Annotated in this window: 62 protein-coding genes (2 of these 62 cut by a window edge); 37 read left to right on the forward strand and 25 right to left on the reverse strand. The window is 69.2% G+C overall.

The window, feature by feature from the left end; all coding sequences use genetic code 11:
* From AC4EEO_RS03070 to AC4EEO_RS03090, 5 genes are all read right to left on the reverse strand, one after another.
* Positions 1–263 carry the 5' portion of an alkaline phosphatase family protein gene (locus AC4EEO_RS03070; RefSeq protein WP_240617745.1) on the reverse strand. Its footprint begins 916 nt before the window's first position, so only the first 263 of its 1,179 coding nucleotides appear in the window; its start codon is at positions 261–263; the stop codon falls past the left edge of the window.
* A 165-nt stretch (positions 264–428) separates the two neighbouring features.
* Positions 429–1,193, reverse strand: coding sequence for an ABC transporter permease (locus AC4EEO_RS03075; protein ID WP_109045248.1), 765 nt, complete (start codon positions 1,191–1,193; stop codon positions 429–431).
* Positions 1,190–2,005: an ABC transporter ATP-binding protein gene (locus tag AC4EEO_RS03080; protein ID WP_491339839.1), complete on the reverse strand. Its 816-nt coding sequence runs from the start codon at positions 2,003–2,005 to the stop codon at positions 1,190–1,192. Before AC4EEO_RS03080 ends, AC4EEO_RS03075 begins: the two co-directional genes overlap by 4 nt.
* Positions 2,006–2,030: 25 nt before the next feature.
* Complete coding sequence (locus AC4EEO_RS03085; protein WP_165838007.1) at positions 2,031–2,396, reverse strand: DUF1048 domain-containing protein; 366 nt, start codon at positions 2,394–2,396, stop codon at positions 2,031–2,033.
* 2 nt (positions 2,397–2,398) lie between these two features.
* Positions 2,399–2,746 (reverse strand): PadR family transcriptional regulator, encoded by a 348-nt coding sequence (locus AC4EEO_RS03090; protein ID WP_109045251.1) that lies wholly within the window; start codon positions 2,744–2,746, stop codon positions 2,399–2,401.
* 193 nt (positions 2,747–2,939) lie between these two features.
* Here AC4EEO_RS03090 and AC4EEO_RS03095 point away from each other — a divergent pair, with 193 nt between their 5' ends.
* From AC4EEO_RS03095 to AC4EEO_RS03135, 9 genes are read left to right on the forward strand one after another with little or no spacing between them, the layout of a single operon-like run.
* On the forward strand, positions 2,940–3,296 hold the full coding sequence (locus AC4EEO_RS03095) for an SPW repeat domain-containing protein (protein ID WP_109045252.1): 357 nt from the start codon (positions 2,940–2,942) through the stop codon (positions 3,294–3,296).
* Between the two features lie 17 nt (positions 3,297–3,313).
* Entirely contained in the window at positions 3,314–3,664 is a 351-nt protein-coding gene (locus tag AC4EEO_RS03100; RefSeq protein ID WP_491339840.1) for a CU044_2847 family protein, read from the forward strand.
* A 5-nt stretch (positions 3,665–3,669) separates the two neighbouring features.
* Positions 3,670–5,010, forward strand: a complete 1,341-nt coding sequence (locus tag AC4EEO_RS03105; RefSeq protein ID WP_491340389.1) for a phosphoribosyltransferase family protein — start codon at positions 3,670–3,672, stop codon at positions 5,008–5,010.
* Positions 5,007–6,341 (forward strand): erythromycin esterase family protein, encoded by a 1,335-nt coding sequence (locus AC4EEO_RS03110; RefSeq protein WP_491339841.1) that lies wholly within the window; start codon positions 5,007–5,009, stop codon positions 6,339–6,341. The genes AC4EEO_RS03105 and AC4EEO_RS03110 overlap by 4 nt, the downstream gene beginning before the upstream one ends.
* Positions 6,342–6,360: 19 nt before the next feature.
* Complete coding sequence (acsA, locus tag AC4EEO_RS03115; RefSeq protein WP_491340390.1) at positions 6,361–8,217, forward strand: acetate--CoA ligase; 1,857 nt, start codon at positions 6,361–6,363, stop codon at positions 8,215–8,217.
* Positions 8,214–9,263, forward strand: coding sequence for a pyruvate dehydrogenase (acetyl-transferring) E1 component subunit alpha (gene pdhA / locus AC4EEO_RS03120; protein WP_133830536.1), 1,050 nt, complete (start codon positions 8,214–8,216; stop codon positions 9,261–9,263). Before acsA ends, pdhA begins: the two co-directional genes overlap by 4 nt.
* Positions 9,260–10,240 carry an alpha-ketoacid dehydrogenase subunit beta gene (locus tag AC4EEO_RS03125; RefSeq protein ID WP_491330517.1) on the forward strand — a complete coding sequence of 327 codons (981 nt, stop codon included), beginning with the start codon at positions 9,260–9,262 and terminating at the stop codon, positions 10,238–10,240. Before pdhA ends, AC4EEO_RS03125 begins: the two co-directional genes overlap by 4 nt.
* Positions 10,233–11,726: a dihydrolipoamide acetyltransferase family protein gene (locus AC4EEO_RS03130; RefSeq protein ID WP_491339842.1), complete on the forward strand. Its 1,494-nt coding sequence runs from the start codon at positions 10,233–10,235 to the stop codon at positions 11,724–11,726. The genes AC4EEO_RS03125 and AC4EEO_RS03130 overlap by 8 nt, the downstream gene beginning before the upstream one ends.
* Before the next feature lie 28 nt (positions 11,727–11,754).
* The gene (locus AC4EEO_RS03135) at positions 11,755–11,997 is read left to right on the forward strand and encodes an acyl carrier protein (protein ID WP_491330515.1); all 243 of its coding nucleotides are present in this window, start codon (positions 11,755–11,757) and stop codon (positions 11,995–11,997) included.
* 5 nt (positions 11,998–12,002) lie between these two features.
* On the opposite strand, the gene AC4EEO_RS03140 is transcribed toward AC4EEO_RS03135, so the two are convergent.
* The 5 genes from AC4EEO_RS03140 to AC4EEO_RS03160 form a co-directional block, all read right to left on the reverse strand.
* On the reverse strand, positions 12,003–13,277 hold the full coding sequence (locus AC4EEO_RS03140; RefSeq protein ID WP_491330514.1) for an MFS transporter: 1,275 nt from the start codon (positions 13,275–13,277) through the stop codon (positions 12,003–12,005).
* 125 nt (positions 13,278–13,402) lie between these two features.
* A complete protein-coding gene (locus AC4EEO_RS03145) occupies positions 13,403–14,803 on the reverse strand; it encodes an MBL fold metallo-hydrolase (protein WP_491339843.1) in 1,401 nt (466 codons plus the stop codon).
* A gap of 94 nt (positions 14,804–14,897) precedes the next feature.
* Positions 14,898–15,194, reverse strand: a complete 297-nt coding sequence (locus AC4EEO_RS03150) for a rhodanese-like domain-containing protein (RefSeq protein WP_491339844.1) — start codon at positions 15,192–15,194, stop codon at positions 14,898–14,900.
* A gap of 35 nt (positions 15,195–15,229) precedes the next feature.
* The gene (locus AC4EEO_RS03155; RefSeq protein WP_491339845.1) at positions 15,230–15,988 is read right to left on the reverse strand and encodes a sulfite exporter TauE/SafE family protein; all 759 of its coding nucleotides are present in this window, start codon (positions 15,986–15,988) and stop codon (positions 15,230–15,232) included.
* A complete protein-coding gene (locus AC4EEO_RS03160; protein WP_491339846.1) occupies positions 15,985–16,602 on the reverse strand; it encodes a rhodanese-like domain-containing protein in 618 nt (205 codons plus the stop codon). Before AC4EEO_RS03160 ends, AC4EEO_RS03155 begins: the two co-directional genes overlap by 4 nt.
* A gap of 122 nt (positions 16,603–16,724) precedes the next feature.
* On the opposite strand from AC4EEO_RS03160, the gene AC4EEO_RS03165 reads away from it, so the two are divergent.
* Both AC4EEO_RS03165 and AC4EEO_RS03170 read left to right on the forward strand, forming a co-directional pair.
* Positions 16,725–16,982: a metal-sensitive transcriptional regulator gene (locus AC4EEO_RS03165; protein WP_109045264.1), complete on the forward strand. Its 258-nt coding sequence runs from the start codon at positions 16,725–16,727 to the stop codon at positions 16,980–16,982.
* Between the two features lie 40 nt (positions 16,983–17,022).
* On the forward strand, positions 17,023–17,439 hold the full coding sequence (locus AC4EEO_RS03170; protein WP_133830525.1) for a DUF302 domain-containing protein: 417 nt from the start codon (positions 17,023–17,025) through the stop codon (positions 17,437–17,439).
* Between the two features lie 9 nt (positions 17,440–17,448).
* On the opposite strand, the gene AC4EEO_RS03175 is transcribed toward AC4EEO_RS03170, so the two are convergent.
* Both AC4EEO_RS03175 and AC4EEO_RS03180 read right to left on the reverse strand, forming a co-directional pair.
* Positions 17,449–18,288, reverse strand: coding sequence for a CDP-alcohol phosphatidyltransferase family protein (locus tag AC4EEO_RS03175; protein WP_491339847.1), 840 nt, complete (start codon positions 18,286–18,288; stop codon positions 17,449–17,451).
* Positions 18,285–18,710, reverse strand: coding sequence for a hypothetical protein (locus AC4EEO_RS03180; protein ID WP_491330508.1), 426 nt, complete (start codon positions 18,708–18,710; stop codon positions 18,285–18,287). The genes AC4EEO_RS03175 and AC4EEO_RS03180 overlap by 4 nt, the downstream gene beginning before the upstream one ends.
* A gap of 145 nt (positions 18,711–18,855) precedes the next feature.
* On the opposite strand from AC4EEO_RS03180, the gene AC4EEO_RS03185 reads away from it, so the two are divergent.
* On the forward strand, positions 18,856–19,401 hold the full coding sequence (locus AC4EEO_RS03185; RefSeq protein ID WP_109045268.1) for a YceI family protein: 546 nt from the start codon (positions 18,856–18,858) through the stop codon (positions 19,399–19,401).
* 94 nt (positions 19,402–19,495) lie between these two features.
* Here AC4EEO_RS03185 and AC4EEO_RS03190 read toward each other — a convergent pair whose 3' ends face one another.
* The 4 genes from AC4EEO_RS03190 to AC4EEO_RS03205 all read right to left on the reverse strand — a co-directional run bounded on the left by AC4EEO_RS03190 (position 19,496) and on the right by AC4EEO_RS03205 (position 22,388).
* Positions 19,496–20,041, reverse strand: a complete 546-nt coding sequence (locus AC4EEO_RS03190) for a copper resistance CopC family protein (RefSeq protein WP_109045269.1) — start codon at positions 20,039–20,041, stop codon at positions 19,496–19,498.
* Positions 20,042–20,052: 11 nt separating this feature from the next.
* Positions 20,053–20,796: a YcnI family copper-binding membrane protein gene (locus AC4EEO_RS03195; RefSeq protein ID WP_133830522.1), complete on the reverse strand. Its 744-nt coding sequence runs from the start codon at positions 20,794–20,796 to the stop codon at positions 20,053–20,055.
* 147 nt (positions 20,797–20,943) lie between these two features.
* Entirely contained in the window at positions 20,944–21,531 is a 588-nt protein-coding gene (locus AC4EEO_RS03200; protein ID WP_491330506.1) for a hypothetical protein, read from the reverse strand.
* Positions 21,532–21,641: 110 nt separating this feature from the next.
* Positions 21,642–22,388 carry an ABC transporter permease gene (locus AC4EEO_RS03205; protein ID WP_491339848.1) on the reverse strand — a complete coding sequence of 249 codons (747 nt, stop codon included), beginning with the start codon at positions 22,386–22,388 and terminating at the stop codon, positions 21,642–21,644.
* 146 nt (positions 22,389–22,534) lie between these two features.
* Here AC4EEO_RS03205 and AC4EEO_RS03210 point away from each other — a divergent pair, with 146 nt between their 5' ends.
* The 6 genes from AC4EEO_RS03210 (at position 22,535) to AC4EEO_RS03235 (ending at position 31,548) form a co-directional block, all read left to right on the forward strand.
* Positions 22,535–24,445 (forward strand): hypothetical protein, encoded by a 1,911-nt coding sequence (locus AC4EEO_RS03210; RefSeq protein WP_491339849.1) that lies wholly within the window; start codon positions 22,535–22,537, stop codon positions 24,443–24,445.
* A complete protein-coding gene (locus tag AC4EEO_RS03215; protein ID WP_491339850.1) occupies positions 24,442–25,599 on the forward strand; it encodes an ROK family protein in 1,158 nt (385 codons plus the stop codon). Before AC4EEO_RS03210 ends, AC4EEO_RS03215 begins: the two co-directional genes overlap by 4 nt.
* 76 nt (positions 25,600–25,675) lie before the next feature.
* The gene (locus AC4EEO_RS03220) at positions 25,676–26,113 is read left to right on the forward strand and encodes a hypothetical protein (RefSeq protein ID WP_491330502.1); all 438 of its coding nucleotides are present in this window, start codon (positions 25,676–25,678) and stop codon (positions 26,111–26,113) included.
* A gap of 68 nt (positions 26,114–26,181) precedes the next feature.
* Positions 26,182–28,749 (forward strand): DUF4118 domain-containing protein, encoded by a 2,568-nt coding sequence (locus AC4EEO_RS03225; RefSeq protein ID WP_491339851.1) that lies wholly within the window; start codon positions 26,182–26,184, stop codon positions 28,747–28,749.
* Positions 28,746–29,429, forward strand: coding sequence for a response regulator (locus AC4EEO_RS03230; protein ID WP_491339852.1), 684 nt, complete (start codon positions 28,746–28,748; stop codon positions 29,427–29,429). The genes AC4EEO_RS03225 and AC4EEO_RS03230 overlap by 4 nt, the downstream gene beginning before the upstream one ends.
* A gap of 142 nt (positions 29,430–29,571) precedes the next feature.
* A complete protein-coding gene (locus AC4EEO_RS03235; RefSeq protein ID WP_491339853.1) occupies positions 29,572–31,548 on the forward strand; it encodes an APC family permease in 1,977 nt (658 codons plus the stop codon).
* Here AC4EEO_RS03235 and AC4EEO_RS03240 read toward each other — a convergent pair.
* Positions 31,517–31,993, reverse strand: coding sequence for a hypothetical protein (locus tag AC4EEO_RS03240; RefSeq protein ID WP_491339854.1), 477 nt, complete (start codon positions 31,991–31,993; stop codon positions 31,517–31,519). The genes AC4EEO_RS03235 and AC4EEO_RS03240 overlap by 32 nt on opposite strands.
* A gap of 157 nt (positions 31,994–32,150) precedes the next feature.
* On the opposite strand from AC4EEO_RS03240, the gene AC4EEO_RS03245 reads away from it, so the two are divergent.
* Both AC4EEO_RS03245 and AC4EEO_RS03250 read left to right on the forward strand, forming a co-directional pair.
* The gene (locus AC4EEO_RS03245; protein WP_491339855.1) at positions 32,151–32,669 is read left to right on the forward strand and encodes a GNAT family N-acetyltransferase; all 519 of its coding nucleotides are present in this window, start codon (positions 32,151–32,153) and stop codon (positions 32,667–32,669) included.
* Positions 32,670–32,767: 98 nt separating this feature from the next.
* A complete protein-coding gene (locus AC4EEO_RS03250) occupies positions 32,768–33,667 on the forward strand; it encodes an SGNH/GDSL hydrolase family protein (RefSeq protein ID WP_491339856.1) in 900 nt (299 codons plus the stop codon).
* Between the two features lie 61 nt (positions 33,668–33,728).
* On the opposite strand, the gene map is transcribed toward AC4EEO_RS03250, so the two are convergent.
* On the reverse strand, positions 33,729–34,502 hold the full coding sequence (gene map / locus AC4EEO_RS03255) for a type I methionyl aminopeptidase (RefSeq protein ID WP_491339857.1): 774 nt from the start codon (positions 34,500–34,502) through the stop codon (positions 33,729–33,731).
* A 146-nt stretch (positions 34,503–34,648) separates the two neighbouring features.
* Between map and AC4EEO_RS03260 the strand changes: the two genes are divergently transcribed.
* From AC4EEO_RS03260 to AC4EEO_RS03275, 4 genes are read left to right on the forward strand one after another with little or no spacing between them, the layout of a single operon-like run.
* Entirely contained in the window at positions 34,649–34,999 is a 351-nt protein-coding gene (locus tag AC4EEO_RS03260) for an ArsR/SmtB family transcription factor (protein WP_109045279.1), read from the forward strand.
* Positions 34,996–35,700, forward strand: a complete 705-nt coding sequence (locus AC4EEO_RS03265; protein ID WP_491339858.1) for an aquaporin — start codon at positions 34,996–34,998, stop codon at positions 35,698–35,700. Before AC4EEO_RS03260 ends, AC4EEO_RS03265 begins: the two co-directional genes overlap by 4 nt.
* On the forward strand, positions 35,697–36,107 hold the full coding sequence (locus AC4EEO_RS03270) for an arsenate reductase ArsC (RefSeq protein ID WP_018761657.1): 411 nt from the start codon (positions 35,697–35,699) through the stop codon (positions 36,105–36,107). Before AC4EEO_RS03265 ends, AC4EEO_RS03270 begins: the two co-directional genes overlap by 4 nt.
* A 12-nt stretch (positions 36,108–36,119) precedes the next feature.
* Complete coding sequence (locus tag AC4EEO_RS03275) at positions 36,120–37,472, forward strand: FAD-dependent oxidoreductase (RefSeq protein ID WP_491339859.1); 1,353 nt, start codon at positions 36,120–36,122, stop codon at positions 37,470–37,472.
* Between the two features lie 13 nt (positions 37,473–37,485).
* Here AC4EEO_RS03275 and AC4EEO_RS03280 read toward each other — a convergent pair whose 3' ends face one another.
* Genes AC4EEO_RS03280 through AC4EEO_RS03290 form a run of 3 tightly spaced genes read right to left on the reverse strand, consistent with a single transcriptional unit; the run spans position 37,486 to position 40,306 of the window.
* Positions 37,486–38,316, reverse strand: coding sequence for an oxidoreductase (locus AC4EEO_RS03280; protein ID WP_491339860.1), 831 nt, complete (start codon positions 38,314–38,316; stop codon positions 37,486–37,488).
* A 45-nt stretch (positions 38,317–38,361) separates the two neighbouring features.
* Positions 38,362–39,390, reverse strand: a complete 1,029-nt coding sequence (locus AC4EEO_RS03285; RefSeq protein WP_491339861.1) for an aldo/keto reductase — start codon at positions 39,388–39,390, stop codon at positions 38,362–38,364.
* 34 nt (positions 39,391–39,424) lie between these two features.
* Positions 39,425–40,306, reverse strand: coding sequence for an aldo/keto reductase (locus AC4EEO_RS03290; protein WP_491339862.1), 882 nt, complete (start codon positions 40,304–40,306; stop codon positions 39,425–39,427).
* A gap of 92 nt (positions 40,307–40,398) precedes the next feature.
* Between AC4EEO_RS03290 and AC4EEO_RS03295 the strand changes: the two genes are divergently transcribed.
* Positions 40,399–41,280 carry a helix-turn-helix transcriptional regulator gene (locus tag AC4EEO_RS03295; protein WP_133830511.1) on the forward strand — a complete coding sequence of 294 codons (882 nt, stop codon included), beginning with the start codon at positions 40,399–40,401 and terminating at the stop codon, positions 41,278–41,280.
* Positions 41,281–41,300: 20 nt separating this feature from the next.
* Here AC4EEO_RS03295 and AC4EEO_RS03300 read toward each other — a convergent pair whose 3' ends face one another.
* Genes AC4EEO_RS03300 through AC4EEO_RS03315 form a run of 4 tightly spaced genes read right to left on the reverse strand, consistent with a single transcriptional unit; the run spans position 41,301 to position 44,485 of the window.
* Positions 41,301–41,669 carry a flagellar assembly protein FliW gene (locus AC4EEO_RS03300; protein WP_491330493.1) on the reverse strand — a complete coding sequence of 123 codons (369 nt, stop codon included), beginning with the start codon at positions 41,667–41,669 and terminating at the stop codon, positions 41,301–41,303.
* Positions 41,666–42,550: a flagellar hook-associated protein FlgL gene (gene flgL, locus AC4EEO_RS03305; protein WP_491339863.1), complete on the reverse strand. Its 885-nt coding sequence runs from the start codon at positions 42,548–42,550 to the stop codon at positions 41,666–41,668. Before flgL ends, AC4EEO_RS03300 begins: the two co-directional genes overlap by 4 nt.
* Positions 42,551–42,553: 3 nt before the next feature.
* Positions 42,554–43,972, reverse strand: a complete 1,419-nt coding sequence (gene flgK / locus AC4EEO_RS03310) for a flagellar hook-associated protein FlgK (protein WP_491339864.1) — start codon at positions 43,970–43,972, stop codon at positions 42,554–42,556.
* A 30-nt stretch (positions 43,973–44,002) separates the two neighbouring features.
* Positions 44,003–44,485 carry a flagellar protein FlgN gene (locus AC4EEO_RS03315; protein WP_133830508.1) on the reverse strand — a complete coding sequence of 161 codons (483 nt, stop codon included), beginning with the start codon at positions 44,483–44,485 and terminating at the stop codon, positions 44,003–44,005.
* A 224-nt stretch (positions 44,486–44,709) separates the two neighbouring features.
* Here AC4EEO_RS03315 and AC4EEO_RS03320 point away from each other — a divergent pair, with 224 nt between their 5' ends.
* The 12 genes from AC4EEO_RS03320 to AC4EEO_RS03375 all read left to right on the forward strand — a co-directional run.
* Positions 44,710–45,582: a flagellin N-terminal helical domain-containing protein gene (locus tag AC4EEO_RS03320; protein WP_491330490.1), complete on the forward strand. Its 873-nt coding sequence runs from the start codon at positions 44,710–44,712 to the stop codon at positions 45,580–45,582.
* 132 nt (positions 45,583–45,714) lie between these two features.
* On the forward strand, positions 45,715–47,031 hold the full coding sequence (gene fliD, locus AC4EEO_RS03325) for a flagellar filament capping protein FliD (RefSeq protein WP_491339865.1): 1,317 nt from the start codon (positions 45,715–45,717) through the stop codon (positions 47,029–47,031).
* Entirely contained in the window at positions 47,028–47,540 is a 513-nt protein-coding gene (locus tag AC4EEO_RS03330) for a flagellar export chaperone FliS (RefSeq protein ID WP_491339866.1), read from the forward strand. The genes fliD and AC4EEO_RS03330 overlap by 4 nt, the downstream gene beginning before the upstream one ends.
* The gene (locus AC4EEO_RS03335) at positions 47,533–47,937 is read left to right on the forward strand and encodes a hypothetical protein (RefSeq protein ID WP_491339867.1); all 405 of its coding nucleotides are present in this window, start codon (positions 47,533–47,535) and stop codon (positions 47,935–47,937) included. The genes AC4EEO_RS03330 and AC4EEO_RS03335 overlap by 8 nt, the downstream gene beginning before the upstream one ends.
* Positions 47,938–48,095: 158 nt before the next feature.
* On the forward strand, positions 48,096–48,437 hold the full coding sequence (locus AC4EEO_RS03340; protein ID WP_491339868.1) for a flagellar basal body rod protein FlgB: 342 nt from the start codon (positions 48,096–48,098) through the stop codon (positions 48,435–48,437).
* Position 48,438: 1 nt separating this feature from the next.
* Positions 48,439–48,831, forward strand: a complete 393-nt coding sequence (locus AC4EEO_RS03345; protein ID WP_491339869.1) for a flagellar basal body rod protein FlgC — start codon at positions 48,439–48,441, stop codon at positions 48,829–48,831.
* Positions 48,831–49,181, forward strand: coding sequence for a flagellar hook-basal body complex protein FliE (gene fliE, locus AC4EEO_RS03350; protein ID WP_109045292.1), 351 nt, complete (start codon positions 48,831–48,833; stop codon positions 49,179–49,181). The genes AC4EEO_RS03345 and fliE overlap by 1 nt, the downstream gene beginning before the upstream one ends.
* A complete protein-coding gene (fliF, locus tag AC4EEO_RS03355; protein WP_491339870.1) occupies positions 49,181–50,791 on the forward strand; it encodes a flagellar basal-body MS-ring/collar protein FliF in 1,611 nt (536 codons plus the stop codon). Before fliE ends, fliF begins: the two co-directional genes overlap by 1 nt.
* The gene (gene fliG / locus AC4EEO_RS03360; RefSeq protein ID WP_109045294.1) at positions 50,788–51,840 is read left to right on the forward strand and encodes a flagellar motor switch protein FliG; all 1,053 of its coding nucleotides are present in this window, start codon (positions 50,788–50,790) and stop codon (positions 51,838–51,840) included. Before fliF ends, fliG begins: the two co-directional genes overlap by 4 nt.
* Complete coding sequence (locus tag AC4EEO_RS03365) at positions 51,830–52,459, forward strand: FliH/SctL family protein (RefSeq protein WP_491339871.1); 630 nt, start codon at positions 51,830–51,832, stop codon at positions 52,457–52,459. Before fliG ends, AC4EEO_RS03365 begins: the two co-directional genes overlap by 11 nt.
* Positions 52,456–53,796, forward strand: a complete 1,341-nt coding sequence (locus tag AC4EEO_RS03370; protein ID WP_491339872.1) for a FliI/YscN family ATPase — start codon at positions 52,456–52,458, stop codon at positions 53,794–53,796. Before AC4EEO_RS03365 ends, AC4EEO_RS03370 begins: the two co-directional genes overlap by 4 nt.
* A protein-coding gene (locus tag AC4EEO_RS03375) for a flagellar FliJ family protein (protein WP_491339873.1) crosses the window boundary here: on the forward strand, positions 53,793–54,078 show its 5' portion. Its footprint extends 149 nt past the window's final position; only the first 286 of its 435 coding nucleotides appear in the window; its start codon is at positions 53,793–53,795; its stop codon lies beyond the right edge, outside the window. The genes AC4EEO_RS03370 and AC4EEO_RS03375 overlap by 4 nt, the downstream gene beginning before the upstream one ends.

The following is a 54,078-nucleotide window of genomic DNA, read 5'->3' on the forward strand; positions in this document are numbered from 1 at the left end:
CATGCGGAGTCGTATCCTTTGTTTTCCAAGTTGATGACGAACACGTGGCCGGGCGTTTGGATGTGGCTTGCAGGGTCCTTGGTGGCGCTGGGCCTGGGTGCCGGGGTGCCTGCCGTGCTGCTGGACACAGACGGGGCAGGCGTGGGCGCGGGGCCATTCGGAGTGCATGCCGCCAAGGTGGGCAGCAGGAGGGCCGGAAGCAGGAGCAGGCCGGGGGCCCGGCGTCGGGCCGCCCCGGTGTGGCGCTCAGTGCTGTTTTTCACGCCCGGCCTCACTTGTTCGTCGCTGCGGGCCTGCCGGCCGGGCTGCGTGGCAGCCCGGCCGGCAGGTATCGGCTCCCCAGCGTTGCGGACACTCTTGCATACCGCGGCCCGGATTTGCACGGGCACTTCCTGTGAGTTCGCAGTGAATCTGTCCGGGTTGCGTCCTCAGCCCACTTTCCGGCGGTAAATGGCTGCAGCCGCCGCGTACGCCACGGCGAGGATCCCGGCCAGCCAGGCAAGCGCCGTCCAGATTCCGGTCCCCACGGGTTCCTGCGCGAGCAGCGCACGGAGGGTGTCCACGATCGGAGTCACCGGCTGGTTCTCGGCAAACCAGGCGACCGGGCCGGGCATGGTGGCCGTGGGAACGAACGCCGAACTGATGAACGGCAGGAAAATCAGCGGGTAACTCATGCCGCTGGCGCCATCCACCGTCTTGGCGGTCAGGCCGGCAACGACCGCCAGCCAGGTCAGGGCCAGGGTGAACAGGACCAGGATTCCGGCGACGGCGAGCCACGCTGCCAAGGATGCGCCGCTGCGGAACCCCATGAGGACCGCAACGCCGATCACGATGGCGATCGCCGCGAGGTTGGCGGCCAGCGACGTGAGGACATGGGCCCACAGGATGCTGGGCCTGGCGATCGGCATGGATCCGAGCCGTTCGACGATCCCGCCCTTGACGTCCAGGAACAGCCGGTAGGCGGTGTAGGCCACGCCCGAGGCGACGGTGATCAGGAGGATGCCGGGCAGGAGGTAGTTCACATAGGAGCCTCCTGAGCCGGTGGTGATGGCGCCGCCGAACACGTAGACGAACAGCAGCATCATGGCCACGGGCGTCACCGCGGTGGTGATGATGGTGTCCGGGCTGCGCAGGATGTGCCGCAGCGAGCGGCCGGTCAGAACGCCGGTATCCCGCAAGGCGTGGGTGCTCATCGGTGGTCCTTTCCTTGCGCCGAGGCGCCGCTGTGACGGTTGTCCGGGGCGGTACCCACCAGGGCCAGGAAGACGTCCTCGAGCGAAGGCTGTTTCTCCACGTATTCCACCGTGGCGGCAGGCAGGAGTTGCTTGAGTTCGGCCAGCGTCCCGTTTTGGATGATGATGCCTTGGTGCAGGATGGCGATGCGGTCCGCGAGTTGTTCCGCCTCATCGAGGTACTGGGTGGTGAGCAGCACGGTGGTGCCTTGGCCCGCAAGTTGCCGGATGGTCCGCCATACCTCGTTGCGTGCCTGCGGATCCAGCCCGGTGGTGGGTTCGTCGAGGAAGAGGACACTGGGGTTTCCGATCAGGCTCATGGCGATGTCCAGGCGCCGCCGCATCCCGCCGGAGTAGGTGCCTGCCCTGCGGTGTGCGGCCTCGGCCAGGTCGAACCGGTCCAGCAGGGCGCCGGCAACCGCGTCCGGGCTGGCCAGGTGGCGCAGCCGGGCCACCAGCACCAGGTTTTCCCGGCCCGTGAGGACGTCGTCCACAGCTGTGAACTGGCCGGTCAGGCTGATGGATTCCCGTACGTGCGCGGGGTCCGTGCCGGTGTCGAAACCGTTCACCGTGGCCGTGCCGGCATCCGGCTTCAGCAGGGTGGACAGGATCTTCACCAGCGTGGTTTTTCCGGCGCCGTTGGATCCCAGCAGCGCAAAGATGCTTCCCGGCGTCACGTCAAAGTCGACGCCCCGCAGCACGTGCAGGTCCTTGAACGACTTTTCGATGCCCTGGACCCGGATGGCGGGTTGCAGGGCCTGGTCTGTGGTCACGGCTGGTCCTTCCGGTGTGGGATTTTCAGGCTTCGCCGGAAGCGGCCTGGTTGATGGTGTCGGTGAGGCGCTTGCGCTCCTTGTTGATCCACTGGCCGTCCGAGTAGTTGCTGATGAAGGTTTCGGCAAACTCCACGGGGTCATCGCCAACGATGTCGCGGATCGGGGTTCCGTCCGCTGCGGCCCCCTCGATGAGGTCGGCCAGGTCCTCGAGCATCTGCATGAGGATGTCGCCTTTGACGATGGCACCCGCATACGTGAAGTAGCGTTCCAGAGCGTCGATGGTGGTCCGGTAGCTGCCGGGGAGCTGTTCTTTGCGGGCCTTGTATTGGCGCCAGCGCTTCTTGTCGTCGAAGGATCCGGTGACTTTTTCGAGCCATCCCTGCGTCATGGTCATTCTCCTTTTTCCTGCTGGTGGTTGGTGTGGTGGAGCTGCTCGATACGTTCGGCGAGGAAGCTCCAGGAAGTCCAGAACTCGTCCAGGTAACCGCTGCCGGAGGCGTTCAGCGAATAGACCTTCCGGGGAGGTCCTTTTTCCGAGGGGACTTTGGCGACGTCCACCAGGCCGCGCTGTTCGATGCGGACCAGCAGTGCGTAGACCGTGCCCTCGGCGATGTCCGAAAAGCCCTGTTCACGCAGCCGGGCGGTGATTTCGTAGCCGTATGCCGGCTGGACGGCCAGGAGCGCCAGGACAATGCCCTCCAGCGTGCCCTTGAGCATTTCGGTCATTTGCTTGCCCATGGAATCCCCTTGGTACCTAGTGTTGCTGACTACTAGTAGATAGTAACACTGAGTAGTCGGCGCGCAACCCCCTGGGCAGGTCTTTCTGCCCTATTGGGTGCATGAGCGCAGGCGTTGACTTGAACCATGGGCAGCAGAGGCCCATAGGGCGGAGACGTACTGGCGTACCGCCCACACCAGAAAGGAAAGATCAGTGAAAAAGTGGTATCGGTGGCAGGACTATGTAGCGGCTGCCGCTGGACTCTTCACCGCCGTGGCGGTCTTGTTTACGCAGCAGCAAAACATGTCCACCACCCTCATGCTCGTCTTCGGCGGGCTCCTGGTGGTCAGCGGCATCATCAACCTGGCCATGCCCGGAACACCGGTCATGGAATACGCCCAGGCTGTCATTGCCGCAGTCTTGATCCTCTCGCCGTGGCTGGGGTCCTACACGGGCGCGACGGGCGCAGCGTGGACGTCGTGGATTGCGGGGGCAGTGGCGCTGGTGGTCACCGCGGTGGCCATCAAGCCGAGCACGGATGCCCAGCACAACCTGCGCATCTCGCACTAGACAGGGGAGCATCCGCCATGACTGAAGTGATGCGGTATGAGGTGGGATCCGGGACCGTGCTCGTTGAGGCTGCCGACAACAGCTATGGGGTGGACCACCCCGCGCGCAACGAGCAGGGGATCCTGGACACCGGCAGGAGGCTGGAAGATGCACTCGCCAGCGTCCGACCGGCGGCCCGCGCCGCACTTGAGGCCATGGCGGAGCTGTACCCGGAACAGATCGAAATCGAATTTGGCGTGAATCTGGCGGGAGACGCGGGGGCGATGATAGCCAGGAGCAGTTCCGAGGCCCATTTCGTCCTCCGGATGTCCTGGACCCCCGCGGCCGGGGCGATCCTCCCCGCGGAAGAACTCCCACATGGCGGGTGAGCGTGATGGTTGCATTCCTGAACAGGGCCGACGCCGGGCGGCGGCTGGGCAAGCGGCTCACCGGACTCCGGGGACAGAACGTGGTGGTGCTGGGCCTGCCCCGAGGCGGCGTGCCCGTGGCGTTCGAGGTCGCCAAGGCCCTCGAGGCGCCACTGGACGTGATCGTGGTCCGGAAACTGGGCGTCCCGTTCCAGCCTGAGGTGGCCATGGGAGCCATCGGGGAAGGCAACGTCCGGGTCTTGGATCCACGCACCATCTCCATGGCCCGCGTCTCCCAGGAGGACCTGCAGCAGGTGGAACGGCGGGAGCGCACCCTGCTGGAGGGCAGGGTGGCACGGTTCCGGCAGGGGCGCCCCAGGCTCGACCTCACCGGCCGCACCGCGGTGATCGTGGACGACGGCATCGCCACCGGCTCCACTGCCAAGGCCGCCTGCCAGGTGGCGCGGCACCTGGGAGCCGCGAAAGTCATCCTTGCCGTGCCCGTGGCCCCTGCCCGGGCCATCGTGGAGCTCAAGGAACCGGACGACGTCGTCTGCCTGCTCTCGCCCCAGGACTTCCAGGCCGTGGGCTACTACTACCACGACTTTTCCCCCACCGAGGATGGCGAGGTGGTGCAGTTGCTGGATGCAGCCGCATCCCCGCCGTCCCATGGCGGCGTCGAAGGGAGCGACGGAAGCCTGGTGGACGAGGTCGAGATCCCGGACGGGATGGCCGTGCTGCGGGGCAGCCTCTACCTGCCGGCCGTGTGCGACGGCACGGTGATCTTCGCCCACGGCAGCGGCAGCAGCCGGCACAGCCCGCGCAACCGTTTCGTGGCCTCCGTCCTGCACGGGGCGGGCCTGGGCACCTTGCTCCTAGACCTGCTGACCCCCGAGGAGGAAGTCAACCGTGCCAGTGTCTTCGATATCGCGCTCCTGGCCCGGCGCCTCTCAGCCGCCACCCACTGGCTGGAGGTCCGGCATGACGGCTCGGCCGGACGGATCGGCTACTTCGGCGCGAGCACCGGTGCCGGAGCAGCGCTGTGGGCCGCTGCCGAGCCCGGCGCCGAAGTTGCCGCCGTCGTGTCCCGGGGCGGACGGCCTGACCTTGCCGGTCCGCGGCTCGACGCCGTCAGGGCCCCCACCCTCCTGATCGTTGGAAGTGCCGACACCCAGGTCCTCGCACTCAACCGCCAGGCAATGGCACGCATGCAGGCGCCCACCCGGCTCGAGATCGTCCCGGGGGCCACCCACCTGTTCGAGGAGCCCGGAACCCTGGCATTGGCCGCGAACCTGGCTGCCGACTGGTTCCACCACTACCTGCTGCCGTCACCGGTGGGACGTACCGTACCGGAGGCCAGGGAATGACCGCCGACGCAGGCCGGCCGCTGGAACGCGAGCCGGAACATGCGGCGGAGGCCGCAGAAATCCGCCGGCTCGCGCACCCCCTGGCCACCGCCGACGGGCTTGAACCGTTGGTCCGCCTCGCAGCTCCGGCCCGATTCGTGTGCCTGGGCGAGGCGTCCCACGGCACCCAGGAGTACTACCACTGGCGGGCGCTTCTCAGCCGCCGGCTGATCGAAGAATACGGCTTCACCTGGGTTGGCGTGGAAGGCGACTGGCCCGACTGCTGGCGCATCAACCGTTGGGTCAGGGGAGAATCCGGGCAGGACCTCGATGCGCGGCGGTTGCTGGCCGGTTTTGAACGCTGGCCCACCTGGATGTGGGCCAACCATGAGGTTGCCGACTTCCTGACGTGGCTGCGTGAGTGGAACCTCCGGCTCCCCGCAGACCAGCGGACGGGCTTCTACGGCCTGGATGTCTACTCCCTGTGGGACTCCCTGCGGGAGATCTTCGCATGGCTGGACAACAACGCCCCGGATGCCCTGCCGGCTGCCTTGCGGGCCTGGCATTGCTTCATTCCCTTCCGGGAGGATCCCCAGCGCTACGCCGTGGGGAACCGCCTGGTTCCGCAGTCCTGCGAAGCGGACGTGGTGGCATTGCTGGCTGAAGTCCGGCGGCGCGCACTTGGCCGGATGCAGGACGATCCCGCCGCTTTTGACGCATTCCAGAACGCCGTCGTCGCGGCCAACGCCGAGCATTACTACCGGACCATGGTGCGCGGCGACCAGCAGTCCTGGAATATCCGCGACCTTCACATGAGCGACACCGCCGACCGCATCGCACGCCACCACGGACCCGCATCCAAGGGGCTGGTGTGGGCGCACAACACGCATGTGGGCGACGCCCGGGCTACGGATATGGCGCATGGCGGGATGGTCAACATCGGACAGTTGCTCCGCCAACGCCACGCGGGACAGGTGGTGCTGGCGGGGTTTGCGTCCTACTCAGGGTCCGTCACGGCGGCCGAGTCGTGGGGCTCTCCGGAGCGGGTGATGGACGTTCCGGCCGCTGTGCCGGGCAGTCACGAGGACCTGCTGAACGAGGTGCTGGGGGAACGGTCCCTGCTGGTGTTCGGGGCAGACCGGACCGGCCCCTGGCTGGCGGCCTGGCGCGGGCACCGGGCCATAGGTGTTGTTTACAACCCGCGGCGGGAATGGGGCAACTACGTGCCCACCCGGATGGGGGACCGCTACGACGCGTTGTTCTGGCATCCACGGACTGAAGCGCTGCGCCCGCTGCACCATGAGGACCAGCCCGGCGAACCTGAGCTCGAGACCGAACCCAGCGGGTTCTAGGCCAAACCAAAGGAGCATGATGGACCAGCCGAGCACCGCGGCCTCCGACGTCCAGGGTTCCACGCGCTGGCCCGCCATCATCAAGGACGTGGCTGCCTTCCCGGTGCCGCCCAACATGCCGGACTACGACGCCGCCCGGCGCGACTTCAGCTGGGACCAAGCCCGGCAGGCACTGGCCGGGCTGCCCGGGGGCCGGGGGCTGAACATCGCCTACGAGGCCGTTGACCGCCACGTGGCCGAAGGCCGCGGCGGCAAGGAAGCCCTGCGCTTCATCAGTGCCGACGGCGGCACCCGGTCCCTTGGCTACGGTGACCTTGCGGAGCAGTCCGGCAGGTTCGCGGCAGTGCTCCGGACCCTGGGGGTGGGGCGCGGTGAGCGGGTCTTCTCCCTCCTGGGCCGCAGCCCGGAGCTGTATGCCGCGGTGCTGGGAACCTTCAAGAACGGCAGCGTCTTCTGCCCGCTCTTCTCCGCGTTCGGCCCCGAACCGGTCAGGCAGCGGCTGCACCTCGGCGCCGGACGGGCCCTGGTCACCACCAGGGCTTTGTACCGCAAGAAGGTGGCACCGGTGCGGGACAGCCTTCCCGAACTCCGCCACATCCTGCTGGCGGACGCGGACGGCACCCCCGAACCCGGGACCCTTGACCTGGCCGAACTCCTGTCCCGGGCGGACCCGATCGGGGAGGTCGCCGGCACCCAGCCGGAGGACATGGCCCTGCTGCACTTCACCAGCGGCACCACCGGCACGCCCAAGGGCGCCATCCACGTCCATGGCGCCGTGGCCGCCCATTACGCCACCGGCCGCTTCGCCCTGGACCTGCACCCGCAGGACGTCTACTGGTGCACCGCCGATCCCGGCTGGGTGACCGGCATGTCCTACGGCATCATCGCGCCGCTGGTGCACGGCGTCACCGCCATCGTGGACGAGGAGGAGCTGGACGCCGACCGCTGGTACCGGATCCTTGCGGACCAGCACGTCAGCGTCTGGTACACCGCCCCCACGGCACTGCGGATGCTCATGAAGGCCGGGGCCGAACGGGCAGCCGGGCATGACCTTTCGGCGCTGCGCTTCGTCGCCAGCGTGGGGGAGCCGCTGAACCCCGAGGCGGTGGTGTGGGGCCAGGAGGTCCTGGGCCTGCCGGTGCACGACAACTGGTGGCAGACCGAGACCGGCGGGATCATGATCGCCAACTATCCCGCCATGGACGTCCGCCCCGGGTCCATGGGCCGTCCGCTCCCCGGCATCGAGGCTGCGCTCGTGGCACGGGACGCCAACGGTAAAGCGGTCATTACCGACGGCCAGGCGGTCCTGGTCACGGAACCGGACACCATGGGTGAGCTGGCGCTGCGCCCCGGGTGGCCATCCATGTTCCGTGGCTACCTCAACGAGGAGGAGCGGTACCGGCGGTGCTTCGCCGGCGGCTGGTACCTCACCGGCGACCTGGCGAAACGGGACGCCGACGGCTACTTCTGGTTCGTCGGCCGTGGCGACGACGTCATCAAGTCCTCAGGCCACCTGATCGGCCCGTTCGAGGTGGAAAGCTGCCTGATGGAGCACCCCGCGGTGGCCGAAGCCGGGGTGATCGGAGTACCCGACCCCGTGGCCGGCGAGGTGGTCAAGGCCTTCGTGGAACTCAAGCCGGGCAACCAGCCCAGCCAGGACCTGCAACTGGAGATCATCGGCTTCGCCCGGAAACGGCTGGGCGCCGCCGTCGCACCCCGGCTGCTCGACTTCACCAGCACGCTGCCCAAGACCCGGAGCGGAAAGATCCTGCGCCGGCTCCTGAAAGCCCGCGAGCTGGGACTGCCCGAAGGCGACACCTCAACCCTGGAGGCCCCGGCCGGACCTGCGCCGGGCCTCGGCAAGGAGCAGCCATGAGCACCCTGCGGAATCAGGCCATCCGCGACCAGGAACACGCCCTGCACCTGTTGCGGCAGATGCTGCGGGTCCGCCGGCTCGAAGAAAAATGCATTGAGCTGTATAGCGCGGCCAAGATCCGCGGTTTCCTGCACGTGTACATCGGCGAGGAGGCCGTGGCCGCCGGGGTGATGGAAACGCTGGCACCGGACGACGCGGTGGTGGCCACCTACCGGGAGCACGGCCACGCCCTGCTCCGCGGCGTCTCCGCCGGTGCCATCCTCGCCGAAATGTACGGCCACGCCGAGGGCTGCTGCCGCGGCCGCGGCGGTTCCATGCACCTCTTCGACGCCGACGCGCGCTTCTACGGCGGAAACGCGATCGTGGCCGGTGGCCTGCCGCTTGCCGTCGGCCTGGCGCTCGCGGACCGGATGGCCGGGCGCCAGCGCGTGACCGCCTGCTTCTTCGGCGAAGGCGCCGTGGCCGAAGGCGAGTTCCACGAAAGCATGAACCTGGCCGCACTGTGGCAGCTCCCGGTGCTGTTCTGCTGCGAGAACAACCTCTACGCCATGGGAACCGCGCTGGGCCGTTCCGAATCCCAGACGGACATCGCGCTCAAGGCCGCCGGGTACGAAATCTCCGCGTGGGCCGTGGACGGGATGGACGTGCTCGCCGTCGAGGAAGCTGCCCGGCGGGCGGTGGATGCCGTCCGGTCCGGCGGCGGACCGCACTTCCTGGAACTGCGCACCTACCGCTTCCGCGCCCACTCCATGTTCGATCCGGAGCTGTACCGGGAGAAAACGGAGGTGTCCCGCTGGATGGAACGGGACCCGATCAGCCTGTTGCAGGGAACCATGCAGGCCGCGGGCCAGCTGCCGGAGGAGACCTGGGCGGCGCTGGCGGCGGACGTGGACGCCGAGATCAGCACCGCGGTCGGGTTCGCCGAGAACGGCACGCCGGAACCGGTGTCCGAACTCATGCGGTTTGTTTACAGCGACCCGCCGGAGGCCGGCAGCGGCGTTGCCACCGCCGGCGGCGGCGCCGGGAAAGAAGGGGCGGCAGGATGAAAACCACGTACCGGGAAGCGATGCGGGCGGCCCTCCGTGACGCGATGCAGCGCGACGAGCGGGTGTTCCTCATGGGCGAGGACGTGGGCAGGTACGGCGGCAGCTTCGCCGTGAGCCTGGGGCTGCTGGAGGAGTTCGGGCCCGAACGGATCCGTGACACGCCGCTGTCCGAGTCCGGGTTCGTCGGGGCGGGGATCGGTGCGGCGCTGGGCGGGATGCGGCCCGTCGTCGAAATCATGACAGTGAACTTCAGCCTGCTGGCGCTGGACCAGATCATCAACAACGCCGCCACGTTGCTGCACATGTCCGGCGGCCAGTTCAACGTGCCCATCGTCATCCGGATGACCACCGGCGCCGGGCGGCAGCTCGGTGCCCAGCACTCGCACAGCCTGGAAGGCTGGTACGCGCACATTCCCGGGCTGCGCATCCTGGCCCCCGCCACTTTGGCCGACGCCCGGGGCATGCTCTGGACCGCGCTGCAGGACCCGGACCCGGTGCTGGTCTTCGAGCACGGCTCGCTGTACAACATGGCCGGCGAGCTCGACGACGACGCCGGCGCCGTGGACATCGACAAGGCGGCGGTGGTGCGCCACGGGAACGGACTGACGCTTATCACCTACGGCGGCACGCTGCCCATGGTGCTGGAGGCCGCGGACCTGCTGGCCGCCGAAGGCATCGAGGCCGACGTGATCGACCTCCGGACCCTCCGGCCGCTGGATGCGCCCACCATCATGGACAGCGTGGCCCGGACCCACCGGGCCGTGGTGGTGGACGAGGGCTGGCGCAGCGGCAGCCTCTCGGCGGAGATTGCCGCCAGGATCTGCGAGCAGGCCTTCTTCGACCTGGACGCCCCGGTGGAACGGGTGTGCAGCCTGGAGGTGCCCGTCCCGTACGCCAAGCACCTGGAACAGGCAGCCCTGCCGTCGGTGGAGCGGGTCATGGCGGCCGCCCGGAGGGCCGTGGGGACCCATGGCTGAATTCCGGATGCCGTCCCTGGGCGCAGACATGCAGCACGGCAAGGTGGTGGAGTGGCTGGTCAAGCCGGGAGACTACGTCCACAAGGGGGACCTCGTGGCGGCCGTGGACACGGACAAGACCGTGATGGACATCGAGTCGTTCGAGGACGGCGTGGTCGCCGAGTTCCTGGTGGACATCGGTGACACCGTGCAGGTGGGGACCCCCATCGCCCGGATCACGGCCACCCCCGCCGAACTCCCGCCGCCACCCGCGCCCCAACCCCCGCTCACTTCCGGCCGCATTTCCCCCGACGCCCGCTCACCTTTGACAGCAAAAGACGCAACGCCCGCTCACCCGGGTGCCACGGGCGGCCACCCGGAACCCGGCGCCAAGGTTCCGCCGCCGGTCCGGCACCTGGCGCACACGCTGGGGGTCGACGTCGGACGCCTCAGCGGGAGCGGAGCCGGCGGAGAGGTGACCCGGGCCGACGTCGAACGCGCCGCTGCGGCGTCCGGCACCCGGGCGCCGGAGCCGGCAACAGCACCCGAAGCGCACCGCGTGCGGTCCTCGCCGCTGGCCCGGCGGCTGGCGGCGGAACTAGGGGTGGACCTGCCGGCCGTCACGGGCACGGGCCCGGGCGGTGCCGTCACTGAGGAGGACGTGCTCGCCGCCGTCCCGCCCCGGGGGCGGCCGGCCAGGGAACCCGGCGCGGACAAGCCGGCGGAAGCGCCGCCGTCGGAAGCCCGCCCGCCGGCGCCCGCGCAGCCAACGGCACCTGGGAACGCACCGGAAAAGGCGCTGCCCGCAGCACCCCGGCAGGATCGGGCTGCGGCTGGCAGCAAGGCGGAGAGCCTGCGGCAGGCAATCGGCGCGCTGATGTCCCGGTCCAAGAAGGAAATCCCGCACTACTACCTCGCCACCACCCTGGATCTTGCGGCGGCCATGGCGTGGATGCAGGCGGCCAACCAGCAGCGGCCCGTCACCGCCCGCCTGGTGCCCTCCGCCCTGCTGCTCAAGGCCACCGCCCTCGCGGCGAAAGAGGTGCCGGACATGAACGGCTTCTTCACCAGGGGCGCGTTCCAGCCGAGCAGTGCCGTGCACCTGGGCGTCGCGGTGGCCCTGCGGCACGGCGGGATCGTTGCCCCGGCCGTGCACGACGCAGACACCCTGACGCTGGACGACCTCATGGAGCAGCTGCGCGGCCTGGTCAGCAGGGCAAGGGCCGGCCGGCTGCAGCGCGCGGAGATGGCAGACCCCACCATCACCGTCACCAACCTTGGCGACCTCGGCGTCGAAAGCGTCTACGGCGTGATCTATCCGCCGCAGGTGGCCATGGTGGGTTTCGGCAAGGTCCTCGAACAGCCGTGGGCGCACAGCGGGATGCTCGGCATCCGGCACGCCGCCACCGCCACCCTGTCCGCGGACCACCGGGTCAGCGACGGGCTGCACGGCGGCCGCTTCCTAACCAGGATCGACGAACTCCTGCAAACGCCGGAGGACCTGTGAGCCGGGCCCGTGTGACCGAGGAGGAACCGTGAACCAAGAGGATGCGCGCCTGGCCGTGGAGGCGGCGATCGGCAAAGTAGCGCCCGACGTCGAACCCGCGGACCTGGACGGCACCGCCAGGCTGCGCCAGGACCTGGAACTGGACTCGCTGGATTTCCTCCGCCTGGTGGAGGTCATCGCCGAGTCCACGGGCGTGGATATCCCGGAGGCCGACTACCCTGCGGTGGCTACGGTGGGCGGCCTGGTGGAGTACCTGGCCGGGCACGGATAAAGGGGCTATCCCGCCGCGTGGTCGTTCCCGCGCATCCGCGCCGCAACCACCAGGCCCGAGAGTGCGGTGAGCACCGCGACGGCGGCGATGGCCGCGGGGATGCCGTAGAGGTCCGCGAGCACTCCGGAGAGCAGGGCACCCACGGCGAATCCGGCGTCGCGCCACAGCCGGTACACGCCCACTGAACGGGCGCGCCACCCCGGGTGGGCGACGTCGCCGATGGCTGCCAGCAGTGTTGGGTAGACCATGGCGGTACCGAGGCCCAGCACGACGGCGGCGGCGAGCCATGGTGCGAAGGCGTGCGCGGAGGCAATGACCGCCAGGGCGCCGGCTTGGACCAGCATGCCCGCGGCGATGAACCACTTGCGTCCCCAGCGGTCCGAGGCGGCGCCGGTCACCAGTTGGGCGGCGCCCCAGGCCGCCGGGTAGGCGGCGGCCAGGATGCCGATCTGGCCCAGGCCAAGCCCGGCGCCGGCGAACAGGACAGGGAAGAGGCCCCACGCCAGGCCGTCGTTGAGGTTGTTCACCAGCCCGGCCTGGCTGGCCGCGGAGAGTGAGCGGTCCGTGAAGCTGGTGAGGGTGAATACCTGGCCGGTGGTGAGGCCGGCATGGGCGGTATTCCGTCCTGTGGCATGCTGCGCGGCCTCGGTCCGGGCATGGTGGTGGGTTTCGCGGACGGCCAGGACCGTGAGGCCCAGACCCAGGGCGATGTACGCCGCTCCCAGCAGGAATGGGGCCGGGCGCAGGCCGTAGGCGGTGGCGAGGTAGCCGGTGGCCAGGGCCGTCACGGCGACCCCGAGATAGCCCGCGGCCTCGTTGAAGCCCATGGCCAGGCCGCGCTGCTTAGGACCCACGAGGTCCATTTTCATGATCACGGCGGTGGACCAGGTGAGGCCCTGGCTGACGCCCAGCAGCACGTTGGCCGCCACGATCCAGCCCCAGGACGGAGCGAGCATGAGCATCAGCGGGACGGGGACCGCGGCCAGCCAGCCGGCGATGAGGACCGGTTTCCGGCCGTACCGGTCCGAGAGGGTTCCGGCGAAATAGTTCATGGCGGCCTTGGACAGGCCGAAGGCGAGGATGTAGGTCAGTGCGCCCGTGTACAGGTCGAGGTGGAATTCCCGGGCGGCAAGCAGGGGAAGAACGGTGCGCTCCTGGCCCAAGGTGCCGCCCACCAGTGCGTTCACGGCCACCAGCAGCATGAACTGGGCCAGGTTCTGCCGCAGGCCCGGCACCGCCGGGGTGGATCCGCTGGTGCTGCGGAAGGTGGTGCCCTGCATGGTGGCTCCGTTCTGGTGGCTCCGTTCTGGGGAGGCGGAAGGTGGCCCGGACGCGCGGGGGACGCGTCCGGGCCGGGCCCGGGCAAGAGGGGGTCCTGCCCGGGCGGTCTGGGGGAATTGCCTGCTCAGGCTGCGGGGACGCTGTTCCGCCAGGCGTTCCAGGCGGCGTAGCTGCCGTCGAGTTCGACGACGTCGTACCCGGCACGGCGCAGGGCGCTGGCGGCCACGGAGTTGCGCACGCCGGACTGGCAGTAGGACACGATGGTGCCGCCGGCGGGCAGCTCATCCAGGTGCCACATCACGCGGCCGCCGCTGAGCTGGTGGGAGCCGGGGATGTGTCCTGCCTTGTGCTCGGTCTTGTTGCGGACGTCCAGGACCATGGCCGCTTCGAAACCCTCGAGTTCCTCAGGCTGGATCAGGCTCGGCGTGAAGGTGGGCAACCCCTTGATGTCGGTGAGGTAGCCGGCCACGTTGTCGATGCCCACGCGGACCAGATGGTCCCACAGGTCCTGGGCCTGTTCCTGGTCTTTGGCCAGGAGCACCAGCGGGTTCGTGTCCGTTTCCGGGTTGACCACCCAGGCGCCGTAGCTGGCAACGGACTTGCCGGCCGGTACGTTCAGGGACCGGACCACCGTGCCCTGGTGGACTTCGCTGCTGGAGCGGGTGTCGATGAAGGTCAGGGTATCCCCGGCCAGGCCCTTGGCGACGGCGTCCGTGTCCAGTTCCTGCAGCGGGGCGCGTTCGCCCATGACGGCGGGGCCTTCCCGGTTCCCACGCTTCATGCGGGCGAAGTAGGCGTGGGCGTCTGGCTGGCCGTCCAGCAGTTCGTTGATGAAGCCCTGTTCGTCGTTGGTGGCCAGGTAGGGGCCCCACCAGGCGTAGAGGCGTTCGTAGCCCACGGTGGAGGAAGGGATGGCGCCCAGGGCCTTGCCGCAGGCGCTGCCGGCGCCGTGGCCCGGGTGGACCTGGACGTAGTCCGGCAGGGCAAGGAATTTGTCGCGGAGGCTGGCGAACAGCTGCTTGGCGCCCTCGAAGCGGGTGTCGATGCCGCCGGCGGCCTCGTCCAGCAGGTCCGGCCGGCCCAAATCGCCGGAGAACACGAAGTCTCCGGAGAGCAGGTAGCCGGGCTTGTCGCTGAACGCACCGTCGGTGACCAGGAAGGACAGGTGCTCCGGGGTGTGGCCGGGGGTGTGGACTGCCTTGATGGTGATGTTGCCCAGGGTGATGGTGTCGCCGTCGTGCAGCCGCTCGCCGTCGAACCCGTACTGCCAGTCGGGTCCGCCCTCGCCGGACACGTAGATTTTCGCGCCGGTGGCGGCGGCCAGTTCGCGCGTGCCGGAGAGGTAGTCGGCGTGGATGTGGGTCTCGGTGACGGCCACGATCTTCATGCCGTTCTTGGCGGCAAGGTCTCTGTAGACGGCGATGTCCCGGCGGCCGTCCACCACGATTGCCTCGCCCTTGGCCTGGCAGCCGATCAGGTAGCTGGCCTGGGCCAGGTCTTCGTCGTATATGCGTTCAAGCAGCATCTGGTGCTCCTTCGAAGGGGAAAGATATGAAATCCTGGGACCAATTTTAGATACCAGGGGGGGTATACAACAACTAGAGATATCCCCCGGAATGTCAGGTGGTGGGAAGTCCGGCGCGGGTCCAGGCGGTCATGCCGCCGGCCATGGTGTCCGCTGTGTAGCCGGCGCCGTTGAGGGCGTCGGCGACCGCGGCGCTGCGGTTGCCGCTGCGGCAGACCGCGATGACCGGGACGGCCGGGTCGAGCCCGCCCAGGCGCGCCTGCAATTGGCCCATGGGGATGTGCAGGGCCCCGGGGATCATGCCTTCGGCGACTTCGAAGTCCTCGCGGACATCGAGGATTCGGGCGGCGTGGCGGCGCTGGTCGGCTTCGGTGATGGTGATTTCAGCCATGGTGGTTCTCCTTCGGGCTAACGGTGTTGGGGGTGTCAGGCGGTGACGGTGCCGGCGGTGACCCACGCCGCGACGGCGAAGATCAGCACCGCGAATGAGATGCGGATGTGCTTGTCCTTCAGGTGGCGCGCGAACCGCGCGGCAACCAGTGATCCCAGGATGGCCGGGGCGGCGAAGGCCAGGCTGGTGGCCCAGTCGATCGTGTAACCGGCGGCGTGGGCGCTGAATCCGGCTGCGGAGTTGACCACGATGATCGCCAGCGAGGTTCCCACCGCCTGTTTCATCCGCAGGCCCAGGAGGATGGTCAGTGCGGGAGTGATGAGGAACCCGCCGCCCACGCCAAGCAGTCCGGTGAGGAACCCGACGAGCAAGCCAACACCCACGGCCTTGGGTGCGCAGGACCGGAAGGCCCGGTATGGCCCCGTGCTGCAGGTTCCCTCGCTTTCGCGGGGTTTGCTCAGCATCCGGATGCCCGCGGCCACCATGATTCCGGCAAACGCCAGCATCAGGATGGCCGGATCCAGGACTTTGCCGACCGCGGCGCCGGCCCAGGCGGCCGGAATGCCGGCGGCCCCGACCAATGCGATGACGGGCCAGTTCAGGCCCTCCCGGATGCGGGGGAGCAGGGCTGCCAGTGACGATATGCCCACCACCAGCAGCGACGTGGGGATGGCCTGGGCGGGGCTCAAACCCACCCCGTACACCAGTGCGGGAACGGCGATGATGGAGCCGCCGCCGCCCACCACGCCCAGGACGATTCCGACGACGAGCCCCAGACCCAGGGCAGGGATCATGCCGCGGCGTCCTCTTCAGGGCCATGGACGGGAAGCTGCAGGATGGCGCTTTCGCGGGTGGGCTCCGCGGCGGCCTTGTTCCAGGGCATCGCCGAGAGGGCCTTGCCCATGGCGCAGGTGTTGGTGGCGGCGGAGAAGGTCAGGCCGGTGCCGATGGCTCCGGCCAGCATCCGTATTTTGGGGGATACAAACCTGCCGCCGGCCAGTCCCAGCATCACCAGGGATCCGGCGGCCAGGCGGACCTGGCGCTCCATGTCCCAGCGGTCCTTGCCTTTGACCACGTCGCCGCCGGCGGCCGCGAATCCGGGCACCCCGCCGGTGAGGACGTAGGCGGAATCGAGGCCAGCCGCCGCCATCCGCTGGCGGGCCTGCTCGGCCCGGACGCCGGACTGGCAGACCAGGACCACGCGTGAGCCCAGCCGGGCGGCGAGTTCTCCGGTGTGCTCGGAGAGGAGGGGCAGCGGCACGTTGTAGGAACCGCGGATGTGCATGGACTCGAATTCAGCAGCGGAACGCACGTCGATCACCATCAGGTCCTGGTGCGTGTTAAACCACGTCCGCAGGGTCCCGGGGGCGAGTGCGGTAACAGCGGTTGCTGTGGAAGGGGATGTCATGGGGGCCTCTCAAAAGGGGCTGGTGGATACCCCACCGAGTATCACAGATACCCCCGGGGGTAGTCAAAACACCCGTGGGGGTATACCCTTGGAGGGAGCACCCCACCGATGGAGAACCCCTTATGGAACTGAACCCAACCGAACTCACGCCCGTGATCAACCGCCTCAAGCGCGCCCAGGGCCAGCTCGCCGCCGTCACCCGGATGCTCGAGGAAGGCCGGGACTGCAAGGACGTCGTCACCCAGTTGGCGGCCGTCTCCAAAGCCCTTGACCGCGCCGGCTTCGCCATCATCGCCACCGGCCTGGAGCAGTGCATCACCCAAAAAGACGAAACCATGGACCGGAAAGAGCTGGAGAAGCTCTTCCTCTCCCTCGCCTGACCCGTCCGCAGGACACTTTCCGGCAACTTCGAGGAGCATCATGACCTACACGCTGGCCACCACCGTCGCCCTTCCCTGGGCCGAAGCGCTGGAACGCACCCGCGCGGCCCTTGCGGCGCAGGGCTTCGGGATCCTGACGGAAATCAACATCCGCTCCACCTTCGAAGCCAAGCTCGGCACCGACGCCGCAGACGCCGTCGGGGACTATGTCATCCTTGGCGCCTGCAACCCATCCCTTGCCAGCCGCGCCCTCGCCGCCGAACCGCAAATGGGCGCCCTGCTGCCGTGCAACGTGGTGGTGCGGCGGAAGGCAGATGCCCAGGAAACCACCGTTGAGGCGATCGACCCGCAGGCCATGGTCCAGCTCAGCGACGCGCCTGCGGTCAAGGACGTGGCGGACGACGCCGGGACGCGGCTCCGGAAGGCCCTCGCCAGCTTGGACGGGGCAGCAGGATAGCCGCTCAGCTCAGGGCGTGATTGGTCCGGAGCCGGCCTTGGCTGCGCCGGATTCCAGGAGAACTGCACGGTGGCGGCGCTCCAGCTGGACCACGTCCCGCCCGAAGGAAAACGCCAGCAGCGCGAGGGCCGCGACCGGAATGGACACCGCGGCGGCCGCGGGGATGCCGGGAATCAGCGGCAGGAGCAGCGCGAACGGCTGAAACGCCCCGATTGCCTTCCGGGACTGGCGTGGGGGCAGCGACCCGCGGAGGTGCGGCCGGAATCGTCCCGCGGCCACGAAAACGTAATACATCCCCCCAATCGCCAGCACCCACGGCCCCACCCGGGCAGCGACCGCAACGGACAACGCCAGGACCAGCCCGGCGTCGGTGGCCGCATCAAACCGCGCCCCCGCCGTGGAGGACAGCCCGGTCCGCCGGGCCACCGCCCCGTCCACCCCGTCCAGCGCAAAGGCCAGCCCGCCCAGGACCGGAATCAGCAGGTCCGCCCGCGGCCCCGTAAACAGCTGGGGGACCGCCAATGCGGCGCAGAGGGCGGCGAGGACGGCGCGCAGCAGCGTCACGCGGTCGGCCGGGGTGGAGAACCTGGGGGCCCGCCGCAGCACGGAAGCAGCCGCCGCGCCCGTGACCATCGCGCCCGCACCCAGGCCTGCCAGCTGCAGGGGAATTCCGGGGGCTGACAAGGACGACAGCCACAGCGCCAACAAACCGTAGGCGGCCAGGGCGGCCAAGGCGTCGGGGACGGCACGTCCGGCCGCGCCGCGAGGCCCTGCCGCCTCCGCCCGCACGCTGACGACGGCGGCTGACCCGGGCCACCGGCGTGCCGCGGAATCCGGACGGGGAATCACGTGCCGGGACGCGTCGCGCGGCGCTTCACGACGGCGGAGCGCCGCTTCCCGGACACCCGCGCCAGTCCCACGGCGGCCAGGAGGGCGCCCGCTCCCTCGGCGACGGCGCTGAGGGTCTTCGAGAAGAACCAGACGGGATCGTACATGGCGGGGATCGGTCCGATAGCCGGGATATCAACGTACCTGTACAGCATCACGGCCGCGAAGGCGCTCAGTGCCACCAGCAGGGCCACGGCATAGGCCGCCCGGCTGCCGCGGAGCAGGACAAAGATTCCGGCCACGAGCGCCGCCGCGGCCTCCAAGAGGAACAGGGTGCCCTGGCTGACGGTGCCCGGCTGGGCGTTCTGGTAGCCCGGGGCCAGGAACAGGTGTACGCCGGCGTCAATGAACAATGCAAGGGCGGTCAATAGTCTTAGTGCCACGCTTATGTATACGCCCGAAGTTCCCTTCCGGTTCACCCGGCCCCCTTATAAATGCGGGTCCGATGCGGAATATTTAGGACCATCCGCAACCTTGCGCCCATAGCGGGCAGCAAAGCCTGCGGCCCTACGAGCAAGGAGAATGACCATGACCCTTCCCCAGCAACTCACCCCTGGAACCTGGACCCTGGACATGTCGCACAGCGAGATCGGCTTCAGCGTCCGGCATGCCGGGATCAGCAAGGTCAGGGGCCGCTTCACCGATGCCCAGGCCGAAGCCCGGGTGGGGGAGTCCCTGGCCGAATCCACCGTGCATGCCACCGTGGCCACGGCAAGCTTCGACTCCGGGGATGCCAACCGTGACGCGCACGTCCGGGGTGAGGACTTTTTCGACGTCGAGAAGTTTCCCGAGATGACATTCCGCGGCACCGCCATTGAGGGTGACGGCGAGGAATACACCCTGACGGGCGACCTGACCATCAAGGGTGTCACCAAACCGGTCGAGCTCGAGGTGGAGTTCACCGGTGTTGCCGTGGATCCTTTCGGCGCCACGAGGGCAGGCTTCTCCGCCGAAGCCGAGATCAGCCGCAAGGACTTTGGCCTGACGTGGAACGCCGCCTTGGAAGCCGGCGGCCTGCTGGTCAGCGACAAGGTGAAGATCAACCTTGAAGCCGCGCTCGTGAAGCAGGGCTGATACAGGGATCTACCCGACGACCCGGGGGCGGGCTCTGCGCATGTGGCGCAGAGCCCGCCCCGGCCGTTTGTGGCGTCGTCAGGCGCTGGCTATGTCAGGCGTCGGACTCCGCGCTCCGGAGCCGCCGCCGCACCAGCACCGCCCCGCCGGCCAAGCCGATGACCAGGACGGCGGCAGCCCCGCCGGCAATCAGCACTCCTGCCTGGGGCCCGCCGGAACCGGCAGCAGCAGCTGGGGCCGGCGCCGCACTGGAGTTTCCGGCGCCGGCCGTGAACGTGAAGGTTCCTTCGATGGGGTGGCCATCGGAGGAAGCCACCCGCCAGATCACCGTGTATTTGCCCGCCGGTGCACCGGCCTTCACGGCCTGGGTGACATGGTTGTCGACAATCGTGACGGCGCCGTCGGCCTGGTCCGTGCCGGTCTCATCCTGCACCTGGATCACCGAGCCGATGCCCATCGGCGTGCGGTCGAAGGTCAGTCCGATCTGGCCGGGGACTGCCGGAACAGACGATCCATTCGCAGGATCGCTGGATTCGAGCACATCGTGCGCCTGCGCGGGCGCGGCCAGGACAACCGAACATGCCGCCACGGCCAGGACCAGCAGGCAGCGCCGGAACCAGCGGAGCAGATTCGCAAACATCCGGGCCCCTGCTACTTGGCTGCCGGGCGGGACCGGCGGCCGGCCAGCACCAGTGCCAGGGCGGCGGCGCCCAGGACAAACCCTGCAGCGCCGAGGACAACGCCCCAGATTGAGGTCGCATCGGAGGTGCGCTCGATGGCCTCCGGGGCTTCGGGAGCAGTCGAGGCGGCAGCCGAGGCCGGGGTGGTGTGCGCCGCGGCGCCGTCCTCGGCTGTGGTGGTGAAGGAGGGGGCCGGGTGCTTGGGCTCGGGCTGCCCGTCAGCACTGCGCTCGTTCCAGTTCACCACCGTCCCGTCGCTGTAACCCTGGGCGGCCTCCAGCACCACCGTGGTCCCCTCGGCCGGGAGGCGGCCTACCGAGAGCGAAAACGCCTGGTACTGGTTCTGCCCCAACTGGTGGGCTTCGTCCGCGGTCCAGACCACGGAAGTAGGTGCCTTGGTGACCGTGGCGCCGGCCACCGTCACCGGCGTGGGCAGGTCACCGGTGATGACCTGCGCGGTCCAGCCCTCCACCGGTTTGACCGAGACGGAGGTGAAGGGTGTGTCGGTGGGCAGCTTGACCTCAAGCTTGTTCGTCTTGGCGGTGGGGGACTCGTTGGGGACGTTGAAGGTCAGGCGCGAGTAGCCGTTGGCGCCGGTGTCGCCCGGATCCACGGAGACATGGGCTGACGCGGCGGCGGCGCCGGCGGCGAGCATTCCGGCTGCTGCGGTGATGGCGGCGAAGGCTCTGGCGGTGCGGCGGATTGAGGTATTCATGATGTCGCTTTCACAAGGTATGGGTGCGCCGGGGGCGGCCTGCGGCTGCGGCCGGGCGCGAGGACATGGCTGACCGGGGCGCGCGCAATGGCAGCGGTCCAAGGGCATCGCCTTGGGCCCGGGCAGCATGGTGGGGGCAGGTGCCGCTCAGGAGGCGGCAGCGCGCGGCGGACCGCGCAGTGCGGGAAGCCGGAGGACCTCGGCGCGCAGCACCACAACAACGCGGCGCGGAGCCGGAAGCTGCGGCCAGTCGGGAAGGAACGCCGCCGTCAGGATACGGATCAGCGGCCGCAGCCAGGCCGCGAGGGCCCAGACGGCCGCTTCGCCGCGGGCCAGCACCAGGGCGGTGGACACGGTGGCCGCGGCGTGGAGGACCAGCATCAGCGGGTCCGTAGCGTGGAGGTGTTCCGGGGCCGCTGCCACTGCTGCCGCGGCGAGCGGTTCGCCCGGGTGGACGTGGCCTTCCGGAGCAGGAGTGAAGCCGGACGAAGCGGACAGGGTGCTGAAGGCCTCGTGGAGGAGCAGTTGGCCGCCGATGAGCAGGCCGGCCATCATTGGGGAGTTGACCCGGATCCTGGCGAGCACCATGACGGGCAGCAGCACCAGGGCAAAGAGCCCGGCGACGATGGCCGGGTGCGGCATCACGCCACGGGCCACCACGTGGGCTCCGGCAGCGAGGGCGAACATTGCCGCCGTGAACGCGAAGGCGCGGGGGAAGCGGAACGGCGCGCTCATGCCAATCGCCACCCCTTCTTCCACTGATTACCCGGTACCACTTTAGGGAAAGCAGCACCCCGGCGCGTAATCGGCGCCCCGTGCTGCCGGGGCCGTGACGGCGCGCAGCCCTACAACGGGTCGGGCCGGACCGTGACGTTGCCCAGCGAACGGATCAACGCGACGGCGGTAATGGACCCTGCCGCCATGATGGACGCCAGCACCACCACCTGGAACCGGCCCGCTTCCAGGGGCGAAGCGCCGCCAAAGATGGCGCCCACGAATGCGCCGGGAAGCGTGACCAGTCCGGTGGTCTTGGTTTGGTCCGTGGCGGGGATCAGCGCCGAATGCACCGCCTGCCGGGCCTGGCTGAGGGTGGCCTGCCGGGGAGTCGCGCCCAGCGCCAGCCAGCCCTCCACCTGGTCCCACTGCTCCAGGACGGCCTCGACGAAGCGGCGGCCGGCCAGCGTGGCAATGGTCATGGAGTTACCAATCACAATCCCGCCCACGGCCAGGGCGTAGCGCGGCGAAAATTCGATGGCACCGGTGCCGAAGACGATTGCGACCGTCACCAGGATGCCGGCCGCCATGGTTGCGGCCACCACGGCGAACCGCCGCCAGGACCAGCTGAGCCGCCGCGTAGCCGTCACGGACGCCACGGAGAACATGACCAGCAGGGCCAGGCCGACCCACGCCGGGCTGGTGATCACCCCTCCCAGGACAAGGCTGATGATTGCAAGCTGCAGCACGCCGCGGAGGATGGCCAGGGCGGGGGAGAGGTACGACGGCGTGCGCGAGCCCCAGAGGATGCCCACCGTGAGTGCCGCCAGGATGGCGATGGCCGCGAGGGTGGGGGCCAGTGCGGCAACGTCGGGCATCTGCCCAGCTTACTGACCCCGTGGCTTACCGGTGCCATGCCCGCCCGAGGGCTGGCCCGGCGTCGGAATTAATTAAATGCTTGACGCACGAATATAGCCCGTGAATACTTTGGTGTGCCCCGACCTCCCACCCAAAGGACTGATCGATGATGAACCTGTCCCGCCGCACATTGCTCACCACCGGCAGCGCCGCCACCCTCGCCTACGCCTTGGGCGTGGCAGGCTCCGCCCAGGCCGCCACCGCCGTCACCGCCCGCCCGGGCGTCCCCGTCACGGCCGCGCCGCCCTTGCGCCTGGCCAGCCGGAACAGCGTGTTCACCCGCAGCGGTGCCGGCCCCCGGTACTGGAACATTTACGGCTACTCGTTCCCGCACAACGCCCCCATCCCGGAAAACGAGTGGAAGGCCAACATCGACTGGCTGGCCGGAAACTTCGCCGGGTTCGGTTACGACATCGCCTGCACCGACGGCTGGATTGAAGGCTCCAGCCGCACCACCGGCAACGGCTACATCACCAGCTACAACGATTCCTGGCAGCACGACTGGGCTTATTGGGCAAACTACCTGGCCGCGCGGAAGATGAAGCTGGGTGTCTACTACAACCCGCTCTGGGTGCACCGGGCCGCCGTCGAAGACGCTTCCAAGACCGTCCTGGGCCGGCCCGACATCAAGATCGCGGACCTGGTGGTGCCCGGGGACTTCTTCGCCCGGGACATCGGCGGAAACCAGCTGTACTGGCTGGACGTGACCAAGTCCGGCGCCAAGGAATACGTCCAGGGCTACGTGCGCCACTTCAAGGACCTCGGCGTTCCCTACCTGCGGATCGACTTCCTCTCCTGGTACGAGGACGGAAGGGACGCGAACATCGGGCAGGTCAACGCCCCGCACGGCCGGGCCAACTACGAACTCGCCCTCTCCTGGATCAACGAGGCCGCCGGCGAGGACATGGAAGTTTCGCTCGTAATGCCGCACATGTTCCAGGACGGTTCTGCGGAACTGGCCAACGGCGACCTGGTGCGGATCAATGCCGACGCCGACAAGGGCGGCTGGGACCGGCTGAGCGGGATGCGCCAGAACTGGCAGGACGCGTGGCCCAACTGGGCCAACCCGTTCTGCGGGTTCACCGGCTGGTCACACCGCAACGGCAGGGGCCAGCTGATCCTCGACGGAGACTTCATGCGCGCCAGCACCTTTGCCAGCGACGAGGAACGCAAGACCATGATGAACCTGATGGTCGCGGCCGGATCACCCCTGGCCATCGCTGACACCTACCAGCAAATCGGCAACAACGCCTGGGTGTACACCAACAAGGAAGTCCTCCAGCTCAATGCCGATGGCCTGGTGGGCAAGCCCCTCTACCGGTCCGCCACTCCGTTCTCCAAGGACCCGGGCTCCCGTGACACCGAACGCTGGGCCGGGCAGCTTCCGGACGGTTCGTGGGGCGTTGCGCTCTTCAACCGCAGCGACACTGAAACGGTCACCAAGACCATCGACTTCGCAAAGGACCTCGGCCTGGCAACCGGGGGCAACGTCCGGGACCTCTGGGAGCACAGGAACCTGGGCATGGAATCCCGGGCCACGGCCGCGCTGGCCCCGCACGCCTCGGCCATCTTCCGCGTCACTCCGCCGAAGATGCACGGCACCACCCGGTACCCCGCGGCCTTCGCAGCTTGGGGAGGCGGGGCCGGCTTTAACAACAACCACCCCGGGTATGACGGCAACGGCTTCGTGGACGGACTCCAGGCGGGCTCCGGCAGCGCGGACCCGCTGGTCACGTTCGCGGTCCAGGTGCCGCACCGCGGCAGCTACGCCATCCGCTACCGGTATGCCAATGCCACCGGCGATACCAGCACCATGACGGTCACCGCCGAAAAGGCGGACCGTTCCACCGTGGACGGTCCGGTCCACGTCAGCTTCCCGGGCCTGGCCACCTGGGACACCTGGGGCGTGGCGGACGGCGCCATCACGCTCGACGCCGGCCTGAACCTGATCACCATCGGCAGGGGTGCAACGGACAAGGGAGCCATCAACCTGAACTGGATAGAGTTGGACATGTGAGCACACGGACGCAGGCCTTCGGGGTTCCCGCCCTGAGGGACCCGCACCGGGCAGGATTGTTCTCCCTGGTGCTGCGGCACGCGCCGATCTCGCGGGTGGAGCTTGCCCGGCAGGCATCCCTGGACCCGTCCACCATCGCCCGGACACTCCGGCCGCTGGTTGACCAGGGATACGTGGTGGAGGCGCCCACGACCCCCAACGGCCGCGGCCGGCCCGAGCGCCTGATCGAAGTCGTAGCCACAAAGCACACCGCGGTGGGCATCAAGATCGGTCCGAAGGTCATTTCCGGCGTCGTCACGGACCTGGGCGCAAACGTGCTGGCCCGCGGCGAGGAAGTGGGTGTTCCGCTGGCGCCGGCGGACACCTTCCGGGCCGTCGCCGCCTTGGTGGACCGGCTGCTCGACTCGGTGCCCGGGGCGCGGGAAAAGGCCTTGGGCGTGGGGGTGGCGGTCAGCGGACACGTGGATCCCGACGCCGGGACATGCCGCTTTTCCCCGATCCTTGGCTGGCGGGGGGTGGATGTGGCAACACCCCTGGCGCAACAGATCGCGCTGCCCGTCACCGTCCACAACGACGTCAACGCCCTGGCCGTCGCCGAGCACCTGTTCGGCGACGGCAGGAACGCCCGCAACTTCGCGGTGGTGACCTTGGGGCCCGGCATCGGACTGGGCCTCGTGTTCGACGGAAAGGTGTACGGCGGGGCCCAAGGAGCCGCCGGGGAACTGGGCCACATCCCGATGGTTCCGGACGGCCCGCTGTGCAGCTGCGGCCGGCGGGGCTGCCTGGAAGCGCTCGCCGGCGACGCAGCGATCGCCGCCGCCGCCGGCACCGCGGATGTGGGCACGGCGATGCAGCTTGCCCGGGACGGCCAGGGCGGGCGGGCAGCCGCCGCCCGGGCAGCCTTCGACGACGCAGGCGGCTGGATCGGGCGGGGCCTGGCAGTGGTGTGCAACCTTGCCGCCCCCGAACTGGTGGTCATCACCGGCGAAGGTTCCGCCGCCTACGACCTGCTGGCCGACCGGTTGGCGGCGTCCCTTCGGGAGTATGCGCTCGAGGGTGGCGACTTCCTGCCCCGGCTCAAGGTGGCGCCCGCCGACGCCGATCTCTGGGGCAAGGGCGCCGCCTGCCTGGCCTTCCAGCGGTCCCTGCGCTGAACCACCCCGGTATTCCACGCTGGCGTGCGCCGGCACCATTGCGGCGCGCGGGTCTTCCTACAGAATCGAGCAAAGATTGCCTTCACTGAACGTGCGGGCCGCCCTCCGGCAGCCTCCGCGGGACCGCAGCCTGGCGGAACACTGGATCCGGGCCGTCCTGCTCCTCAACCTGGCGCTGCCCTGCCCTGAGGACGCGGGTCCCGTTGACCCGGACCATGCGGGTCCCGTGGACCCGGACGTCGGGCCCGGTCCCGACGGCGGCCGGCGGGACTTCCTGCGCGCGGCCTCTGCCTGGCGGACCGAACTGGAGTCCTTCAACTACGTCCACTGGGAGGACTCCCGGGACGACGCCCTGCTGCATTTCAGCCGGCCGTACGGGTGGCACTGCGTCGCCAACTTCGGCCGCTTGCCCGTGCCGGTGCCCGAGGGGATCGTGGTGATCAGCAGCGGCGCCCTCCAGGATGGGTACCTGCCGCCGGCCACGACCGTGTGGCTGCTCCGCTGGGTGGAATAGCCTGTACCTGCGGGCGGCCGGCAGCCCGGGAGTTGGTCCGGGTGGCCGGAGGGGATAAGACTGTGAACATGGCACGGGGAACGCTTCGCATCTTCCTGGGCGCGGCAACGGGAGCCGGCACAACATACTCCATGCTGCGCGAGGCGCACCGCCTTGCGGCGTGCGGCCGGGACGTGGCCGTCGGCATCGCCGCGGACCACGGCAGGACCGATACCGCGCTGCTCCTGGACGGGCTCGACGTCGTTGCCCCGCGCCCGGTGCCCGGCGCCGGCGGAGCAGCGGCCGCCGAGTTGGACGTGCCGGCAGTACTGGCCCGGCACCCGGAGGTGGCCGTCGTCGACGACTATGCGCACGTCAACGCCCCGGGAAGCCGGAACGGGCGCCGCTGGCAGGACATCGAGGAACTCCTGGCGGCCGGGACGGACGTGCTGACCACCCTTACCGTCCAGCACGTGGCGTCGCTGCGGGACGCCGTCGCGGCCATCACGGACCAGCCGAGCGGTGAAACCGTGCCGGACGCCGTGGTGCGGCGGGCAGAGCACATCGAGCTGGTGGATATCCCGCCCGAGCTGCTGCGCCAGCGCGTCGCCGACGGAAAGGTATTCCCCAAGGACGCCATAGATGCGGCCCTGGCCAACGAATTCCGCCTGGGCAACCTGATTGCCTTGCGCGAAATCGCCCTGATCTGGCTGGCCGACCGCGTGGACGAAGGATTGGCGACCTACCGGAAAAGCCAGGGCATCACCGCCACCTGGCCCGCACGCGAACGGGTGGTGGTTGGCCTGGACGGCGGCCCGGGCGGGGAACTGCTCATCCGGCGGGCGTCCCGGATCCTGTCCAGGGTCCACGGCGGCGACCTGCTGGCCGTGCACGTGCGGCGGGGAGACGGCGGCACCGCCGAGTCCGGCCACGCACTGGACGCCCAGCAGCGCCTGGTCACGGACCTCGGCGGAACCTGGCACACGGTCTCGGGGGAGGACGCCGCCCAATCGCTCCTGGAGTTCGCCCGCAGCGTCAACGCCACGCAGATCGTCATCGGCGCCTCGACCGGAGGGCTGTGGAGCCGGCTGCTCGGTTCCGGAGCCGGCGCCAAAGTGGTGCGGGACTCCGGCGACATTGACGTGCACATCGTGTCCCGGCCGCAGGGCGGCGCCGGCCTGCCCAGGCCCGCCACCGCCGCACTGGGCCGGACGCGCACCACAGTCGGGTTTGTCCTCGCCGTCGTCCTTCCGGTCATCCTGACCGCTGCCCTGGCCGCCGGCCCGGACCTCAACCTCGCCACCCATGCGCTGGTGCACCTGACCGGCGTCATGGCCGTGGCCTTCATTGGCGGGTTGTGGCCGGCGGTGCTCGCGGCGGTCCTGGATTCGCTGCTGCTGAACTTCTTCGAGACAGAACCGGTGGGAACGTTCACCATCAAGGACCCGCAAAACGTGTTCGCACTGGCGGTGTTCCTGGCGGCGGCGGTGGCGGTCTCCCTGGTGGTTGGCCTGTCCGCCCGGCGGGCCCGGGAAGCTGCCCGGGCACGCGCCGAGGCAGCCACCCTGGCGGACCTGGCCCGCGACGCGTTGCTTGCCGATGACACCGTAGCCGCGTTCATGGCCAAGGTCCGGGAAACCTTCCAGGTCCGCTCCGCAGGGTTGTTCACCGTTGCGGGTGACGGCAGCGGTGCGTGGGAACTCCAGGCCTTCTCGGGTGCCGCGCCGCCGCCCGCCCCGGACGCCGCGGCCTTGACGGACAGCGTGGAACTGGCCGACGACCGGACGGCGCTGGTCCTCTCCGGGCGGACCCTGACCGCCGGCGACCGGCTCCTCCTCGCAGCCCACGGCGCCCACCTCCTGCTGCTGCGCCAGCGCCAGGCCCTGCAGCGAAGGCTGCAAAGCACCACCAAACTGGCGGAGGGCAACAGCGTCCGCACGTCCATCCTGCGGGCAGTCAGCCACGACCTGCGCACCCCGCTGGCCGGGATCAAGCTCGCCGTCACCGCCCTGCGCCGCCAAAGCCGCAGGCTGCCGGAGGAGGTGCAGGCCGAGATGCTCGCCACGATCGAGTCCTACACCGAGCGCCTGGACGCCCTGATCTCGAACCTCCTGGACATGTCCCGCATCTCCAGCGGCTCGGCGGCCCCGCTGACAGCGCCGGTCTCCTGGCGGGACGCGATCGAGGACGCGCTGCGCGGACTCCCGGCAGGCCGGATCCGGGTTGACCTTGCACCCTCCATGCCTGCCGTGGACGCCGACCTGGGCATGCTGGAACGGGTCATCGCCAACATCGTGGAGAACGCGCTCAAATACGCGCCGGAGTCGGAGGTGGTGATCGTGGGTGTGTCGGCCGGGACGCTGAGGACCGACGACGACGGCGGCGGGGTCGGCGAGTTGCGCATCGTCGATCACGGGCAGGGTGTGCCCGCTGCCGCGGCTGCCGCGATGTTCCAGCCGTTCCAGCGGCTTGATGACGCCCCGGAAGGGCTCGGCATCGGGCTTGGCCTGGCCGTCGCCAAGGGCTTCACGGAAGCCATGGGCGGCCGGCTGGTGGCCGAACCGACCCCCGGCGGCGGACTGACCATGATCATCAGGCTGCCGCTCTCCGCGGGAGCTGCCACCCCGGACCGCCGCCCCGCCGGGAGCACGCCATGAGGACCATCCTGATCGTCGATGACGAACCCCAGCTCCTGCGCGCCCTCCAGGTGAACCTGGAAGCGGAAGGCTACCGCGTGCTGACGGCGCTGGACGGTACGTCCGCCCTGCACCATGCGGAGGGCGGCCATCCGGATGTGATGGTGCTGGATCTCGGGTTGCCGGACATCAACGGCGTGGACGTCATCACCAGGGTCCGCCGGACCAGCAGCATGCCCATCATCGTGTTGTCCGCCCGGCACGGATCCGTGGACAAGGTCCGGGCCCTGGACGCCGGCGCCGACGACTATGTGACCAAGCCGTTCGGCCTGGACGAACTCCTGGCGCGGCTGCGCGTGGCGGGGCGCCGTAGCGGGAACCCGGAACCGGTGGACAGCGGCCCGGCGATTGACGTGGGCGATTTCGAAGTGGACCTGGCCAACCGGAAAGTCACCCGTGCGGGAGACCCGGTCCGGCTCACGCCCCGCGAATGGGCCATCCTGGAACTGCTGGCCCGGAACCCCGGCCGGCTGATCACGCAGCAGCAGATGCTCCGGAAAGTCTGGGGCCCCGGCTACGAGAACGAAACCCACTACCTGCGCGTCTACATGGGCCAGCTGCGCCGCAAACTTGAGGCCGACCCCGCCCGGCCCCGGCACCTGCTCACCGAGGCCGGCATGGGCTACCGCTTCGAACCGTGACCCGCCCCGCGAAGACCCCCGACGGCGTCGTACATCACGCGTAAAGGAATCATTAAGAAAACCCACTTTCCCCCGCCAGCCAATTTTGCCGGTGCTAGCTTCGCAGTGATCGCGGTGCACAGGGCAGCGCGGAAAGGCAGTCATGACCACGTTAAGCAGGCCCCCGGCGGATCCTTCCGCGCTCCACCCGCATGGCAGGAAGGCGCTCAAGGACTGGCTGCTGTTTGGCCTGCAGGACAGCAAGGGCACGCACCAGGGCCCCGGCGGCGTTCCGACGCAGCACGAACGCAAGCACACGTGGTGGCAGGTCATGTGCCTGACCGGCGTGGACTACTTCTCCACCCTGGGGTACCAGCCGGCCATCGCCGCGCTGGCTGCCGGGGTCATCTCCCCGCTGGCCACCCTGGTACTGGTGGCGGTGACCCTGCTGGGCGCGCTGCCGGTCTACCGCAGGGTTGCCGGTGAAAGCCCGCGCGGTGAAGGCTCCATCGCCATGCTTGAGCGGCTGCTGCCACGCTGGGGCGGCAAGCTCCTGGTGCTGGTCCTGCTCGGGTTCGCCGCCACCGACTTCATGATCACCATGACCCTCTCGGCAGCCGACGCCACCGCGCACCTGATCGGCAACCCGGTTGCCCCCGGCTGGCTGCAAAACCAGAACGTCCCGGTCACGCTCTTCCTGCTCGCGCTGCTCGCGGCGGTGTTCCTGCGGGGATTCAAGGAGGCGATCGGCGTCGCCGTCGTCCTGGTAGTCCTCTACCTGGGCCTGAACGCCGTGGTGGTAGTGGCCACCCTGATGCAGGTGATCGCCCATCCTGCAGCCATGGGGGACTGGTGGACCAACCTGTGGGTTTCCCACGGCAATCCCCTGATGGCCGTGGCCATCGCGCTGCTGGTGTTCCCCAAGCTGGCGCTGGGCCTGTCCGGCTTCGAGACGGGCGTTGCGGTGATGCCGCAGGTCCGGGGCGCGGCGGACGATACCGAAGAGAACCCGGCGGGCCGCATCCGCGGTGCCCGGCGCATGCTCACCACCGCCGCGGCGATCATGAGCGTGTTCCTGCTGACCACCAGCTTCATTACCGTGGTCCTGATCCCGGAGCAGGAATTCCAGCCCGGTGGCCAGGCGAACGGGCGCGCCCTGGCGTTCCTGGCGCACGAATACCTGGGCGTCGGATTCGGCAGCGTCTATGACATCAGCACCATCGGCATCCTCTGGTTCGCCGGCGCCTCGGCCATGGCCGGCCTGCTGAACCTGGTTCCCCGGTACCTGCCGCGCTACGGCATGGCCCCCGGATGGGCCAAGGCGGTGCGCCCCCTGGTGCTCGTCTTTACCGTGATCGGCTTCGTGATCACCTTTATCTTCAACGCCGATGTCGACGCCCAGGGCGGCGCCTACGCCACCGGCGTCCTGGTGCTGATGACCTCCGCAGCCGTGGCCGTGACGTTGTCGGCGCGCCGCCGCGGGCAGCGGAACCTAACCGTCGGCTTCGGCGCCATCTCAGTGGTTTTCGCGTACACCACGGTGGCCAACATCTTCGAACGTCCCGAAGGCATCCGGATCGCGGCCATCTTCATTCTCGGCATCATCGTGATCTCCCTGCTGTCCAGGGTGCGGCGTTCCTTTGAGCTGCACGCCACCCGGGTGCACCTGGACCAGCAGGCCCTGGAGTTCATGTCCAGCACCCTGGACGGGCCCATCGCCATCATTGCCCATGAGCCGCTCCGGCTGTCAGCGGAGGCGTACCGGGACAAGCTGGAATCTGCGATCGAGGTCAGCCACCTGCCGCTGGCGGGGGACGCCCTGTTCCTCGAAGTCATTGTGGACGACTCCTCCGACTTCGAAACGGAGCTCCATGTCCGCGGCGTGAACCGCCACGGCTACCACGTCCTGGAAGTCCACGGGCCGGTGGTGCCCAACACCATCGCCTCCGTGCTCCTGCACATCAGGGACGTGACCGGGCTGATGCCGCACATCTACTTCCGCTGGACTGAGGGCAACCCCATCACCAACCTGGTGCGGTTCCTGTTCCTGGGCGAGGGCGAGATCGCGCCGGTGACCCGTGAGGTCCTGCGCGAGGCCGTTCCGGATGTCACCCAGCGCCCATGGGTCCACGTGGGCTGACCGGCGGGTCCGCCGTTGTCCCGTCCGTGCGCTTCGGCGCGGGACCGGGGCGCTCCGGTGCGGTGTGCCCCGGTGCCGCCACGTGCGCCACCGTGGCCGCAACCCTGGCGGCGTCCGCCAGGGTCAGCGGGACGTGCGCGCGGAAGGCGGCCTCGGCGTCGTCCTCCCAGACGCCCGCTGCCAGCACCACCACGTGCACCATGTCGCCGTAGGAGTCGTTGCAGGCCAGGATGTCGCCGGGAACTTTGCGGGCGTGCAGGCCCGACGGCGGCCACGGCTGGAAGATGACCCACCATTGCTCGCCGTCCTGGTCGGGGAAGAGGTAGCCGCTGGCCGGCTGCAGTGCACGCCCGTTCAGGGGCCGGCCACCGTAGCCCTCCACGGCCTCGGCTGCGGCGGCGAACTTGACCCTGCCACGGTCCTCCGGCGCCTCGTCCCACCGCATCTGCGCTCCCTGCCTCCCACCTGCTGCCTATGCCTCCATCAAAGGGCTGCACGGGCTCCGGCGGGGTGGACGGGGCCGTTTATTGACGGATTCTTTACACCCCGGCGCGGCCGACGGCCGGCCAGCGGGGCCGGGCCGGTCAACCATAATGGGACCCATGGACAGCCCCGTGACGATCCGCCCCATGCGCCCCGACGACTGGGACGCCGTGCACGCGATCTATGCCGCCGGCATCGCCACGGGGGAGGCGACCTTCGAGAGCGAACCGCCCACCTGGGAAGCGTTCGACGCCGGCCGGTTGCCTGAGCACCGGCTCATCGCCGAGGACGCGGGCCGGGTCTTGGGCTGGGCCGCCGTGTCCCGGGTTTCGTCACGGGAGGTGTACCGGGGCCTCGTGGAGCACTCCATCTACGTGGCGCCGCAGACGCACGGCCGGGGCGTGGGCCGGCTCCTGCTCGGAGCCCTGATCGATTCCACCGAGGCCGCGGGCATCTGGACCATCCAGTCCAGCATCTTCCCGGAGAACACGGCCAGCCTGGTCCTGCACCAGCGGCTCGGGTTCCGCGTGGTGGGGACCCGGGAGCGGATAGCCCGGATCAGCAACGGGCCCAAGGCCGGGCACTGGCAGGACACGCTGCTCCTGGAACGCCGCAGCACCGTGGCCGGGACCGAATAGCTCCGGCTTTGCCTAGGGTCCAAGGGCCCTGTTTGGGCGTCCGGCGCGCACCCTAGCGTCAGGGGACACGTTTACCCGAGGACAGTACGGAGCCCATCATGCAGTTTCCCTCAGCCTGCCGCCGCAGTGCGGCCGCTTTCGCCGCCGTCACCGCCGTTATCCTCTCAGGGGCATCCACGCCGGCCTTCGCCGCCCAGGACCCCGTCAAGTACGTCAATCTCGGGGACTCCTACTCGGCCGGCTGGGGCTCGCTGGCGCCAACCGCCGCCGTCAATCCGGCGTTCGGCAGCCCGGCCTGCTTGCACGGCGGCCCTGACGACGTGGCGCTGCTGGACCAACTGCAATCGGTGGCCCTCACCGGCGACTATGCGTGTGCGGGCGCGACTGTCGGAGCAACAACTTCAGGTATTCCCACTATTGCCCAGCAGGCGGCAAAGGCGTCCCTTGATGGTGCGCTCAACAGCACCACAGGACTCGTTACCCTTACCGCCGGCGGCAACGACGTCAACTTCGGCCAGATCATCGCAGCGTGTGCTGCAGACACGTCGCTACAGGCTACCGGGTGCCAGGCAGCCGCAGCCTATGGAGTCCAGCTCGCAAACGGGGTCGACGTCGCCGGAACGGTCGCAACAATCCGCGGGTACGCGGCAAATGCCAAGATCGCCTGGCTCGGCTACCCCCGGCTCTTTGCGACGGCCGGAGAATCCACCACAGTCATCGCCGGCGGCGGTGTCATGTCCGCAGCGGCCGCCGCCGTGTTCGATAAGGGCACGGACCAGCTCAACGCCGTCCTCGCGGCCAAGGCACGGAACGCCGGCGCCCAGTTCGTGGACGTCGCCCCCAAATTCAACGGCCACGAAATTGGTTCCTCCGCCTCCTGGTTCAACCTGGGCCAGTACACGCAGTTCAACTTCCACCCCACCGCCGACGGATATTCCCAGGGCTACTACCCCGCCATGGTCAGTTCGATCAAGCCTGCCCAGCTGGTGAGGGGCTGACCCTTCCCGAGGCGGCAGGACCCTGGAACGCCGCAGCACCGTGGCCGGGACCGTATAGCTCCTACCGCGAGGGCAGGGTCAGGATCTCGGCGCCGTCGTCCGTAATGGCAATGGTGTGCTCCGTGTGGGCCGTCCGGCAGCCGGTGGCGCTGCGGAGGGTCCACCCGTCGTCGTCCGTGACCAGTTCCGCCGTATCCGCCATGATCCATGGCTCCAGCGCCAGCAACAGCCCGGGCCGCAGCTTGAAACCGCGTCCGGGCCGGCCCATGTTGGGCACATGCGGGTCCTGGTGCATGGTGGAGCCGATGCCGTGGCCGCCGAACTGGGTGTTGATGGGGTACCCGGCATCGGTGAGGACGCGGCCGATCGCGTAGGAGATGTCGCCGATCTTGGCGCTCGGACCCGCGGCGGCGATGCCGGCGGCAAGCGCCCTCTCGGTCGCCTCGATCATCGCCACGCTCTCCGCCGGCCGTGATTCGCCCACCACGAAGCTGATGGCGGCGTCCGCTGCCACCCCGTCCTTGACGACGGCGAGGTCAAGGGTCAGCAGGTCGCCGTCGGCCAGGGCGTAGTCGTGGGGCAGCCCGTGCAGCACGGCGTCGTTGACCCCGGTGCAGATGTAGTGGCCGAACGGGCCGCGCCCGAAGGACGGCGCATAGTCCACGTAGCAGGACTCGGCCCCGGCCGCGGCGATCATCTCCTTGGTCCACTGGTCGATGTCCAGCAGGTTGGTGCCCACCGTGGCGCGGCTTTTCATGGCCTGCAGGATGTCAGCCACCAGGGCACCGGTGACGCGTGCGCGGGCCACTTCGGCGGGGTTGAGGATCTCGATCATGGGGCGCCCTTCATCTGCGGCCGGCTAGCTCTAGGGGCCATCCTATTTGCCCAGTCGCCGCGGGCTGCAAGGGGACGGCCCGGACCTGCGGGATTATTGCGGCGATTGCCAAAGACATAGATGAGTGTAAATATTTACGTATGTCTATGTCTTTGGAGCTGACCGCGGTCCAGGCCGCAGCCTGCTGCGCCCCGCTGGCGCGCCAGCCGCTGTCCGAATCCGAGGCCGAAGGGATCGCGCCGCTGCTGAAGGCCTTGGCGGATCCGGTCCGGCTCCGGCTGATGTCCATGGTGGCCTCGCACCAGGGCGGCGAGGCCTGCGTCTGCGACCTCAACGATGCCTTCGACCTCTCCCAGCCCACCATCAGCCACCACCTGAAGATCCTGCACGAGGCAGGCCTGCTGGACCGGGAAAAGCGCGGCGTCTGGGTCTACTACCGGGCCCGCACCGAGGCCCTGCAGAACCTGGCCGCCCTGATCGGCGGGCAGGCCGCGTGACCGTCCTGGTCCGCCGGGGTGCGGCGGAATTCATCGGTACGGCGTTCCTGGTGATGGCGGTGGTGGGCTCGGGCGTGATGGCCTCCAGGCTCTCACCGGACGACGTCGGCCTGCAGCTTTTGCAGAACAGCCTCGCCACGGGTGCCGCGCTGGTGGCGCTGATCGTGGCACTGCAGCCCGTGTCGGCGTCGTTCAATCCCGTGGTGACCCTGGTGGAACGGGCGCTGGGAATGATCGACACCCCCACCGCGGCAGGCCTGGTTGCGGGGCAGGTCCTGGGCGGCCTGGCCGGCACGGTGGCCGCAAACCTCATGTTCGGGCTGGACGCCGTCACCTGGTCCACGCACCAGCGCACCGGCGCCCCGCTCTGGCTGGGCGAGGTCATCGCCACCGTGGGCCTCCTGCTGGTCATCTTCGGAACGGTCCGCTCAGGCCGGGCAGACCGGGTGGCGTTCGCCGTGGGCGGGTACATCACCGCCGCGTACTGGTTCACCAGCTCCACCAGTTTCGCCAACCCCGCGGTGACCATCGCCCGCACCGTCACGGACACCTTTGCCGGCATCGCACCGTCGTCGGCCCCTGCCTTCATCCTGGCGCAGCTCCTCGGCGGCGCCGCCGGATTCGTCCTGGTCCGCTTCCTCTACCCCTCCCTCCCTGCCGTTTCCACCGCTCCGGCGGCCGACCGAAAGGTGCTCTCATGAGCCACAAACCCTCCGTCCTGTTCGTCTGCGTCCACAACGCCGGCCGCTCCCAGATGGCCGCCGCGTACTTGACCACCCTCTCCCAGGGCGCCATCGAGGTTCGCTCCGCCGGGTCCCAGCCTGCGGAGAAGGTCAATCCGGCCGCCGTCCAGGCCATGGCCGAGGTGGGCATCGACATGTCAGCCGAGATCCCCAAGGTCCTCACCACGGAAGCGGTGCAGGACTCGGACGTGGTGATCACCATGGGCTGCGGCGACGAATGCCCCTACTTCCCGGGCAAGCGCTACGAGGACTGGGTCCTGGAGGATCCGGCGGGCAAGGGCGTGGACTCGGTCCGGCCCATCCGCGACGAGATCAAGACCCGCGTGGAGGCGCTGATCGCTTCCCTGACCCCGGCGCAGGGCTGACCGGTGGGCAGCGTGGCATCCGTTGAATCGCTGCCCGTGGCCGTCATCGGCGCCGGGCCCGTGGGCCTCGCCGCGGCCGCCCACCTGCTCGAACGCGGGCTGGAACCCCTTGTCCTGGAAGCCGGCCCCGCCGTGGGTTCGGCCATCCGGAAATGGGGGCACATCCGGTTGTTCTCCACGTGGAAATACAACCTGGACCCGGCCTCGGTGCGGCTGCTCGAACGCAGCGGCTGGGACGCGCCCCGGCCCACCGCGCTGCCCTACGGCTCCCAGATCGTCTCCGACTATCTGGAACCCCTGGCCGCCACACCGGAACTGAAGGGACGGATCAGGACCGGCGCCCGCGTTCTGGCCGTGACCCGGCAGGGCATGGACAAGGGCCGCAGCCTGGGCCGGGATGAGGCGCCGTTCCTGCTGCGGATAGAGCACGACGGCGGAGAGGTCACCGAGCTCCTTGCACGCGCCGTCATCGACGCGTCCGGGACGTGGACCACGCCCGCGCCGCTGGGATCCTCCGGGTTGCCGGCCCTGGGCGAGCCGGAGGCCCGTGCCGCCGGGCTGGTCACCGGGCCGCTGCCCGACGTCACCGCAGGCGGTTTCGCCGGGCGCCGCACCCTGGTGGTCGGCGCCGGACATTCCGCCGCGAACATGGTGCTTGACCTCGCCCGCGTGGCCCGCGCCAACCCCGGAACCGAGGTCCTGTGGGCCATCCGCGGCGCCTCTCCGGAGCGCGCCTACGGCGGCGGGAACGCCGACGAGCTGCCTGCCCGCGGCCAGCTGGGCACCCGGCTCCGCACCGCCGTCGACACCGGAGCCGTCCAGCTCCTTACGGGCTTCCACACGGCATCCCTCGAAACCCGCGGCAAGACGCTCACCGTGCACGCCGCGGACGGCCGCAGCGTGACGGTGGACCGGGTGATTCCCGCCACCGGGTTCCGCCCGGACCTGTCCATCCTGTCGGAACTCCGGCTGGACCTGGACCCGGCAGTGGAGGCACCCAAGGCCCTGGGCCCGCTGATCGATCCGGACTTCCACAGCTGCGGCACCGTCCCCGCCCACGGCGCCAGGATCCTCGCCCAGCCGGAAAAGGACTTCTACCTTGCCGGCATGAAATCGTACGGGCGGGCGCCCACGTTCCTCATGGCCACCGGCTATGAGCAGGTCCGGTCCGTTGCGGCAGCGCTGGCCGGGGACACCCAGGCGGCAGCCGCCGTGGAACTTGAGCTCCCGGAAACCGGGGTTTGCTCCACCAGCCTCCCGGCCGACGCCGCCGGGGACGCGTGCTGTGGCAGCCCGGTGCCGGTGACGATCGGCTTCGCCACCGGCGTCGAGCACGGTCGCAGCGGCGAATCCGCGCGCGTATAGCGGCCCTATGGGCTCAGTCGGTGATGTCTGTGCTGGTGCTCAGCTCCCGCCACTGGTCCAGTTCGGCCCGCTGGGCGTCCGCCACCATGCCGAACGCACCGAAAGCGTCCGTGCCCAGGACCAGCAGGCCCGGCGGAGTGGGGGATTCGACGACGGCGATGATCGCCCGGGCGGCCTTGTCCGGATCGCCGGGCTGGTTGCCGTGGCTCGTGTCGCTTTCCTTGCGGCGCTTGCCGGCGGTCTCGGCGTAGTCGCCGATGGGCGTCGCCGACTGGGTCAGCGAGCGGCCCGCGAAATCGGTGCGGAAGCCGCCGGGCTCTATGGCGGTGACGTTGATGCCCAGCGGTTTGAGCTCGTTGCGGAGCGAACCGGACATGCCTTCCAGCGCCGCCTTGGTGGCCGCGTAGTACCCGGAGCCGGCCGGCGTGATCCGGGCGCCGATGGAGGAGACGTTCAGGATGGACCCTCCCTTGGTGGCGCGCATGCCCGGCAGCACCGCCTTGATCATGTCCACCGCACCGAAGAAGTTGGTGTCGAACAGTTGGCGGATGTCGGCGTCGTCGGCTTCCTCCACGGCGGCGCGGTAGCCGTAGCCGGCGTTGTTGACCAGCACGTCGATGTTGCCGAATTTCTCCTCCGCCTGCCTGACCGCGGCATTGATCTGCGCCTTGTCCGTGACGTCCAGGGGGAGTGCCAGCGCGGTGTCCGGGAAGCCTGCGGTGATGTCGTGCAGCGTCTCCACCTTGCGGGCGGTGACGACGGCGTTGTGCCCGGATGCGAGCACGGCTTCCGCGAGTGCCCGGCCAAGTCCGGTGGAGCAGCCTGTGATGAGCCACGTTGCCATGGGTTGTCCTTCCATAGGGTGTGAAATTCGCTGGGGGAGCGGCAGCTAAGCCGCGTGCCGCCGTCGTGCCTGTGTTGTCAGTTCGTGGGCGCCGTAGCTGTTGTCGTCCGGGTTGACGGTCACGCCCGGGGCCACCAGCTGGTCGATGCGGTCCAGCACTTCCGGCGCCAGCTTCGCGTCGGCGGCCGGGAGGTAGGACTCCAGCTGTTCCATGGTGCGCGGGCCCACGATCGCGGAGGTGACGCCGGGGTGGTTGATGACGAACGCGATGGCCAGCTCAATGAGCGTGACGCCCGCCCATTCGGCCACCTGCGCCAGCTCTTCGACGATGTCCAACTTGCGCTGGTTGGCCGGCTGGGACATGTCGAACCGGGCGCTGGGGCGGGCAGCGGAGGTGGGTGAAGACGCGGAGTCCTTCCGCCACCGACCGGAGAGCCAGCCGCCGGCGAGCGGGCTGTAGGTGAGGGTGCCCATCCCGTGCCGCTGCACGGTGGGCAGGACGTCCTCCTCGATCCCGCGGGTCAGGATGGAGTAGGGCGGCTGCTCGGTGACGAACCGTTCGAGGTTGCGTTCCGTGGAGGCCCACTGCGCCTCCACGATCTGTGAACCGGAGTAGGAGGACGACCCGAGGTAGCGCACCTTGCCCTGGCGGACCAGGTCGGTGAGGGCGCCCAGGGTTTCCTCCACATCGGTGTCCGGGCTGGGCCGGTGCACCTGGTAGAGGTCGATGTAGTCGGTGTTCAACCGGCGCAGCGAGTCTTCCACGGCGCGCATGATCCAGCGGCGGGAGCCGCCGCGCCGGTTGGGGTCTTTTTCGTCCATCGGCATGAAGAACTTGGTGGCCAGGAAGACGTCGTCGCGGCGGCCTGCCAGGGCCTTGCCCACGATTTCCTCTGACACGCCGCCCGAATAGACGTCTGCGGTGTCGACAAAATTGATGCCGGCGTCCAGGGCGCGGTGGATGATGCGGGTGGCGTCGTCGGTGTCGTTGTTGCCCCAGGGGCCGAACATCATCGCGCCGAGGCACAGGGGGCTGACCTGCACGCCGGTGCGGCCAAGCGGGCGGTATTCCATCTGGTTCCTTCTATCTCTCAGGCTTGGGGGTTGCTTAGGCCTCGGGGATCACCATGGCGAACCGCTCGGGGCGGGCCACGTCCGGGTCCGGGCCGCTGCGGACGCCGGTATCCAGGGCGTCAATGGCAGCCAGTTCCGCCGCGGACAGCTCGAAGCCGAACACGTCGAAGTTCTCGGCGATGCGGGCCGGGTTGGTGGACTTGGGGATGGCGGAGCGGCCCTGCTGCAGGTGCCAGCGCAGCATCACCTGGGCGGGAGTCTTGCCGTGGGCCTTCGCGACGGCGGCGATCGCCGGGTCACGCATGACGTTCTTCCGGTTCTCGCCCCAGCCGGGGTAGAAGGTGATGCCGCCGATCGGCGACCACGCCTGGGTGAGGATGCCGTGCTCTGCGTCTGCGGCCTGGACGTTCCGCTGGGCAAAGTAGGGGTGCAGTTCGATCTGGTTGACGGCCGGGACCACGTCCGTTGCCTCCAGCAGTTGCTTCAGGTGGTGCGGCATGAAGTTGCTGACGCCGATGGCCCGCACGCGCCCGTCCGCCAGCAGGGTTTCCAGCGCCTTGTACGCGGCCACCGTCTTCTCGAACCGGTCCGGTGCGGGCTGGTGCAGGATGAGCAGGTCCAGTTGCTCCACGCCCAGCTTTCCCACCGCTTTGTCCCACGCGTGCAGTGACTCGTCGTAGCCGTAGTCGCTGACCCAGACCTTGGTTTCGATGAACACGTCGCCACGGTCCAGGCCGGAGCGGCGGATGCCTTCGCCCACTTCCCGCTCGTTGCCGTAGGCGGCGGCTGTGTCGATGTGCCGGTAGCCCACCTCGAGCGCTGTCTGGACGGCCGCCGTTGTCTCTTCCGGGGGACTTTGGAAGACGCCGAGGCCGAGAGCGGGCATGGTGACGCCGTTGTTGAGTGTGAGTTCCATAACCATTCCTTCACGGTATTGGGATGCGGAGGTTTGTGGGAGGGCTTGACAGTCCCTCCCTCGCGGCGGCGGCCGGGCGTAGCGTGGGTGCCATGACCAACAGCGACGACGTGCGCAAGTTCCTGACTTCCCGCCGGGCCAGGCTCACGCCGGACGAAGCCGGGCTGCCTGCGTATGGCGGCAACCGGCGCGTGAAGGGCCTGCGCCGGGAAGAGGTGGCCATGCTCGCCGGGATGAGCATCGATTACTACATCCGGCTGGAGCGGGGAAACCTGTCCGGTGCCTCGGACAGCGTGCTGGAGGCGCTGGCCCGGGCGTTGCAGTTGGACGACGCCGAGACGGCCCACCTGTTCGACCTGGCCCGGGCGTCCACGGCTGCTCCGCGGGTGCGGCGCAAGCGGAGCCCGCTGACGGTGCGGCCCAGCGTGCAGAGGGTCATTGATGCGATTACCACCGCGCCGGCCTGGGTCCGCAACGACCGCGGCGACGTCCTGGCGTCCAACGAGCTGGGCAGGGCCCTGTACCTGGAAATGATGACCGACGGCGGTACCCCGCCCAACAGCGCACGGTTCACGTTCCTGAGCCCGAAGGCGCGGGAGTTCTTCGCCGACTGGGAACGCGCCGCGGACGACATTGTTGCCGTCCTGCGGTCCACGGCCGGGAAGAACCCGTACGACAAAGACCTGTCCGACCTGATCGGGGAGCTCGCCACCCGCAGCGAGGAGTTCCGCACCCGGTGGGCCCGGCACGACGTGAAGTACCACCGCACGGGCCGCAAACGGCTCCACCACTCGATCGTGGGGGACCTGGACCTGACCTACGAGGCACTGGAGCTCCCCGCCGACCCCGGGCTGCGGATCAACGTCTACACGGCCGAACCGGGCTCGCCGTCCGAGGACGCCCTCAAAGTCCTGGCCAGCTGGGCCGCCACGCAGGAGGAACCGGCCCAGGCATCGGTCACGGAAACCAGCTGACTCTCCGGTGGCGCTGCCCGCTATTTGCCGCCGAGCTCAGCCTGCAAGGGGTAAGTGTTGCTGTCCAGGATCACTTGGGTGCACACGCCCGTTTCCGGATTGAGGACCAGCGGAGCCGCCAGGTTGACGGTGGGCTTTCCTTGGCCCGGGTTCACCACCAGCAACGTGGTGCTCTGGCCCGCTGCCCGGGCAACGGCCGGAAGGGCGGGGGCATACTCCGGCACGTACACGGCGGCGTCGGCCAGGAACAACCGCACCGCGGCGGCCTCGGCCTCCAGGGCGAAGAGGCCATGGGCGCCGTCCACACTGCGCAGCGTGAAGCCATCCAGCCCCTCGAGTCCGGGCATGGGGGCCGTGAAGGTCACCGGCATGGAGGAAACGGCCGTCACCGCAGGAAGTCCATCAGCGTCGGCTGAAGCACTTTGGCCGTGACGGCCAAAGCCACCTGGTAGTTGGATTCCTGCAGTTTCAAACCAAGCACCACCTGTCCGATGTCCGCGTCTTCGATGGCGGACCGCTGTGTTTCCAGCGTAGCCTTCAGCCCCGAGAGCCTGTCCTGCGCGGTCACCAGCTGCGCCTGCCGGGTCCCCACCTCGGCGCGGCCGTTGATCACACTGTTCAGGCGCGCGTCCACGGCGCCGAGCTGCGGGGACGGGTCTGCGCCGGATCGGATGGCTGCGGCGACGCCGCTGACCAAGGCGAAAACGGAGCCTGCGCCGTTCCCGAAGATCGCGCCGCCGTCGGCATCCACCCTGACCTTCTGCCCGGCGTCGACGCGCCGCTCCACTGAACTGGCGGGCACCCCGTTGAACACGGGCGGATTCCCGCTGAAGGCGGCCGCGGAATCGGAGCTGCCGGCGAAGACGTTCCGGCCCAGGTACTTGGTGTTGGCGGCGGCGAGCAGGTCCTTGCCCAGCCCGTCGAGCTCCGCGGCGATCGCGTCCTTGGCCGGCTGGTTGAGGGATCCGTTGGCGGCCTGCAGGGTGAGGTCGCGGACTTTGTTCAGGATGTTGGTGGCCTGGCCCAGGGCTGCGTCCGCCGTGTTCAGCCAGCCGTTGCCGTCGTTGATGTTGCCGGCGTACTGGTCGGCGGCGCGGAGCTGGGCGCGCGTTGCCATGGCATTGGCCAGCGCAGCGGGATCGTCCGATGGCCTGGTGATGTTCTGCAGGGCGCCGGCCTTTTGCTGCAGCGTGGCGAGCCGGGACTGCCCGGCCTGCAGGTTCCGCTGCGCGGCCGCGGCCATCGACTGGTTGGTGACACGGTTCAACATGGGCTACCTTCCCACCAGTCCGGTGTGGTTGATCAGGACATCGAGGGCTTCGTCGACGGCGGTCATCACCCGGGCGGCCGCCTGGTAGGCGTGCTGGTTGCTGAGCAGGCTGATGTTTTCCTCATCCAGGCTGACGGCTGCGCCGGAATCGCGCTGGCCCGCAGCGGAAACACTCGCCGCCGTGGCCAGTTGTTCGTGTTGCTGGGCTGAGCGGGACAGCGCGCCAATACCGGTGACGACGGCGGTCCAGGCCTTGTCCGGGGAGTCCGCCCCCGCTCCGAGCTGGGCCAGGGCATCGGCGGTCCCGCCGTCCAGTGCTCCGGCACCGGCCGTCCCGGTGGCGATTCCAGAGGCGTCCGCCGGGACCACCCGCAGCGTGAGCGCCGGCGAGCCCGTGGCGGCCGCTGCGAAGAAGTCCAGCTGGCCGGCTCCGGTGGTGGACTGGCCGGCGCGGTGGACGGCGTTGACGTCGGTCATCAGTGTGGTGGCGAAGGCGTCGTAGGAGGCGGCCGCCTCCGCGATGGGTCCGCCGGACCCGCCGGCCGCCGGGGCAAGGAGGGTGATGGCACCTGCGAGCTTCCCGCCGTCGGGCCCTACGGGGTGGCCCGGACGGTCAGCCCACTCAAGCTGCACCGCGGCGCCTGGGCCGGCCATGCTTGCCTGGCCGGACAGTGCCAGGAGGCGGGTGGACGTACCCGACACCAGGGCGTTGCCGCCCACCAGGACATCGGCGGTGCCGTCGGCGTTGTCCCGGACGGTGCCGCCGGCCAGGGAGGCGATGGTCTCGATGGCCTTGTTGCGGGCGTCGACAAGCTCGTTCGCGGAGCCGCCGCCGGCCAGGACCTGGCGGATGCGGGCGTTGTAGCCGGCCACCTGCGCCGCGGCGTCGTTGACGGTTTTCACGTTGCCGTCCGCCTCGGCCCGGACCCGCGTCCATTGCGCATCCAGCGACCGGTAGCCGGCGGAGACGGTGCCCGCAAGGGAGGAGGCCGCCTGCAGCAGCACGGCGGTGGGGGCGGCCTCGCCCGGGTGGTTGGAGACTCCCTGCCAGGCCGCCCAAAAGCCCTGCAACGCCGCAGTGATTCCGTGTTCGCCGGGTTCCTGCAGGCTGTCCTCGATGCGCTGCAGCTCCCCGGAGCGGACACTGGCGTACCCGGCCTGGGCTGCGCTGGACCGGACACCGGCGTCCAGGAAACTGTTGCCCAGGCGGGCGATGGCGTCCACGGAGACGCCTTGTCCGGGCTGGAGCAAGCCCGTTGCCAGGCCGGTGGGTGCCGGGGCGCCGATGGCCGACTGTTCAAGCCGCTGCCGCGTGTAGCCTTCCGTGGTGGCGTTGGCGATGTTCTGGCCCGCCACGTTGATGCCCTGCCGGGCCGCGGTGAGGCCCAGGTAGGCCGTGTTCAGTCCGCCGAATGTGCTCACTGCTGTCCTTTGCTGGTGCGGGTGTGCCGGTCAGATTTTTTGGTCGAACAAGTGCGACGCCTCGGTTTGCCCGGCACGGCCCTGGGAGTCGTACGTGCCGGCGGCCGGCTGGAGGTTGGCTGCTGTTTCCTGGGTGGAGCGCACCGCTGCGCGCAGGAATTGTTCGTTGGAGTCGCGAAGTTCCTGGATGGCGGCGGTCTGCCGCTGCATGGCCGTCAGGTGCGCGGTGAGGATTCCCGCCCACGCTTCGTCCGGGGCGGCGGACGCCAGTTCCGCCAACGAGGAATCCTCGGAAAGACCCCAGGCCGCGGCGACGGCAGATGCCTCCAGGGCGCGTGCCAGTCCTGCCTTGGACAGGCGCTCAAGGACCTGCTCCACCTCCCGCGTGCCGTGCGGGAGCCACCGTGACTTGCCGGCGGTAAGCAGCAGCTGCTCCTCCTCCAGCTTGAACGTCAGGAGGTCCAGGAGCTCGCGTTCGCGCCACAGCAGTGCCGAAAGTTCGTGGATGGCCATGGCTGGTCAGCTCCAGGTTCGTTGGGTTGGCGTTGTGTCATGGGAAAGCTATCGGCCGGCGGAGTGGGTGCGTTAGGAGCGGCTGGGGGAGGAGTGCCCGGACGGGGCTGCCGAAAACTTCCCGCCTGTTTTTCCTAACCGGGGTTGCCGCCGCTCCGATAGCTGGTTGTGAAGGCCCATGGATGGGCCTTCGACACAACGTCCCACATCACGGAGGAAACACCATGGGAATGCAGATCAACACCAACCTGGCTGCGAACAACGCGTACCGCAACCTCAACAACACCCAGAACGACCTGTCCAAGTCGCTGGAGAAGCTGTCCAGCGGCCTGCGCATCAACCGGGCTTCGGACGATGCAGCTGGCCTGGCCATCTCGGAAGGCCTGAAGTCCCAGGTCAACGGCATGGGAGTTGCAGCCCGCAACGCCCAGGACGGCATCAGCGTCATCCAGACCGCTGAAGGCTCCCTGAACGAAGTCCAGTCGATCCTGCAGCGCGTCCGCGACCTCGCGGTCCAGGCCGGCAACGACTCGAACAGCACGGACTCCCGCAAGGCAATCTCGACCGAAGTGAAGGCACTGGGCGCCGAGCTTTCCCGCATTGGCGCATCGACGACCTTCAACGGAACGTCGCTGCTCGGAAGCGAAACCGTTGCCGGCACTCCCAACAGCCTCACCTTCCAGGTCGGCGCCGGGAGCACCGCCAACGACCAGATCACGGTTAACCTCAAGGACGTCTCTGCCATCGGCACAATCGTCACAGGTCTGGCCACTGAGGCAACCGCAGGTGCCGGCGATGACGGGTTCAGCTCAGCGGCCAAGGCATTGACCACCATTTCCTCGATCGATACCCAGATCAAGGGTGTTTCCACCGCCCGCGCGTCCCTCGGTGCCGACCAGAACCGGTTCGAGAGCGTCATCCGGAACCTGAACGTGTCCAAGGAAAACCTGTCGGCCGCCAACAGCCGCATCCGCGACACGGACATGGCTGAGGAAATGGTGAAGTTCACCAAGAACAACATCCTCTCCCAGGCAGGCACCGCCATGCTGGCCCAGGCGAACCAGTCCAGCCAGGGCGTCCTGCAGCTCCTGCGCTAGTCCGCTCCGGGCCACCGTCCGGTAGCAATGTTGTACCGGTGAGGGCCGGGCGGAGTGATCCTCCGCCCGGCCCTCACCTGCAGCGACTCCCTTGTCCCAGCCACCCACCCACAGCACCCAGGAGCAGCAGCGATGGGCATTTCCCTCGACGGACTGGCCAGCGGCCTGGATACCACCGCCCTGATCAGCTCCCTCTTGCAGGTGGAAGCGATCCCGCAAACCCAGTTGAAGAACAAATCGGCTGGCATCCAGTCGATGGTTGCCGCGCTTCAAGGGCTCAACTCCAAGGTGGCCGCCCTGGCCACGCAGGCCTCCGCCGCCGCCAAGCCCGGCGCGTTGAACCTGAACACAGCCACCAGCAGCAGCGACAAAGTCACGGCCACCAGCACCGCTGCAGCGGCAGCCGGGTCCATCGACTTCACCGTGACCAGGCTGGCCCAGACCCAGGTCAGCGTCTCGGATGCCCTGACGGCCTGGCCGCAAACCACCCTGACCATCACCCAGGGCGGCAAGGCCGTGGATATCACCGCGGCCTCCACATCCTTGGATGATGTGGTGACCGCCGTCAATGCTGCCGGCGCCGGAGTCAGCGCCGCCAAAGTCGCCGTAGGCGGCGGCTCGTACCGCCTGCAGTTCACTTCCACCACCCCCGGCCAGGCCGGTGCGTTCACCGTGACCAACTCCGGTGCCGCTGTTTCCGATGCCAAAGCCGCCCAGGACGCCGAGATCCAGCTCTGGTCCGGGCTGGCAACCCCGCAGTCCATCACCTCCGCCACCAACACCTTCACCGAACTGCTGCCCGGAGTGTCGGTGACGGTCAAGGAAGCATCGGCAACCCCGGTTACCGTCAGCGTGGCACGCGACGACGCCCAAATCGGCAAACTGGCCTCCGACCTGGTGTCAGGACTGAACGGCGTCCTGGCCTTCGTTTCGGCCCGGAGCGCCGTCAGCACCTCGGGCACCACCACCAGCGCAGGCATATTCACCGGCGACAGCACGGTACGGGACGTGAACCAGAACCTTCTGTCCGCTGCCTCCATGCCGGTGGGCGTCCCGCCGCGCTCGCCCTCTGAAATCGGCATCAGCATCACCAAGGCCGGCACCATGGAGTTCGACCAGGACAAGTTCGCAGCAGCCCTGGCCGCAGACCCCGCCGGCGTGCAGGGCAAGGTCCAGGAACTGGCCGGACGCCTCGCGGCAGCGGCTACCACGGCGTCGGACAAATATGACGGCACCCTGACCACCAGGATTTCTGGACAGCAGACCACGGTCCGGGACCTGGCGGACCAAATCAGCGACTGGGACACCCGCCTGGAGGACCGCAAGCAGACCCTCCAGCGCACCTACTCCGCCCTTGAAGTGGCCCTCAGCGGCATGAAGGCGCAATCATCCTGGCTGTCCTCCCAACTTGCCGGCCTCTCCACCTCCTCAGGAAGCTCCTCATCATGACCTCCACCCCTTTCGGCGGCTACGGCAACGCGGCCCAGCGCAACCAGTACTTGGCCGAGTCGGTACTTTCGGCGCCACCGGCCCGGCTGCTCACCATGCTGTATGACCGGCTGCTGGTGGACCTGGCCCGCGCCGAAGCGGACCAGGAAGCAGGCAATTGGGCCATGGCATCGGTCCACCTGCTGCACGCCCAGGCCATCCTGACCGAACTTTCCTCCTCGCTGAAAGTCGAGGCGTGGGACGGAGCCGGCAGCCTCCTGGGAATCTACAACTACGCCTCCACCGCCCTCATCAACGCCAACATCCAGCGCGACCCCGCACTGACCAGGGAAGCGATCAGCCTGCTGGAACCCCTCCGGCAGACCTGGCATGAAGCTGCCGCGATGGTTCCGGCGGCCGCCCCTGTCCCGGCAGCCTATGCGGGAGCGCCCCTGGCGGCCCCCGCCGCCATCCGGGGGACCAGGGAGTCTTTGTTCCCTACCGGCAACGGGATGCTCGGCGTTGGCTGAAAGCCCGGCAACGGACCCCGCCGCGGAAGCGGACGCCGCCTTGGCCCGCTGGACGGCGGTCCTGGACTCCCTGGAGCGGACCGCGGATGCGGCCGGTGCCCTGATCCACCAGCCCACCCGCGGTATCCCCGGCACATCCCCAAGGCCGGTGCGGGCCCAGCAGCTCCAACAGACCCAGCCGCGCCAGCAGGCCAAGCTGCCGCCGCTCGCCTCGCTCCCGGACCCTGCGGCGGCTGCGGTCCGCGCGCGGGCGGTGGCGCTTGCCGCCCGGCAGGAAGCCCTGATCCGCCAGCTTGAGGAGGCTCGGGCGGATGTGGCGCGGCAGTTGCAGGCGGTGTCCTCCATCCCTGGTATCGGGGCGCCGGCGGCCGCCGTCTACCTGGACGTCACGGGCTGACGTACCCGCATGACCGGGCAGGCAGGACGGGCTGGAAAACTGGGCGGGTTTTCCTCCTAACGCCCCGCTGACCTGTGCCGATAACTCCTGACAGAGCACGGATCGCTCGATGCCACGGCCACGGATCGGCCTCTGAAACACCACCAGGCAGGTTTGTCGTGCTCGAATCCGTGACCTCCGCGGCGCTCTCCAGCGCCTTGGACGGCCTGGCGCTGCGCCAGCGCACCATCGCCAACAACATCGCGAACATCAACACGCCCAACTACCAGGCCAAGCGCGTCTCCTTCGAGGAGGCGCTCGCCGCCTCGGTGCGCAACGGCAACGGGCAGGCGGCGCCTTCTGTCGAGGCGTCACTGGAGCCAACGCAGCTCAACGGAAACAACGTCAACCTGGATACCGAAACCCTCTCCAACATCGACACCGTGCTGCGCTACCAGTTCGCCTCCCGGGCAGTTAGCGGCGAGTTCACGGCCCTCCGCGCGGCGATGAGGACCAATTGAAATGACCTTCGACGCCATCGGCATTGCCGGAACCGCCCTGACCGTCCATCGCAAGTGGCTGGACGCCGTCTCGGACAACCTGGCCAACATGAACACGGCAACCAGCACCAACGGCCCGGCGTTCCGCGCGCGCTACATCGAGGCCGCCGAAGGCCAAAACGGCACCGGCGTCTACGTCAAGAGCACCCCTGCCGGGGACGCCACCGGCCGCCTGGTGTACCAGCCGGATCACCCCCTGGCCGACGCCCAGGGGTACGTCCGCTACCCGGACATCGACCTGTCCGAGCAAATGGGCGCCCTGATCATCGCCCAGCGCGGATACCAGGCCAACGCCCAGGTGGTGGACCGCGCCCGCGAAACCTATTTGGCTGCACTTGAGATTGGAAGGTCCTGATGGCATTCGATGCGCTGAGCGCAATCAGCAATATCGCCGGAGCCGGAGCCACCACCGGCCGGGGCGTGCAGGCAGTGCAGGGGACCGGCTACGTTGATGGCCCGGCCGCCGCCGGAAGCACCCCCTCCGGCGGTGCCTTCGCCTCGGCCCTGACCGGCGCCGTCGACAATCTTCAGCAGCTGCAGTCCACGTCCAAGTCCCTGGCCGTCTCAGCCGTCACCGGCAACCTCGACGACATCCACGCCGCCACCATCGCCGCCACCCGCGCGCAGGTGACGCTGGAATTGGTGGCCTCCGTGCGCAACAAGGGCGTTGACGCCTTCAACGAGATCATGAGGATGCAGGCCTGATGCCCCCGCAGATTGCCGCGTTCTTCCGCAGACTGGGCTCCGGGGTCAAAGGGTTCACGCCGGCGCAGCGGACCCTGGCGATCCTGGGCGTCGCTGTCCTGGTCCTGGGTACCGTGGCGCTGGGTGCATGGCTGGGCAAGCCAGCCTACTCGCCCCTTTTCTCCGGGCTGAAGGATACCGACGCGAACGGCATCGTGGAGCAGCTGCGCAAGGACAACGTGCCCTACGAGATCGCCAACGGCGGCTCCACCATCCTGGTGCCCGAGGAGAAGGTCTACGACGAGCGGCTCAAGGCTGCCGCCGCCGGGCTGCCGTCCGCCGCGGCCACCGGGTACTCGCTGCTGGACAAGCTGGGCGTCACGTCCTCCGAGTTCCAGCAGTCCGTCACGTACAAGCGCGCCCTGGAAGGCGAACTGGCCTCCACCATCCAGGCCATGGACGGGGTCAAGACGGCCGCCGTGCGGCTCGCGATCCCGGAAAAGTCGGTCTTCGTGGACAAAACCCCGGACCCCACCGCATCCGTGTTCGTGGAGACCCAGCCGGGCACCACGTTGTCCCCGGACAAGGTGCAGGCCGTGGTCCACCTGACCTCGGCGGCCATCGAGAACCTCAAACCAGCCAACGTGTCGGTGGTGGACTCGCAGGGCAACGTGCTCTCTGCCATCGGCGGAGCTGCCGCCGGGTCCTCCTCCAAGCAGGCCGCCGAATACCAGCAACGCACCACCGACTCCGTCAAGGCCGTGCTGGACAGCGTCGTGGGCCCGGGGAACGCCACCGTGGCCGTGGCAGCGGACGTGACCGGGGAATCGGCACAACAGCGCAGCGAGACGTTCACTGCCGCCGACGGCGTCCCCGCCCTCAGCGAGACCACCAAGACCGAGAAATTCACCGGCACCGGCGGCGGGGGAGCGGCCGGCGTGCTGGGACCGGACAACATCGCCGTGCCGGGCAGCACCAACGGCAACGGCACGTTCGACTCCTCGGACACCACCAAGAACAACGCCGTCAACAAGGTCACCGAGGACCGGACCATCCCGCAGGGTGCCGTGAAGCGCCAAACCATTTCCGTGGCCATCAACCAGGCCGCGGCCGCCGGGGTCAACCTCACGTCCGTGCGGTCCCTGGTGACCGCCGCGGCCGGGGCTGATCCCGCCAGGGGCGACGTGGTCACCGTGGAGATGCTGCCGTTCAGCACGGCTGCCGCCGACAATGCCGCCGCTTCCCTCAACGCTGCCAAGGCCGACGCCGAGGCCGCCCGCCAGGCCGAGCTGATGAAGACGCTGGTCATTGCCGGCAGCATCCTGTTGGCCGCCCTCGCCCTGATCGTCGTGATGCTCATCGCCTGGCGCCGCCGCCAGCTGCGCGAGCCGGTGGACCTGGGCGTGGGCATCGAATACCCCGCCCTCCCCGGCGGCGCCGTCCAGGCCCTCGAAACCGCGCCGGCCACCTCCGCCATCCCGCTGCCCGCTCCGGTACCGCTGCCGCTCCCGGACGCCGAAGCCCTCGACGTCGAACGCCGGCGCGCGCAGATCGAGGCCATGGTGGCTGAGAGCCCGGCCCGCACCGCCGACTACCTGCGCGGCCTGATGGACGACAGGCAATCCGTATGACCGCCCAGCCCGGTACGGGCCTGGCCGCCCCGGTGAAGGCCGGCGCGCCGCTGTCCGGTCCACAGAAGGTGGCCGTGGTCCTGATGCAGATGAGCCCGGAAAACGCGGCAGCCGTCATGGCCCAGTTCTCCGAGGCGGAGGCCGAGGACATCGCCGCCGAGATCGTCCGGCTGCGCCGGGTCCCGCCGGCCGTCGCGGACCAGGTGATGGGCGAATTCCATGACATCGCGGTCAGCGGCCGCCGCACGGCCCGCGGCGGGCAGGAACTCGCCGTCGGGCTCCTGGAAGCGTCCTTCGGCGCGGACAAGGCTGCCGGCTTCATGGACCGGCTCGCCTCCACGATGGCTGGGAAATCCTTCGAGTTCCTGGAAATGATGGACGCCGGGCAGATCCTGGCGCTGATCGACGGCGAGCTGGCGCAAACCATCGCCCTGGTCCTGGCGCACCTGCGCCCGGCCAAGGCCTCGGCCGTGATGGCGGGCCTGGGCGAGGCGCAGCGCAGCGACGTCGCCCGGTGCATCGCGGTGATGGGTTCGCCCACGCCGGAGGCAGTAGGCATCGTGGCGGAGACGCTCAAGCAGCGCTCGGGAGCGGTGGTGTCGCAAGGCAAATCCACCGAGACGGTGGGCGGAATCCAGCCGCTGGTGGACATCATCAACCGCTCGGACGTGGCCACCGAACGGTCTGTGCTGGACGGCCTGGAAACCCTGGACCCGGCCCTTGCCACCGAGGTCCGGGCCCGGATGCTCACGTTCGTGGACATCGTGAAACTCGAGCGCCGGGACATCCAGCAGATCCTGCGCGGGGTGGCGCCCGAGGTGCTGGCCCTGGCCATGAAGGGTGCCCCGGCCGTGGTCCTGGATGCCGTCCGCAGCAACGTTTCGGGCCGCAACCAGGAGATCCTCGAGGCCGAGATGGCCAACGCCGGGCCGGTCCGGGCCTCGCAGGTGGAGGAAGCCCGGGCGGACATTGTCCGGTCCATCCGCGAGCTGGAAGCCAGCGGAGCCATTGTGGTGCGCCGCGGCGAGGAGGACGACCTTGTCTACTGACGCCGCCCCGGCCGCGGTGGTCTTCCCGCGCGTGCAGCAGTCCGCCCCGACCGAGTCCCGCGACCGCGGCTACGTGCAGGGCCACGCGTCGGGGTACGCGGCCGGCCTGCGCGCAGCCGCCGCGGATCAGGAACGCCAGGCCGATGCCATGCGTGCCGAGCATGACGCCGTGCTGGCCCACGCCCGCGAGTCCGCCGCCAGGGCAACCGCCATCCTCCAGGCCGCGGCCGCCGCCTTCCAACAGCGGTTCGCGCTGGTGCTGCAGGACAGCGAACAGGTGCTGGCCGCCGGTGCCCTGGAACTGGCGGAGGCAGTGCTCGGCTATGAAATGCACGACGGCGACCGCACCGCCCGCGCGGCGCTTCACCGGGCGCTGGGCGGCAGCACGTCCGCCGCACCGGCCGCCGTCCGCCTCCACCCGGCCGACATCGCGCTCCTGGACGGCGCCGGCGCCACCGCGGACGCCGCCGTCGACCTTGTTCCCGACTCCTCCCTGGCCCGCGGCGACGCCATCGCGGTCTACCCGGACGGCTGGCTGGACGCCCGGCTCCACACCGCAGTGGCCCGTGCCCGCGCGGCGCTGCTCGGCCCGGACAACGTGCCCGGAGGCGCGGCATGAGCATCTCCTGGCGCCCGTACAGCGCACGCTTCGCCGCAGCGGTGGGCGCAGCCGCCCCGGAGCGGGTGGGCACCGTGACCGCGGTACTGGGCCTCGGCCTGGAAATCACCGGGCTCGAGTGCGCGGTGGGAAACCTGGTCACCGTGGGTGACGGCCCCGGGCTGGACGCCGAGGTGGTGGCTTCCGTCAGCGGCGCCATCCGGTGCATGCCGCTGGGACGGCTGGCAGGGGTGGCCGCCGGCGATCCCGCCCGGTCAAAGGGCAGACCGCTGCTGGTTCCCACCGGCCCGGGCCTGAAGGGGCGCGTGCTGGACGGGCTGGGACGGCCCATTGACGGCAAGGGGCCGCTGGCCGCCGGCCGCCATGTGCCCGCGGACAACGAATCGCCCTCCGCCATGCACAGGGCCCGGGTGTCCGCGCCCCTGCACACCGGGGTCCGGGTCCTGGACACCATGGCCACCCTGGGCAGGGGGCAGCGCATGGGGCTCTTTGCCGGGTCCGGGGTGGGCAAATCCTCGCTGCTGTCCATGGTTGCCCGCGGCACCGACGCCGAAGTGTCCGTCATTGCCCTGGTGGGGGAGCGCGGCCGTGAAGTCCGCGAGTTCCTCGAAGACGACCTGGGACCGGAGGGACTGGCACGGTCCGTGGTGGTGGTGGCCACCTCGGACGAGCCCGCCCTGATGCGCCTCCGCTGTGCCGTGACCGCAACCCGGATCGCCGAATCCTTCCGGGAAGCCGGGCAGGACGTGGTGCTGATGATGGACTCGCTGACGCGGGTGGCCATGGCCCAGCGCGAGATCGGCCTGTCCGCCGGTGAACCGCCCGCCACCCGCGGCTACCCGCCGTCGACGTTTTCCATCCTGGCCCGGCTGCTGGAACGCGCCGGTACGGCCAAGGCTGGCTCGGTGACCGGTGTCTACACCGTACTGGTGGACGGCGATGACCACAACGAACCCATCGCGGACGCCGCCCGTTCCATCCTGGACGGCCACGTGGTCCTGGACCGGAAGCTGGCCGTGACCGGGCATTTTCCGTCCGTGGATGTGCTGGGTTCGGTCTCGCGCGTGGCGTCAAAGGTCAACCCGCCGGAGCGGACGGCGGTGGCGGGCGCACTGCGGAAGGTGCTGGCCGCACGCCGGGCCGCCCAGGACCTGATCGACGTCGGCGCCTACCACCGCGGCACGAACCCGCTGGTGGATGCGGCGCTGGACAACGAGCCGGCCATCAATGCCTTCCTGCAGCAGCGCATGGACGATTCCACCCCGCCGGACCTGGCCTGGCAGGCGCTCACCTCCCTGACCAACCGCCTGGGCACGCCCCTCGAAGGAGCCGCATGAACCGCCAGTTTCCCCTCGCCGGACTGCTGAGGCTGCGTCAGCTGCAGCAGGACCAGGCAGCCACCGGCATGGCGCGTGCCGCCTCCCGCTCCGAGGATGCCCGTGGCCGGCGCGCTGCGGCGCGGAAGGAACTCGGCGATTCCGTCGATTCCGCGGTCAGTTCGTCCTCCCTGCTGGCCCTCGCGGCCGCCCGGGCATCCTCCCAGAGCATGCTGGCGGACCTCGACGCGCTGTCCGCCGCGGCGGAGGCGGACCTGGCCGAGGCCCGCGCAGACTACACGC

It is taken from the genome of Pseudarthrobacter sp. MOO13 (genome assembly GCF_058267655.1).

Coding starts and splice junctions, on each gene's coding strand:
- AC4EEO_RS03075 (WP_109045248.1), bottom strand. CDS start 1,193: ATGAGCACCCACGCCTTGCGGGATACCGGCGTTCTGACCGGCCGCTCG.
- AC4EEO_RS03085 (WP_165838007.1), bottom strand. CDS start 2,396: ATGACGCAGGGATGGCTCGAAAAAGTCACCGGATCCTTCGACGACAAG.
- AC4EEO_RS03090 (WP_109045251.1), bottom strand. CDS start 2,746: ATGGGCAAGCAAATGACCGAAATGCTCAAGGGCACGCTGGAGGGCATT.
- AC4EEO_RS03100 (WP_491339840.1), top strand. CDS start 3,314: ATGACTGAAGTGATGCGGTATGAGGTGGGATCCGGGACCGTGCTCGTT.
- AC4EEO_RS03105 (WP_491340389.1), top strand. CDS start 3,670: ATGGTTGCATTCCTGAACAGGGCCGACGCCGGGCGGCGGCTGGGCAAG.
- AC4EEO_RS03110 (WP_491339841.1), top strand. CDS start 5,007: ATGACCGCCGACGCAGGCCGGCCGCTGGAACGCGAGCCGGAACATGCG.
- acsA (WP_491340390.1), top strand. CDS start 6,361: ATGGACCAGCCGAGCACCGCGGCCTCCGACGTCCAGGGTTCCACGCGC.
- pdhA (WP_133830536.1), top strand. CDS start 8,214: ATGAGCACCCTGCGGAATCAGGCCATCCGCGACCAGGAACACGCCCTG.
- AC4EEO_RS03125 (WP_491330517.1), top strand. CDS start 9,260: ATGAAAACCACGTACCGGGAAGCGATGCGGGCGGCCCTCCGTGACGCG.
- AC4EEO_RS03130 (WP_491339842.1), top strand. CDS start 10,233: ATGGCTGAATTCCGGATGCCGTCCCTGGGCGCAGACATGCAGCACGGC.
- AC4EEO_RS03140 (WP_491330514.1), bottom strand. CDS start 13,277: ATGCAGGGCACCACCTTCCGCAGCACCAGCGGATCCACCCCGGCGGTG.
- AC4EEO_RS03145 (WP_491339843.1), bottom strand. CDS start 14,803: ATGCTGCTTGAACGCATATACGACGAAGACCTGGCCCAGGCCAGCTAC.
- AC4EEO_RS03150 (WP_491339844.1), bottom strand. CDS start 15,194: ATGGCTGAAATCACCATCACCGAAGCCGACCAGCGCCGCCACGCCGCC.
- AC4EEO_RS03155 (WP_491339845.1), bottom strand. CDS start 15,988: ATGATCCCTGCCCTGGGTCTGGGGCTCGTCGTCGGAATCGTCCTGGGC.
- AC4EEO_RS03160 (WP_491339846.1), bottom strand. CDS start 16,602: ATGACATCCCCTTCCACAGCAACCGCTGTTACCGCACTCGCCCCCGGG.
- AC4EEO_RS03165 (WP_109045264.1), top strand. CDS start 16,725: ATGGAACTGAACCCAACCGAACTCACGCCCGTGATCAACCGCCTCAAG.
- AC4EEO_RS03170 (WP_133830525.1), top strand. CDS start 17,023: ATGACCTACACGCTGGCCACCACCGTCGCCCTTCCCTGGGCCGAAGCG.
- AC4EEO_RS03185 (WP_109045268.1), top strand. CDS start 18,856: ATGACCCTTCCCCAGCAACTCACCCCTGGAACCTGGACCCTGGACATG.
- AC4EEO_RS03190 (WP_109045269.1), bottom strand. CDS start 20,041: ATGTTTGCGAATCTGCTCCGCTGGTTCCGGCGCTGCCTGCTGGTCCTG.
- AC4EEO_RS03195 (WP_133830522.1), bottom strand. CDS start 20,796: ATGAATACCTCAATCCGCCGCACCGCCAGAGCCTTCGCCGCCATCACC.
- AC4EEO_RS03200 (WP_491330506.1), bottom strand. CDS start 21,531: ATGAGCGCGCCGTTCCGCTTCCCCCGCGCCTTCGCGTTCACGGCGGCA.
- AC4EEO_RS03205 (WP_491339848.1), bottom strand. CDS start 22,388: ATGCCCGACGTTGCCGCACTGGCCCCCACCCTCGCGGCCATCGCCATC.
- AC4EEO_RS03210 (WP_491339849.1), top strand. CDS start 22,535: ATGATGAACCTGTCCCGCCGCACATTGCTCACCACCGGCAGCGCCGCC.
- AC4EEO_RS03225 (WP_491339851.1), top strand. CDS start 26,182: ATGGCACGGGGAACGCTTCGCATCTTCCTGGGCGCGGCAACGGGAGCC.
- AC4EEO_RS03230 (WP_491339852.1), top strand. CDS start 28,746: ATGAGGACCATCCTGATCGTCGATGACGAACCCCAGCTCCTGCGCGCC.
- AC4EEO_RS03235 (WP_491339853.1), top strand. CDS start 29,572: ATGACCACGTTAAGCAGGCCCCCGGCGGATCCTTCCGCGCTCCACCCG.
- AC4EEO_RS03240 (WP_491339854.1), bottom strand. CDS start 31,993: ATGCGGTGGGACGAGGCGCCGGAGGACCGTGGCAGGGTCAAGTTCGCC.
- AC4EEO_RS03245 (WP_491339855.1), top strand. CDS start 32,151: ATGGACAGCCCCGTGACGATCCGCCCCATGCGCCCCGACGACTGGGAC.
- AC4EEO_RS03250 (WP_491339856.1), top strand. CDS start 32,768: ATGCAGTTTCCCTCAGCCTGCCGCCGCAGTGCGGCCGCTTTCGCCGCC.
- map (WP_491339857.1), bottom strand. CDS start 34,502: ATGATCGAGATCCTCAACCCCGCCGAAGTGGCCCGCGCACGCGTCACC.
- AC4EEO_RS03260 (WP_109045279.1), top strand. CDS start 34,649: ATGTCTTTGGAGCTGACCGCGGTCCAGGCCGCAGCCTGCTGCGCCCCG.
- AC4EEO_RS03270 (WP_018761657.1), top strand. CDS start 35,697: ATGAGCCACAAACCCTCCGTCCTGTTCGTCTGCGTCCACAACGCCGGC.
- AC4EEO_RS03280 (WP_491339860.1), bottom strand. CDS start 38,316: ATGGCAACGTGGCTCATCACAGGCTGCTCCACCGGACTTGGCCGGGCA.
- AC4EEO_RS03285 (WP_491339861.1), bottom strand. CDS start 39,390: ATGGAATACCGCCCGCTTGGCCGCACCGGCGTGCAGGTCAGCCCCCTG.
- AC4EEO_RS03290 (WP_491339862.1), bottom strand. CDS start 40,306: ATGGAACTCACACTCAACAACGGCGTCACCATGCCCGCTCTCGGCCTC.
- AC4EEO_RS03295 (WP_133830511.1), top strand. CDS start 40,399: ATGACCAACAGCGACGACGTGCGCAAGTTCCTGACTTCCCGCCGGGCC.
- flgL (WP_491339863.1), bottom strand. CDS start 42,550: ATGTTGAACCGTGTCACCAACCAGTCGATGGCCGCGGCCGCGCAGCGG.
- AC4EEO_RS03315 (WP_133830508.1), bottom strand. CDS start 44,485: ATGGCCATCCACGAACTTTCGGCACTGCTGTGGCGCGAACGCGAGCTC.
- AC4EEO_RS03320 (WP_491330490.1), top strand. CDS start 44,710: ATGGGAATGCAGATCAACACCAACCTGGCTGCGAACAACGCGTACCGC.
- fliD (WP_491339865.1), top strand. CDS start 45,715: ATGGGCATTTCCCTCGACGGACTGGCCAGCGGCCTGGATACCACCGCC.
- AC4EEO_RS03330 (WP_491339866.1), top strand. CDS start 47,028: ATGACCTCCACCCCTTTCGGCGGCTACGGCAACGCGGCCCAGCGCAAC.
- AC4EEO_RS03345 (WP_491339869.1), top strand. CDS start 48,439: ATGACCTTCGACGCCATCGGCATTGCCGGAACCGCCCTGACCGTCCAT.
- fliE (WP_109045292.1), top strand. CDS start 48,831: ATGGCATTCGATGCGCTGAGCGCAATCAGCAATATCGCCGGAGCCGGA.
- fliF (WP_491339870.1), top strand. CDS start 49,181: ATGCCCCCGCAGATTGCCGCGTTCTTCCGCAGACTGGGCTCCGGGGTC.
- fliG (WP_109045294.1), top strand. CDS start 50,788: ATGACCGCCCAGCCCGGTACGGGCCTGGCCGCCCCGGTGAAGGCCGGC.
- AC4EEO_RS03370 (WP_491339872.1), top strand. CDS start 52,456: ATGAGCATCTCCTGGCGCCCGTACAGCGCACGCTTCGCCGCAGCGGTG.